Here is a 57,671-nt window from a genome sequence, read left to right on the forward strand (position 1 = left end):
CGTCAATTCAAACTAGATGTACCAATGCTTGACTTTAGAGTATACAAACATCCAATGTTTGCTCTATCCTCTATCATTTCGGTGACATTAAATATGGCTATGTTCTCAGCTATGCTACTTATGCCCATTTATCTTCAAAACATTCGGGGGATCTCTGCGATGGATTCTGGTTTACTCATGTTGCCAGGGGCATTAATTATGGGGATTATGATGCCAATTACGGGGAAAATCTTTGATAAATTTGGTCCGAAACTATTGGCCTTTGTCGGTTTAGCGATTATCATTGTGACAACCTACTTATTTAGTCAATTAACAGATTCAACTGGGTACACACATCTAGTGGTACTTTATTCCGTTCGCATGTTTGGTATTTCCATGGTGATGATGCCGATTATGACAAACGGTTTAAATCAACTTCCACCTGTTTTAATCCCGCATGGTACGGCGATGAACAGTACGATTCAACAAGTATCTGGAGCGATTGGCGCTAGTCTACTTGTAACCATTATGTCTAATCGTACATCGATACATGTAGAAGATATGATGGCAGCTGCGATGTCGAAATTAACAACGATGCCTACCGGTGAAGCGCTCGTGGAACTGCAACAACATATTGCAATGGAAGCGACGATTTCGGGGATTAATGATTCGTTCTTAGTATCTACAGGAATCGCTGTTGTTGCATTTATTCTATCCATCTTTCTTAAAAGAACAACGTCTCCAAAACCAGTTAAAGATAAAGAGACAGCTAAAGTATATGAAGGATAATAATGCACAGATTTTCTATAGAAGTACGAGGGCCAGAGATCAATCGGATCTCTGGCCTTAAAATTGGATATATTTACTCATACGAGAGGGATCTATTAAAAATTCTAAGATACGGAAACAATTCAAGGAATGAGAGATTAAATGAGTAAAATTCCCCAGTATTTAGAAACCTAGTTAAAAGGATTCAATGAACGGGTTCTTTGGTCAATGAAAAGAATATGCAAAATTATCCACCTATATGTGAGCCATCGATTAACCGTTGCAGACAGTAGAAAATGTTATCGATTATTGTATTTTTCAAGTTGAATCTGAATAAGAACACATGCAAATAGTATACAAATTTAAGCAGAAAAAACTATGGAATGTTCAAACCGTAGTTTTTTCTGCTTATAGAAAAGGTATGAAAATGTTGATGGTTATTGGATACTATTTAGTCTACAGCTTTGGAGTTTGAATTGGATCCCAAGTTCCATAAGCTAAATAGAATCGTGAATAAACCAAGAATCACGCTTGACCAAACCGCTTCATTTGCTATTGAGTAGATATATGGGAAAATGACAAACCAGACGCCCGTAATTACTGAAACCCAGTTTTGCCACGAATTCCAACCAGGTTTGTCATACCCCCACCATGCTGCGATAATCTGAATGATTCCGAAAACTACACTTAACCACAAAGCTCCTGTTTGATCTGAAAAATCAAAAACCCAAGGTGCGATAATAAACCAGACACCGATTAATGCATTTAAGGTACTTCTTGTTTTCATAATTACCCCTCCTTAAAGTTTAGGAAATCTCTAAAGATTTCCTTGTTGAATTATATGTTTAGAAATAATAAAAATTAACTAAAAATAAAAATTAACTAAAAATGAGATTATATATTCAATTATTAATAAAAGGAAAAAGAGGGGAGTTTATCTCGATGTTTTGTTTGTAGGGGGAGGCCTAGGAATGATGATCGTCCTTCTTTTGCTTATGCTAATTAATTGGAAATGAATAAAGCCTACTAACTAGCCTAGAACAAAATTAAGAACTTACTTGGTGTATGCATTCAACTAATCGGAATGGGATTTTGGTATATCCTTGTTGAAATTGTGGTGGTGGAATTGAAAGACTAAACACGCTTAGATTTATAAATCCAAGCGTGTTTAGTCTTTCAATTTTATCCCGCATTAACGGGCAGTAAGACCCCCACCTCAAGGCTTAGAGGGAATCGAAGAAGCGTATAGGTGGGGGACAACTGCCCGTAAAAGCCCGATTGGTGAGATACAGTGAAATTTACCGCTGTGTTCTTTCAGCGGTTTAGTTGAGCCCACAGGATTGTGGGTCACACAGACGTTGATTAGTCTGTGATTCATTGAATCGGGTTCGTAGTGTCGCTTTATCGAAGATTTAGCAACACTAGAACGGGACTAACAATCAGTGGGGATGAAGAAAACCCCCACTGATTGAAGTTTCACTTTATATCAAAGTCAAATAGTCGGCCCGCCAAGATTCTTGATCGTATCAGAAACGTTGGAGAATTTTTTGAAATTGACTTTGAATTTCTCGGCAAGTTCGGTTGCTTTTTCTGTGTAGGCTGCTTGGTTTGACCAAGTTTTAATTGGTTGAAGGACTTCGTCTGGAACCCCTGATATATGAAGGGGGATTTCAAGACCGAAGATATCGTCGTGAACGGTTTCGATGTGATTCAATTCGCCTTCAAGGGCAGCTTGAATCATCGCGCGCGTGTAAGCGAGCTTCATTCGGCTTCCTGTCCCATATTCTCCGCCTGTCCATCCTGTGTTTACTAGGAAGACTCTAGAGTTGTTCTCATCGATTTTTTTGCCGAGCATTTCGGCATAGTGTGTCGCTGGTAATGGTAGGAATGGCGATCCGAAGCATGTTGAGAATGTTGCTTCTGGTGTTGTAACACCCCGTTCTGTTCCAGCCAATTTACTTGTGTAGCCACTTAAGAAATGGTACATGGCTTGTTCTTTCGAAAGCTTCGAGATTGGAGGCAACACGCCAGAGGCATCTGCCGTTAAGAAAATGATAGTATTCGGGTGACCAGCAACACTCGGATTAACGATATTACCGATTCCTTGTAGCTGGTAAGCGGCACGTGTATTTTCCGTTAATGTAGCATCGTCATAATCAGCTACACGTGTGTCTGGATTCACAACTACATTTTCCAACACAGCACCAAAGCGAATGGCGTCGAAAATTTGCGGTTCTTTTTCGCGTGAAAGATTGATGGTTTTGGCATAACAACCGCCTTCGACGTTGAAAACGCCGCTAGACGACCAGCCGTGCTCGTCGTCACCAATTAATTTCCGGCTTGGGTCAGCGGATAAAGTGGTTTTACCTGTCCCAGACAAACCAAAGAACAAAGCAACATCACCCTCTCTGCCGACGTTTGCTGAACAGTGCATCGGAAGAACTCCTGCTTCGGGGAGCACGTAATTCATGACGGAGAAAATCGATTTCTTCATTTCTCCAGCATATTCAGTTCCACCGATTAATACGGTACGTCGTTCAAATGAAATGATGATGAACGTTTCTGATTTCGTTCCATCTACTGCAGGGTCCGCTTTGAAGTTAGGAGCGGAAATGACCGTAAATTCTGCTTGGTGACCGAGTAAATCTTCATCAGTCGGACGCACAAACAATTGATGGGCGAACAAGTTGTGCCAAGCATACTCGTTGATAACCTGAATGGGAAGTCGGTGCTGTACATCTGCACCAGCAAATCCTTTGAATACAAAAATCTCTTCTTTTTGTTTTAGATAGTTTATTACTTTATTGTAAAGGTTTGCAAAAGTATCTTCAGAAATAGGTTGATTCACCGGACTCCAGTCGATTTTGTCTTTGAACACTAATTCTTCCACTATATATTTATCTTTAGGAGAGCGTCCTGTATATTTGCCTGTTTCTGCACGAACTGCGCCCGTTGATGTAAGAACTCCTTCATTTCGTTTAAGAACTTTCTCAACTAATTGAGGAACAGAAAGCTGTACGTTTACATTTGATCCAGCTAATAATTGATGTAACTCATTTGAAATGCCCACAGTATTCATATATGAGATACCTTCCTTCACCCTTATTTATAGAAATAGTATAACACATTGACTTTATTAGTCTATACTAATTATAGTATTTAACACATTTTTTTCTGAAATAGGTATTTTATTCAAGAGATAGACGATATTCATAGAATCAATCAACCTATAATGAAACTATTATTAAGGAAAAAAATCTTGACACTATTCCTTGTAGTACGTTATTATTTTAAATTGTACGGATTCTCTTATCCCGAGTTGGTGGAGGGACAGGCCCTAAGAAACCCAGCAACCTGCCGAAGTGTAGAAAGTTTGCGAAAGATTGATTGCAGATAAAAGTAATTGTCTTTTAATAATTTTGGCGTTGGTGCTAACCTGAGCAAGGTAAAAAACCCTTGAACGATAAGAGTGAAAGGATAGATTCAGTCAATAAACCTTTCCTCAATGACGGGGAAGGTTTTTATGTTTTTCGGGAACACTGATGAACAACGCTGAGAAGATCTGCATCTATTATAGAAACCGATAAGGGAACGAGCTCCGTCAAAACAAAAAAGGTGGATGAGATGGATGGGGTAAAAGCCTCCGTTTGCGTACCTAACACATAATTTCAATAATTAGGAGGAATTAAGATGTCAACAAAACGTCGTCTTTTTACTTCTGAGTCTGTTACAGAAGGCCATCCGGATAAGATTTGTGATCAGATTTCAGATTCAATTTTAGATGCTATCCTGGAAAAGGATGCAAACGCGCGTGTTGCGTGTGAAACTTCGGTAACTACTGGTCTTGTACTAGTAGCTGGTGAAATCACAACTTCCGCATATGTAGACATTCCGCGTATTGTTCGCGATACTATTGCTGGGATTGGCTACACTCGTGCGAAATTCGGCTTTGATGCTGAGACATGCGCTGTTTTAAGTTCAATTGATGAGCAATCAGCAGATATCGCTTTAGGTGTTGATCAAGCACTTGAATCGCGTGAAGGTACGATGAGCGATGCTGAAATCGAAGCAATCGGTGCAGGGGACCAAGGTTTAATGTTCGGATTTGCTTGTAATGAAACAGAAGAGCTTATGCCACTTCCGATTTCATTGGCGCATAAACTTTCCCACCGTTTGACTGCTGTTCGTAAAGACGGCACATTAGCTTACTTGCGCCCAGATGGAAAAACGCAAGTAACGATCGAATATGATGAGAACAATCAACCGGCTCGTGTTGATACAATTGTTATCTCTACACAGCATGACGAAGACACTACGCTAGAGCAAATTCAAGCTGACCTGAAAGAACACGTGATTAAAGCGGTTGTTCCAGCTGACTTGATCGATGCTGAAACAAAGTACTTCATTAATCCAACAGGCCGCTTCGTTATTGGTGGACCTCAAGGAGATGCGGGTCTTACAGGACGTAAGATTATCGTTGACACATACGGCGGTTACGCTCGTCACGGTGGTGGCGCATTCTCAGGTAAGGATGCAACGAAGGTGGACCGCTCTGCAGCCTATGCCGCTCGTTATGTTGCGAAAAACATCGTAGCAGCTGGTCTTGCTGATAAAGCAGAAGTTCAATTGGCTTATGCAATCGGTGTAGCGAAACCAGTGTCAATTGCGATCGATACATTCGGAACAGGAACAGTATCTGAAGATGTATTAGTAGACTTAGTTCGTGCTAACTTCGACCTTCGTCCTGCTGGTATTATCAAAATGCTTGACCTGCGCCGCCCAATTTACAAGCAAACGGCAGCATACGGACATTTCGGCCGTACAGACGTTGATCTTCCTTGGGAACGTACAGATAAAGCAGCAACATTGAAAGAACAAGCTCAATAATAGTAAAAAGAGGAATCCACATTGTGGATTTCTTTTTTTGTGTGGGAAATCTGAAACACAATTCCTGAGATTGGTGGGTAAATCAGGAGAAGCGGTGAGTAAATGGGAAGGAGAACCTCGAGAGCTGTTGGACCATAGACTAATTCTAGAGAAGTAACTTTGCTTGGATATGAATATAAAATAAAAACGACTCCAGTGCTTAGAGTCGTTGAAATAAGATTTTTTATCCCGCATTAACGGGCAGTAAAACCCTGACCTCAAGGCTTAGAGGAGTCGAGGAAGCGTAGGTGGGGGATAACTGCCCGTAAAAGCCCGATTGGTGAGATACAGTGAAACTTACCGCTATGCTCTTCAGCGGTTTAGTTGAACCAATCGGGTTCGTACTGTCGTTTGATCGAAGCGAAAGCGAAGATCTAGCGACAGTAGAACGGGACTAACAATCAGTGGGGGATGAAGACCCCCTCACTGATTGAAGTTTCACTTTATTCTTCAATCCGCTTCTCATTCTTGTAGTACCGTCCTTTTTCAGCATATTCACGGACGATGCGTTTCATGTCTTCCCGATCTGCATCGTTCAGCTCACGGACGACTTTGGCGGGACGTCCGAAAGCGAGTGTATTTGGTGGAATCACTTTCCCTTGGGGCACGAGACTACCAGCACCGATGAAAGCTCCTTCGCCGATTTCCGCTTCATCTAGAATAATTGATCCCATCCCAATGAGTGCTCCTTTGTGGATTTTGCAGCTATGTAGCGTGACTTGATGACCGACTGTGACTTCATCTTCAATGATAAGCGGGTTGTTCGGGCTTTGGTGAAGAACGCTGTTGTCTTGAATATTTACTTTGTTTCCAATGATCGTTGGCGCTACGTCGCCGCGAATCACAGAATTGAACCAGATGGTTGACTCTTCACCGATTTTTACATCGCCCGTTACAACAGCGTTATCGGCGAGGTAGGCACTGGCTGATATTTCCGGCTTTTTTCCTTTATAAGCGTAAAGAATCATCTTTGAACCATATCCTTTCCGTTTAGATGTTTTTTAGGTATTATTTTTACTATACAATAATATGCGATATTTCGTTATAATAAGGTTCAATGATCATGCCAGAAGACTTGATAATTGTTCGTACATTTAATTTAAGATGAAGGTATGATAGTCTGTTGATCCGGGATAAAATAAAGAATAGCAAAGTGTGAATGAAGATTTAGCAACTAGAGATATAGTAGGAGGAGATTTTCATATGTGGAAATGGGAGGCAGACGTTACCCCAAAAGGAGTCATCGTCATCGTTCATGGTGCCATGGAGCATCACGGGCGTTATAAATGGCTATCGCAAATGTGGCGGTCCGCCGGTTACCATGTGATTATGGGAGATCTTCCAGGACAGGGTATGACAACCCGTGCATTTAGAGGACATATTGAATCCTTTGATCAATATTTAATAGAAGTAAAAAGCTGGATTGAGGAAGCGTATCAATATTCACTGCCTGTTTTTTTACTCGGACATAGTATGGGCGGATTAATCGCGATTAGATTACTTCAGCAGGATGAAGTGGATTTGGCGGGGGTCATTCTTTCTTCCCCTTGTTTAGGTTTAGTTAAACACCCATCCAAGCTAATGACTGCAATTTCGTTAGGGTTGAATGTTACGTATCCGACCTTCCGAGTGGAATCTGGCTTATCACCTGAGCTTGCCACTAGAAATGAGGAAGTAAGGGAGTCAGACTTAAACGATTCGTTATACGTGACGAAAGTTTCGGTCAGATGGTACCGCGAACTTACGAAAAACATGAAAGAAGCCTTTGAAGATATCCCTGACTTTCAGGATATTCCGCTTTTGCTCATGCAGGGCGGCGATGACCGAGTCGTCGATAAACGCCCAGTTCGTGAATGGTTTAATTATAATCTTTGCAATGAAAAACAATACAAAGAATGGCCGCATTTATATCATGAAATATTTAATGAACCGGAGCGCGATGATGTATTTCAATATGCGCTAGGTTTTGTGGAAACCAGATTAAAGACGCTTGGATATGTCCTTTAATCTATGGAAAAAGAATAGGTGCCTAAACATCGTTTATCTGATGCATACATGACCTATTAAACGATATTTCGAATGTGAGGTCAGACCATTTGGGATAACCTCCTTGTCTTGTTTGTTTTGGAAAAATACAAAGAATTAGGAGTTTGAGTAACTATGAAAAACGCAGAATATTGGATCGAAAACTTAGCAATGACCCCTCATAAAGAAGGAGGGTATTTTAAAGAAATGCTCATGGCAGAGGGAGAACTGGTTACTGAACATACTACAAAAAGACCGTATTATACAAGCATTTATTTCTTACTCCGTAGTGGAAACCCTTCTCATTTTCATCGCTTGAAGTCTGATGAAATATGGTATTTTCATACTGGAGATCCCTTGAATATACATATCATCCATCCAAATGGAGAGTACGAAATAGTGAGGCTTGGTCTTAATGTGGAACAGGGGGAAGTTTTGCAAGCCGTTGTTCCAAAGGGAGCTATATTTGGGTCAGACGTAGCTGAGACTGCAGATTATTCACTAGTAAGTTGCATGGTTTCCCCTGGGTTTGATTATCGAGATTTCGAGTTATTTACGCAGCGTGAGTTACTCGAAGAATACCCTAGCCATGAGCAAATCATAAAGAAACTTGCTTATGAAGAGTTACCAGAATAAGATGTAAACGAGGTTGGTTTTAATCGAGCCAACCTCGTTTTTTATCCCGTTTGTACTGATCCCATCCATCTAGTTTTACCTGATTCGTGTAAACCCAAGATACCTTGTGCCCTGAAATTGTAAATCACCAATGTCGCCCTCTATCAGCTGACCATATTCAAGGTCCTTCACATGGAATTCCATTCGATCTCCACTATCAACTTCAAATGTGATGTAGTAATGATTATATGCGCGCGTTTCTCCTCCACCATGTATGCTTGTTCTTTTTGTAACAACCTTAGCTCGGACCGTTAATTTAGGGGCATCGTTATTGCTGCTCCAAGTCGAAATCCCCTTAATCACTGCAAAAATTATAATTCCAAAAATAATAGCAAAAGCAACTATAAATAAAATTGGTCCGATTCGAAATATAATGTCACCAGGTGCTTCATACATGTTGATCTCTCCTTTTGGTATTATTTTTTATATACGATGGCGGGTGATGGAAGTTTCAGAAATATGGAAATCACCCATAAATAAAGTGCCAGACCTTACACAATATTAGAGTGTAGGGTCTGGCACTTTAGGGGGACTCTCATCCTTTAAGATATTACTTTATTTTTTCAATCGCAACAATAAACGGCGGCTGATTCACCTGATTGATGAATCCGTATTGTAGAACATGAGCTTTGTCCTGGGGAAGCGACGTGGCATAATCTAGTACGGCGTCTCGTTCAATCGCTCCGCCTATGTGTCCGTGATAGATAACTAGGACGATGACTCCTTTAGGTGCCATGATTTCAAGTAGTTGTTCAATCGCAGCAATGGTCGACTCGGCAGCGGTGACAATTGATTTGTCGCCACCTGGAAGATACCCCAAATTAAAGATAGCAGCTTTAATTTGGCCATACTGTTGCTCTGACACATATGCTTTTACATGCTCATGCCCTGTTTGAATAAGCGTACACTGTTGCAGTAGATCTTCTTCTCGTAATTTCTCAGTCGTATTCACAATCGCTTCCTTTTGAATATCGAATCCGTACACATGTCCGGTTTTACCAACGATATTAGCCAGAAAAGCTGTATCATGTCCGTTGCCACAAGTCCCATCGATTACAATATCTCCTGGTTCAAGTGCCGTCTGAAGCAGAAACCGAGCGAAGGGAAGAATCTTCATAAGTTTCACCGTTTTTCACTTCCATATCATAGTAAAATTTATCCCACTCTTAACAGGTGATAAACCCCCATTATGCGTCGAATTTAGGATTTACGGGTCAAATCCAAAATACTTCATTCCTTTTCAATTATTTGATAAAGTTTCCCTTGCCAGCTATCCCGGCGTTTTAGCTCTGCATCAATCGAGTTTAATACATCCCATTTATTCACGCTCCACATTGGCCCAATCATCAAATCGATCGGACCGTCACCAGTAATTCTGTGAACGATCATTTCCGGAGGGAGTATCTCCAACTGATCGACAACAAGGTTCACATAATCTTCTTGTGTTAAAAATTCGAGCATCCCTTTTTCATATTGTTTGACCATTGGCGTTCCTTTAAGTAGATGAAGTAAGTGTATCTTGATGCCTTGAACGTCCAATTTCGCTACTTCGCGAGCTGTTTCCATCATCATGTCATAGCTTTCAAGTGGTAGTCCGTTAATGATGTGCGAACAAACGCGAATCCCATGTTTTCTAAGCTTAGCGACGCCCTCTTGATACATTTTGTAATCATGAGCTCGGTTAATAAGTAACGCTGTTCGTTCATGGACAGTTTGTAGCCCAAGCTCGACCCATAAATAGGTTCGTTCGTTCAGCTCGGCTAAATAGTCGACAACATCATCAGGAAGGCAATCAGGTCTCGTCGCGATGGATAATCCGACGACACCCTCCTGATTCAGCACGCTTTCGTATTTTTCTCGTAATTCACTAACTGGGGCGTGGGTGTTCGTATAAGCCTGGAAATAGGCCATGTATTTGCCATCTTTCCATTTTTGATGCATTTTTCCACTGATTTTCTTAAATTGAACATCGAGCGGCTCAACCCGATCTCCGGCGAAATCACCTGAACCCGCTGCACTACAAAATGTGCAACCGCCATATGCAACTGTACCATCACGGTTTGGGCAGTCAAAACCGCCATCAAGTGCTACTTTAAAAACTTTATGACCAAAATGCTTTCGCAAATGATAATTCCAAGTATGATATCGTTTATTGTCCATAGCATACATAAACGGCTTTGTTTGATTCAAATCAAAAACCTCCTAAAGCTAAGCTTTGCTTATTATACTACAGACGAGCGCTTCGAAAAGGGGAAACGAAGTAGTGATGTAGTTTTGTAGCCAAATTGCTTAGAAAATAGTGAGGTTCTTGGCTCCTCTCAATAGTGCGCCATTTCCTGCCATTCATCTCTCCATTTGTTTTTAGCGGGATATCTTTTTCCTACAGCGCATATATTCAATAGAGAAAATAATGTGAGGTGTAGAAATGGATCAACAACGAGAGAGGTTTACGCCGATAAAATCGTATGTTCCTTTTCGCGGTTTATTCGATCCTTGTCCGCCAATCGGAGAAAAGTATTACAGTACGCCACCTAATTTGTATTTAGGTTTTCAACCACCAAATCTTGAACAGTTCACACCGCAAGAGGCATTGAGAAAGGGGACGCTATGGAAGGTCTTCTACGATTATTATGACAATCCTTATAAGCGGGGAGGAGATAGCGGTCATGGCTAATACGATGCCGATTGAGTATTATCAGCAATTAGAGGAGATTCAAGCCATCGATTTTGTCATTGATGAATTGGTGCTATACCTAGATACACATCCCACTGATCAGAATGCGATTCAACAATATAATCACTTTGCCTTGTACAGCAAACAAATTAAACAGAAATTCGAAGAGTCCTTTGGTCCTTTACAGAAAGGAAGTGTGAATCATCAGCAGGATTACTGGGCATGGAGCGGACTTTGGCCATGGCAAGTTTAAGCAGAAAACATATATAAGCATTTGTTTCAAAGTTCTACGATGGAAAAAGTTCAAGTACTAAAATTGCATTACCTAATGAAGGTGGCGGTGCGGAGCTGATCGTGGAAGGCCCCGCCCCTTTTCCACAGAGAGGTGAGGAAATCGTGTGGATTTATGAAAAAAAACTGCAATATCCAGTGAAAGTAAGTACGTGTAATCCAACGCTGGCTAAGTATTTAGTGGAGCAATATGGCGGGGCAGATGGTGAGCTTGCTGCTGCCCTCCGCTACTTAAATCAGCGGTATACGATTCCTGATAAAGTCATTGGACTGTTAACAGATATTGGTACAGAGGAATTTGCCCATCTGGAAATGATTGCAACGATGATTTATAAACTAACGAAGGACGCGAAACCTCAAGCATTAAAGGAAGCAGGTCTTGGTGAGCATTATGTCCAACATGATAGCGCGCTATTCTACAATAACGCAGCAGGAGCTCCTTTCTCCGCTACATATTTTCAAGCAAAAGGAGACCCGATTGCGGATCTCTATGAGGATATAGCAGCTGAAGAGAAGGCAAGAGCCACCTATCAATGGATCATTGATATGTCTGATGATACAGATTTAAATGACTCCTTACGTTATTTGCGAGAAAGAGAAATCGTTCATTCCCAGCGGTTTAGAGAAGCGGTAGAAATACTAAAAGATGAAAGAGATCGCCAGAAGATTTTTTAGGGGAAAAAAGACGATTCTTCCATATTTAAGGGGGACGTCTTTTTTGTTGAAATGAAGTTTCAGTTTCTAAATGAATCTGTTTAGATGCCAAATTTTTAAAGTGGAATGATATTTACAATATTAGGAATAGAAAGTATAGTTAAATCACTTTTAATGCCAACTAATCCAATCTAAATTACTTGAAAAGTGCTTACTATATGAAACGCATTAAACAATTTATAGTTTCACGCACAGTCGATCAATGACCTTTTTAGGGGTCTCGTTCATCTCTGCAATAAAGGCTTGAACATTTTTACGAATGTCCTGTACAGACTCATAAAATACATTGTAAACCACAGACGTTTTTAACCACTTCCATAGGCCTTCAATCAGGCTTAGATTCAGACTGTAAGGCGGTAAAAAGAGAAGCGCCAGGCTCGTCTAAAAAAGGTTGAATCAGTTTGGCGTGATGAATGCGGGCGTTATCCAACACCTTCACGATTTTTCCTGTAGGGTACTCCCTTAAAATGTTTTCTAGAAAGCAAAGGAAGGTTTGGGCGTCAAACAATCGATCCTGCATACAAAAAGAGAACCTGTTTCATAATCTAGTACTCCTAACAATTTCACGCTTTGATGTTGGCCGAATGTGGGAATTTTACGCTGTTGCCCTTTCGGAAACCAGGTATACCCGATGGCCAGATAATCCCGGATCGTTGATTCATCTTGAAAGAGAATGGTATCAATTTCGCCATTTTCTAGTTTTTTTTTAGGTCACGAAATGTATCTCGAAAAGCCTCCTGCTTGATTGGATCTGCTTTCGCTAGCGTGTAGGTTGGACGCGTGTGGCTAAATCCCAAGCGATGGAGAAGGGGAAGTACACCACGATCCCAATAACGAACATCAAATTCGCGTAATAATGGACTGGTCCAATTCATATCGGTTTTTAGCCCGACTTCTACAGGCGTTTGATTTAAGACAATTTCCTTCACCTGCGCCTCTTGCTCGTATGTCAAACGACGAGGTGCACCAGGAGAATAACCTAGGTTTAAACCATCGATGTCAAGTTTCTGGTACTTTTTAATATAGGTACTGATTGTATTCTCGTTAAGGTTTACACTCTTGGCAATTTCACGATTCATATGACCCTGTAAATGAAGAAGAATCACTTGATACCTTTGATATAAACGGACGTTCTTTTCTATTTTCAAATGCCTGTTGGATTTCTTCAAGTCGTTTATACTAAATTTGTGTATGCCAAATAACATTCCAAGGTGCTGTGTTTGAAAAAGTTTGGACTGTTTAGTTATAGTTTATGACTAGGCTAGATCCTGGAAATATGATTTGCTTTTGAAAAGTGCATAAATCCAATGTAATCGTTTATTGGCACATGCTATCACAGCTACTTTAAAGGGCTTTCCTTCTTCACGCTTCTTATCATAAAACTCTCGTAATCCCTTGTTACAATGAGAGGTTATGATAATCCTTCAAATAAAATATCAACCAAGCTTACAGTTACAAATAGGCAAATGTCTACTCCTCATGGACCATGGACACATACCCTAATTTTGAAGCAATTTAGGGGGGAGATAAAATGGATAGACAAATCGTTGGAAATTATGGCTACGGTGTGGATATGATGGATACCTGTACCATCATGAGCATGGTGGACATTGCTGAGATTAACCTCAATAAGTAATATTACGGATACATAACTTAAATCCCAGGAGCCAATCAGCAGCTCCTTTTTTTATTATCTGGACGAACCAAGAGAATGAAACCAATTCACCTTAAACATGGGCTTATAGTCAGTAATCTTCATTTAATAATCAGCTTTAATTTAAAGAAGGACGGCCTATGACGGTCGTCCTTCTGTTACTTATTTATTATATAGAAAGTGAACGTGCCTTTAACAATGTTGTAATTAAGGTACCAAGATTTTGCATCTCTTCTTTTATCAATGATATTCACTCCTTTATGGGTTTTACCAACTGTTGATTTTTTATCAACAGTTTTAAATCGTACAGGCAATTTTTGTCAATATAAACAATATAATGTAAAAAAAATAAGGGGTGTTTTTACTATGCCTTGGCTAATCATTATGGCATTTGCCGTTTCATCAAGTATAGATAATTTAGGAGTAGGAATTTCTTATGGTATTCGAAAGATTCGAGTAGGGTTAGGTGCAAACTTTTTGATAGCTGTGATTTGTTTTCTCATGAGTATAGCGGGAATTACATTTGGAATGTGGCTTTCAAATATCCTGCCAGGTATGTTCCCTGTCATTATAGGAGCGCTTTTATTAGTTATTATTGGTGTTCGAATCATACTATTGGCGACACCACGTAATAAAGGAGCATCGGCGGTAGTTTCTGAGCCGAATAAACAGTCCAAAAGTATAAAAAACATTCTTAAAAACCCTGAAGTAGCCGATTGCGATCAGTCTGGTGAAATTGGTTGGGGGGAGGCTGTGATTCTAGGTATTGCATTATCAGCCAATGCATTGACGAATGGCTTAGGTGCAGGATTACTTGGATTTTCACCGCTTGCCATTTCCTTAACAGCTGCAATTGGCAGCTTCATAAGCGTTTGGGTAGGCGTTAGGCTAGGATACAAATTAGCAGATGTCCGAATTGGTTCATTTACATTAGGTCAATTTGGAACGATCTTGAGTGGAGTCATTATTTTGGTGCTTGCTTTTTCAGCATTTTTTTAGTGAAGGCAAATGATTAACAGGGGCTGTGAAGTGTAGAAAAATGTCTTAGTGCCAGAAAGGTAGAGTGATCAATAAACTCACATGCTCTTTTACAAATAGATGTACAGTATGTTAAGAGGATTGATAAGCATTTTTCTATACGCCTGCCTTATAAAAACAGGTTGAAAAACTTTGTGTAATTCAATGAGAGTTACTTACAGCCAACACACTTAAAGTCACTATAGACGTATATAAATGATTCAAATGAGCTATATGTCAATACAGCATTCAAGTTAAAATGGGCATTTATAATATTGAATAAACACTTTTGACAACATAATTCTACTGTTGACAAAAAGTCAACACTAATGTATATTCCCTGATAACACGTATTTTTCTAAGGGGACACTGTACAATTTTTTTCAATGGCTTTGGTAAACAATTCTGTTACTGCTTGTAATTATTATTTATCCCCCCCTTCGTTGGGTTACATAAACCATTTAAATTCAATCGCTCCGTACAATTGTGAATTATTATAGTTTGTATTCAGTATTACGCATCGATTAATAAATAATAGTAGGGACGATGGAGTATGTCTGAAGAAAAGCTGGCTTTTACTACCCAAAAGGAATTTGATGAAAAAAATTAACCAATAATTTATGTGAGACCACATCCCAAAACGATACTCTAGTATCAACGCTCACTTTAACAATTTGGTCAACCAGTGCATATGAAAAATAGAAACACTTCCTTGGAAACAAATGGTGAAGAGTCGAGTTAATATATCGTAGGAGTGGTGAAAATTCGTTGATAAAAAATGAACAACAGCTTGATTATATATTGTTATTTACTTTATTCTGTATATTTATTTATAGCTTACTAGCTGTGTATAGTGGATCAGGCCAATATGAAACACAGGACCCTTTGTATTTTGTAAAAAGACAAGTGATTTGGTATTTCGTTGGCGCAGTGGTAATGGTGGTGGTAGCGAAATTCGATTTTGAATTACTAGAAAAATTGGCTGCCCCTTTGTATTTTGTAGGGATTAGTTTATTGATTCTCGTTCACTTTTTCGGAACGTTTAAAAACGGAGCTACTAGATGGATTAGCTTTGGCTTTTTTGAGCTACAGCCGTCAGAGTTTATGAAAGTGTTTTTACTTATCTATTTAGCAACCATTTTACATCGGTTTGCAAATCGAGGGCTATCCTTCACAGAGAGTATTCTAACGACAATAAAAATTGCTATGCTTACGATAGTTCCGTTCTATTTAATATTGGTACAGCCTGATCTAGGTTCAGCACTCGTTATTGCTGCCATCGCTTTCAGTTTAATTCTTGCTTCAGGAATATCATTCAAAATGATTGCTCTCTTAGCTTCTTGTTTTACGGTTTTAATTGCGTTTCTTGTCTATTTACACAACCACTTTTTTGACGTTTTTTCAAAAGTTATTAAACCCCATCAATTGGAGAGAATCTATGGTTGGCTGAGCCCACAAGAATTTGCTTCAAGCTATGGATATCAACTAACTCAAGCCATTTTAGGAATTGGATCAGGACGTATGGCAGGGAGTGGATTTAATCAGGGAACACAAGTCCAGAGTGGAAGGGTACCCGAAGCACATACGGATTTTATCTTCTCTGTCATTGGCGAGGAATTTGGTTTTATTGGCTCCGCTATCTTAATAAGTTTGTACTTTATTCTGATTTATCGAATCACCGTTATTGCTTTACAATCGAATCATGTGTTTGGTTCATACATATGTGCTGGGGTTATTGGGTTAATCACTTTTCAAATCTTTCAAAACATTTCAATGACCATCGGTTTAATGCCGATTACTGGAATCGCCCTACCGTTTTTGAGTTATGGAGGAAGTGCGCTATTAACGAATATGATTGCTTTAGGATTAGTATTAAGTGTAAATATACGAACAAAAAAATATATGTTCAGCAGGAATGAAAATATGTAAGTCATCTGAGTAAAGACCCGTCCATACTATTTGTAAAATTTTTAAAAAAATGTACATTTTTCATTGGCGATTTGTCAAAGTCACCATATATTGATTAGAGTTTAATAGTTCTTTAAGGATTCTATTATAGGAAGCTTTGCAACTTCCAAGAGCTGTTGCTGTTTGTAGTACCTACTTCTCCACAACTTACGTTATTTATATAGAATATTTAAGTTCAATACCGAAATACTGTGAATGTTAATAAGGAGTATGTTTAGTTCATTTTAACTATAAGAATTTAATAAATTCGAGAGAGGACGTGAGAGTATGACTGAAGGAAAAAAAAGTAATCTAGGGTTTGTGCTAAAAGAATTATTAAAGGAACGTTCATTATCAATGCGGAAACTTAGTGAGCTCACTGAAATCGATACAGCTACAATCTCAAGGATCATAAACGGTAAGCGAAAAGCAACTCCCGAACATCTACGAAAATTTGCAGACATCCTTAATGTGCCAATCACTGAGCTATTTGTAGCTGCAGGTTATGATATTGAGCAGAGGCAGGAAAAGCTAGATTCAGATATCCATATTTCTGTTGACAGCATTCAAAAATTTCTCGAATCCTCTGATATAAATATTAATAATTTTACAATCACAAGTGTGGAACAGAAATTAGCTAATTATGAACAATATACACAAACGGAAGAAGGGAAAGAAACGATTCTTAATAGCTTTGAAGAGAAGCTTCAGAAAGTTGGGAGCATAGGTCCGTTTATTAATCATTTGAAGAATATGTATGAGAAATTCAGCAGGATGAAGGGGACTCCGGGTGAACTCGTCATAATTGGAAGTGCACTTCTATATTTCATTTTGTCCGTAGATGTTATTCCGGATTATATATTTCCGATTGGCTATTTAGACGACGCAATCGCTGTACAACTTGTAACAAATGCACTATCGATAAAAAAATGAGGCGTAACATATCTAATTTGTTTAACATGCAGTTCTAACAATTTAGTTTGAAAAATAACCTGAATCTACTAAAAAGGTTAATTTTAAACAACATTTTTAGGTAAAAGATTTAATTTAAGTGAATGGTGATTTTATATATGAAGAAAAGAAATAGGACTAAAAATAAATGGAAAAGAAACCTTTTCCTGTTGATTTCGCTATTAATCATCGTGATCTTTTATTGTGTTTATCAGTATAATAAAGGATTATCTGAGGCGAGCGATGGGATGTATAAGAATGATGGAACAATGTTTGATCCGTTTCAAGGGAAGGAGCCTCAATTTGGTGAAATTAATATTCTGTTAATAGGATCTGACGCTAGAGGTGATGAACAAGCACGTTCTGATGCGTTAATGATTGCTCATTATAATCAAAAATCTCATAGTTTGAAAATCGCATCTATAATGAGAGACACGTATGTTGATATTCCAAATCACGGCAAGCAAAAAATGAATGCCGCTTTTGCGTTTGGCGGACCAGAACTTGTAAGACAAACGATTAAGCAAAATTTTGATGTTGATATTAATTACTATGCTGTTGTTGATTTTAACGGCTTTTCGAAAATTGTAGATATTATCGCACCTGACGGGATAGAGGTTGAGATTCCATATGAAATGTCTTATGGAATTGGAATGACATTACATCCAGGTAAACAAATTTTGCATGGTAAGGAATTGCTAGGATATGTTCGTTTTCGTCAAGATCGCTTAAGTGATTTTGGGCGAGTGGAAAGGCAACAAGAAGCGTTGTCTAAGATTAAGGAACAGGCTGCCTCTATGCAAAGTGTTGTGAACCTGCCAAAGATACTTGGAGTTGCGGATCCGTACATTGATACAAATGTAGATATAGGAACCATTTTTGCAATCGGGAAAGGTTTGATTGCAGGGAAATCTAAACAAATGGAAAGCTTAAGAATACCTATTAAAGATTCTTATGTTAATGAACGGGTGAACGTAGGATCCGTCCTAAAAATTGATTATGAGAAAAACAAACAAGCTTTAAAAGCGTTTTTGTCACAGGACAATGAAAGGCCCACTAGTCAAGAAAAAAAGAATAGAGTGGTAAGTTTGTCTGATTTCATTGCGTTAGTTCGCTAAGGAATCATGGGTCAGACTTTTGTATTTCAAGGAATAATATGGGTTACTCAATGAAAATTGTTGAAGTGGCAAAAAGAGAATTCCATTTAAGATTCTTTTTTTAACGAATATAGGTGTCTAGACTTGACTTAGATGGCGTCCTTGTGTTGGCGAAGACAATAAAGATCTTAATAGTTCAACGCCTAGTTGCCTGTGAAAAAGATGATTAACCCAGTAAGGTCAGAAAAAGGTTAAGAATATACATATTTTTACGGTGTTGTGAAGAGCAAGAAAATTGATGGTAAATGGGATTGTCAGTAGTGAACATGAATAGGTAAAAAAAACAAATTCAATGATTGCGTATACAATGCACGAAAAATCCACTAATATTCAAATTTCTTCTACCAAGGAAAACTCAAGATTAGTAAATCTAACATTTTCAATCGATTACAAGCACGTGAAACAGTTAGAGTTGAGTGAAAAACAAGAGAATACTGTTTTAGCGAAAAAACAAAGTAAACCCGAAATGGAAAGGTAGAAAATTGCACATAATAAGCACCTGGCACCTTTAAGGATGCTGAATTAGAAGTTGACGATGGAACAGGTGTATACGAAGAACATGAAAAAATCAATTCAATAAGTCATTCTGTTACTAGTTACTAACCAAGGAGTTCATAAAGACTAAATTCCGACTTGAACACTTGATTCCATAAGTAAGTTAGGACTTTTATGATGGGAAACTCTTGATTTTGAAAGTTGAGAGAAATTCGCACATGTTATTTTTCACGCATCTCATAAAGGATAATTAATCATTAACAAAATTCCTATTTATGTAGGAGATAAAGCAGTTCAATAAACTATTTGACCGCTTATAAGATACTTTATATGGTGGCTTCAGAAAGGCGTGGCACTTTATTTTGGATGATAAAACCCTTAATGTAATTGAACATTTGGAGGAGTTGCGAAGAAGGATCATTATTTCTGCTTTATCATTCTTAGTGTTTTTGATAATAGGGCTTTTTTTTGTGAAAAAAATATATTTATTTTTTATGGGGAGTTTCGATGATCCGTTACTTATTTTAGGACCAGGCGATATTATGTGGATTTTCTTCCATATTGCTTGTGTTTTCGCTTTTGCTGGGACCACTCCAATTGTCGCTTACCAATTATGGATGTTTGTAAAGCCTGGTTTACAGCCGCAAGAAAGACGAGTAACTCTTGCGTATATACCGGGATTATTCATCCTTTTTATTGCTGGATTAGGGTTCGGCTATTATTTCGTGTTTCCTAACCTTTTGAATTTTCTTATAAACTTAGGTAAGGATATGATGGTTCCTTCTTTTACAGCTGAAAAATACTTTGACTTTTTAATAAAAACCACTTTGCCATTTGGGATTGCTTTCGAATTACCTCTCGTCATGATGTTTTTAACATCAATTGGTGTTCTTAACCCACATAGCTTAACAAAGTTAAGAAAATATGCTTATTTCATTTTGGTGATTATTGCTTCTATGATCTCACCGCCTGAGTTTATTTCTCATATTTCTGTAGCTGTACCTTTAATTCTCATATATGAAATTAGTATTATCCTATCAAAAGTTGTTTTCAATAGAAGAAGAAAGAGGCAAAGAGATATCGATATGAAAGGAAAATCCATATAATCTAGAAGGTAAATGACTATCGGTATGTGTAATTCATATAGATTTCTCATCAAATTAGGAAAGCTATTGTTTATATTATGGACTGCGAAAGAGCTAGTGCTCCTTTCCCAATTATATTTCCTACAATATTTTTATAACTTACCTAACGTAGCACTATAATGTCTCGACCTTCTTCACCGGCCGTTCAAACAATATGGACTTATACTCTGTGGTGTAACGGGGGCGTGGGACCGTGATCCCATAAATAAACTGTCCGCCCCTATTTATATAAAACAGTTTCCACCTATTTAAGGAAATCAAAGAAAGAGATGATTGTATGAATTACGAATTATTTAAAAGCATCCATAATTTATCGGGTCATAGTTATGCATTGGATACTCTTATGGTCTTTATAACAAATAAAGCGATTTACATTTTGGCTTTGGTACTTTTGGTTCTATGGATCTTTGGTGGAAAACCTATGAAACGGGCAGTATTATATGCCGGTGGAACAGGAGTTATTGCGTTAGTTGTAAATGTTCTTATTGCTCAGATATACTATGAGCCGCGTCCATTTGTCACACATCACGTCCAGACTTTGATTCCTCATGCTGCGGACTCTTCTTTTCCTAGTGATCATTCAACAGGCGCTTTTACGATTGCAATTGCTATGTGGTATCGGTATAAAAAAATTGGTATCCCTCTATTTATTTTAGCCCTATTAACTGGCTTTTCCCGCATTTGGGCGGGGCTTCATTATCCGTTTGACGTAGTAGGCAGTTTAATAGTGGCAATTGTTGTCTCGTATGTGATTGTAAAATTACCAAGATTGTTCGATCCAATTGTAAACTGGATTATTTCTATCTATGACTCGATTTTTAACAAAAGAAGTAGGTCTGATAAATCTAAATCTTCTCGAACATAAAACTTCTAATGATGTGTTAGGTATAGCAGTCTCTAGAGGGTGTCCGGAATGATCTGGAATCTTTGTAATAAATTTTGATCAAAATGAAAAAACTCGTTTTGCTTAACTCATTTTATATACGATCGACAAAAAGGTGAAGTAAGTTCCTTAGTGTTTGAAAAATCTAATTGTCTTGCTTGGTTGCGAATCAAGTATCCCTGATGCTTGGAGGCAGGGGGCTTGTTTTCATAAGCAATATTTTGTATTGGATTAGATAGGAGATTGCCGAACTAACGATTCTTTTTTTTAAAACTACATTAAGACAAGATTATCTAAAAAGGGTCTGCCCTCAAATTCTATACCTCGTTTAATATGTCAGAGATAAACGGTTATAGTAAATGTGGTCAGACCCTTTCACTATGGGGTAACTTCATAGTCATAACACACAGATTTTTTAGAATTTAATTGACATTTTAAATATTAAGTTATATAGTATAGAAAATAAAATTATATATGGATAAATTCTTATCAAGAGATGTGGAGGGACTTGGCCCTATGATACCTCGGCAACAGGTTTTTACTTTTGTAAAAATACTGTGCTAATTCCAACGGACGAAAGTTTGATAGATAAGAAGAAGCCTTTGCTAGATAATTCATAGAAGTGTAATCTTTTATTTGTCTAAGTAAGCCTCTTCTGTCTAATGATGGAAGAGGCTTTTTCGTGTTACAACTTATAATAGGAACAACATGGGGGAGAGCAGATGATTGAATTTCAAAATGTGAAAAAGATGTATGAATCGAAGAAACAAACCGTTGAAGCTTTGAAAGGGATCGATTTAGTCGTTGAGAAAGGCGATATTTTCGGTGTTGTCGGCTACAGTGGTGCTGGTAAAAGTACGCTGATCCGATTAGTCAATTTACTAGAGCGTCCGTCAGAAGGGCGAATTTTGGTAAATGGCAAAGCATTGACTTCGTTAAAGCCGAAAGATTTACGAGCGGAGAAGAAGAAAATCGGGATGATTTTCCAACATTTTAATTTGCTTAATTCGAAGACGGTTTTTGATAATGTTGCGATGCCGCTGATCTTATCGGGTACCCCTGCAAAAGAAATTCATACCCGGGTAAATGAATTATTGGAATTCGTCGGCCTTTTGGGAAAAGCCAAAAATTATCCAGAGCAATTGTCTGGCGGGCAAAAGCAGCGAATCGGTATTGCACGTGCCCTAGCAACCAATCCTTCGATTCTCCTATGCGATGAAGCGACATCAGCGCTCGATCCACAAACGACAAGTGCTGTTTTGCAACTGTTAAAGAAAGTAAATCGGGAATACAACATCACGATCTTGCTGATTACCCATGAAATGTCGGTCATTCGCGAAATTTGTAATAAAGTGGCAGTCATGGAAGGTGGCAGAATTGTTGAGCAAGGTTCTGTGTTTGACGTATTTGCTAAGCCGCAAACAGAGATTGCCCAAAACTTTGTCCGAACAGTGATTCATGACGAAATTCCGCAGAGTTTTAAAAAACAGTCGGAAGGAAATCCGGTTATCTGGAAAATTAATTTTATTGGGGTGAATTCAAGCAAACCATTATTATCAACAATTGCAAAAAAATTTGATATCGATTTAAATGTTTTATCGGCAAATATTTCGGAAATCCAGGAAACGCCGTTTGGTAATTTGATTATGGAAGTGACAGGAGAAGAAAGCGAGATTAAGAAGGCATACGATTATATTCAAGCCGAAAATATTCTCGTGCAGGAGGTAAGTGTACATGAATAACACATTATGGGGCATGGAAATTACGGCAGATCAACTGTTAACTGGATTTGGTGATACGCTTTATATGGTTGCCTTCTCTCTCTTATTTTCAGTTGTGATAGGACTTCCACTGGGAATCTTACTCGTCATAACTAGGAATGGTCATATATTGGAGAATAAGTGGGTATTCAATGTATTGAACCCAGTTATTAATATATTAAGGTCTATACCGTTCATTATTTTACTAGTTGCTCTGATTCCGTTTACTAGATTCGTAGTCGGTACGGCAATTGGGACAAATGCAGCGATTGTCCCCTTGATATTTTATGCGGCGCCTTATATTGCGCGACTAGTGGAAAATTCCCTTTTGGAAGTAGACAAAGGAATTATCGAAGCGGCAGAAGCAATGGGAGCGACGACATGGCAAATTATTTTTCGCTTTTTAATTCCAGAAGGACTTAGCTCATTGGTCCTTACGTTTACAACAGCAACAATCGGTCTTGTCGGTGCTTCAGCGATGGCTGGTGCGGTTGGAGCGGGTGGAGTTGGTGACCTTGCTTTAAGTTATGGGTATCAAAGGTTCGATACGATGACGATGATTGTTACGGTTTTTGCGCTTGTGGTTATCGTTCAATTACTGCAATCAACTGGAAATATCGTGTCCAAAAAAATCAGAAGAAGATAATTGGGGGAATAAAAAATGAAAAAATTATTAATAGCGATCTTAATTCTAACGCTTGCTGTTTTGTCAGCATGTGGAAAAAACGATGTAAAAGGCAGTGCAGACGGCGAAAAAACAGTGAAAGTTGGTGTTAGTAGCGGGGATACACGAACATGGGATTATATCGTTGATATCGCTAAAGAAGAAGGGTTGAAGATCGAGCTCGTTAAATTTAATGATTATATCCAGCCGAATCTAGCATTAGCAGAAGGGGAGATTGATGCCAATTCCTTTCAAACGGTTTCTTATTTTGACGAAACTATTAAAAAGCAAAAGTTGGATTTAGAAGCAATCGGTGCGACAGTTATTGCTCCAATGGGGTTGTATTCAAAAGAATATAAGAAGCTTGAGGAACTGCCAGAAGGTGCAACAATTGCTGTACCAAATGAAGGAACGAACTTTGGACGTGCCTTATTACTTTTACAAGAAGCGGGTTTGATTACGTTAGTTGAGGATTTTGATGGAAACGGTGCATTAAATAAAATTGCAACCAATCCGAAGAACTTAAAGTTTGAAGCAGTGGCTGCTGGCAATACACCGCGATTCTTAGATGATGTGGATGCGTCTGTTATTAATAATAACTTTGCCGTGGAGGCAGGCTTGAAATTAGAGGATTCTTTATTCCATGAAAATGCTACAGCTAAACCATATATTAATATTATTGCTGTGAAAAAAGGGGATGCAGATCGTCCGGAATTACAGAAATTAGTTGAGCTTTATCAATCTAAAAAGGTAGAACAATTCATAGATGATACGTTTAAAGGAAGCCAGATTCCGGCATACGTTTCAGTAGACGAGCTAGTCAATTATAAAGATGCATGGACGAAACCTGCTGCTAAATAAATTGATACAAAATAAAGTCGAAGCCAGATAGGGATAACGAAACTTTGTCTGGCTTCTTTCTAATTAGAAGGAGGCAAGAAACGATGACTATTGTTAAGGAAGTTCACTTGCAAATCATTGAAGAAGATCTTGTACTACATGCAAATACGTATGTTGAAGCAAGTCAAAAAATTCATGCAAATCCGGAAATCGGCAACCAAGAATATTTTGCTTCTAATACGCTTACAGCTTTACTTATTAAAGCGGGCTTCGATGTGGAGCGCGATATTGCTGGTCATGAGACAGGTTTTATTGCGAGAAAAAAATCTGCCAAAGAAGGTCCGGTAATTGCTTTTCTAGCTGAGTATGATGCATTGCCAGGGCTAGGTCATGCTTGCGGTCACAATATCATTGGCACAACAAGTGTAGCAGCTGGAATTTCACTTGCAAAGGTTCTCGAAGAAACAGGTGGGGAAGTGATTGTATTTGGCACCCCTGCCGAGGAAGGTGGGCCAAATGGAAGTGCAAAAGGAAGCTATGTCAAACAAGGATTGTTTGATGGTGTCGATGCAGCTATCATGATCCATCCGTCAGGACAAACTGGCGTGACAAACCCTTTTCTTGCTGTCGATCCGCTTGAATTTCATTTTTACGGAAAAGCAGCCCATGCAGCGGCTTCACCGGATCAAGGAATCAATGCGCTCGATAGCGTCATTCAATTATTTAATGGCATTGGTGCCCTCAGGCAACAATTGCCCTCCGATGTAAAAATTCATGGCATTATTACAAACGGTGGCGATGCCCCTAATATTATCCCTGAATATGCATCAGCCCGCTTCTTTATTCGCGCTGAAACGTGGAAAAAGTGTCAGAACGTATCTGAAAAAATTCAAAATATCGCTAAAGGTGCAGCCCTTTCGACTGGCAGTACTGTTAAAATTGAACGCTTTCAAAATGAAATTTTTAATTTTATCATCAACCCGGTTTTAGATGATTTATTGGCAGAAGAGTTGACCCAATTGGGAGAGTCGATAATCCCTCGGAAAACAACTGGGTATGGCTCATCGGACGCTGGAAATGTCAGTCATGTTGTGCCGACTGCTCATCCGTTTATTAAAATCGGCCCGGATGATTTAATTGCTCACACCAATGAATTCCGTGAATGTGCGAAGTCAGATCAGGGGAATCGTGCCATCCTTACCGGTGCTAAAGCTTTGGCACATGCCGGATACAAGTTACTTACTGATCAAGAATTACTGAACAAAGTAAAAATCGCTTTTCTTGAAGCGAAGCAACAAGAGCAAGTATAAATCTGAAACGGAAAGAAAGTTCCACTTTATAAGATAATAATTGGTTTTAAATTCAAACTTGATTAATTGGTTTAATCGGAATAATATAAATGCAAGTAGACTTTTTATTTGTGTTTACTACTAGACCACTAGAGACTTTGCCCCTTAGCTGTATATATGCAAGGAGTCAAAGTCTTTTATCATTTCAGGCGAGAAGACTCTCACTTCAAGTTTCGTATGAAATTAAGTGGTGGATAGTTCAAGTGTAGAGGATAGTTAGATATTCAATCGCTGTTTGCATAGATAAACGGGTATATTTACTAAAAAGCTAGGATACGAGGATTTTAGTAAATTATATGTCTAGACAAGAACAGACGATTTGGATAGGAATGCAAAAAAGGAAGGGGTAATCCGTAATATGGCCATTTTACCCAACCTCACTTCACCAAAATGATGAATCCGCATTGGCTTTTCTGAACGCTATAAGAGTATGGCATCTTTTTTGTCTGTACTTCGGGGAAAGGAGCTTAGAAAATGAACATTGACCACATTGAATCTTTCATGTATGTTGTCCATTTCAGTAGTATTCATAAAGCAGCAGAGGCGTTGTTTTTATCACAGCCAACGGTTACGGCACGGATTAAAACACTGGAGCGGGAATTAGACATCGAATTATTTGAACGACAAGGGCGAGGGATTGTCTTGACGGAAAAAGGGAAAGAATTCGTTCCGTTCGCTGAGCAGATTATCCATACACTTCAACAAGGGAAGAAGAAATTGAAAAAAGAAACGGATCAGGATGAGGTCGTTATTGGCGCTAATCTTATTACGTCCCAATATTTTATTCCATTTGCACTGCCACTCTGGAAAAAGGCTAATCCCGGTATTCGCTTTAAATTCATTTCAGCGTCTAATGATGCTTTGATGGATCAGCTGCTCCGGAAACAAATTGATGTGGCGTTTATGAAAGAAATCGCACACAATGCGCTGCAGCAAGAACCCCTTCTTGATAATTCCGTAAGACTCGTTGTAAAACCAGGCCATCCGCTTCAATCCTCTTCGAAATTGACCGTACAGCAATTAGCAGGTGAACCAATGGTATTTTTTGAATGTGGTGCGTTTAACTGGAACCTTGTTCACAAAATGTTTGAAGTGGCGAATATTGAACCGCGCATCGAATTTCAGGTCGATCATCTTGAGGTAGCGAAATCACTGATTCAATCTGGCAATGGGATTGGTTTTTTACCTTATTTATGTATGAAAAAGGAGTTGGAGTCCGGCCAACTTGTAGAAATTAATGTGGATCACTTGCTGATGCTAAAACAACATATTCACGGAACATACTATGGGGCAGAAATTCCTTTTTTATGGGAAGACATTCTTTTATCTATCAAAAAGTTCAAAGAGAACGAATCTGCACGAGTACTTCAACCAGATTGATAGATTTTTTGAATGAATCGAATAAATCTTTCTATCACTGGAAGTATTGCCTTTTGGCTGTTGGGGGTGGTAGGATATAGTTTAGAATCTGAATTAATTATTCCTACCTGAAAAATAGGTATTAGAAATAGGAGGAAAGCGCGTATGGGTTATAAACTTGGTTTGCTAGATCAAAGTCCAATCCAAAAAGGAGCATCACCGTTTGAAGCTCTCCAGCAAACTGTACAACTCGCTCAAAAAGCGGAAGAATGGGGCTACTCACGTTTTTGGGTATCGGAGCATCATCACACGGAACAGTTGGCAGGTTCATCACCGGAAGTATTAATCTCCTATCTTCTTGCTCGAACAAATGCGATTCGTATTGGGTCAGGAGGAGTTATGCTTCAGCATTACAGCTCGTATAAAGTAGCTGAAAACTTTCATGTCCTTTCTACACTAGCTCCAGGACGGGTAGATCTCGGAATCGGAAAAGGACCAGGCGGCCTGCCGTTATCGTCAAAAGCACTTCAGTTTGGAACCGTGAATGATGGCGAAGATTTTGAAGAACGGCTCTCTTTTTTGAACCAATTGATTGAAAATTCGGTCGACGAAAACCATTCACTTGCTGGCATTCAGGCTTTACCGGTTCCGCCGGAGAAAACGGAAAATTATTTGCTTGGTGCAAGTGTAGAGAGCGCTAAATTAGCCGCTAAATATGGCTGGAATTTTGTGTTTGCTCGCTTCATTAACAGCGACATTTCCGTTCTTGAAGAAGCAGCCAATGCGTTTCATGCCAGAAACAAACGAGGGCGTCTTCTCGTGTCGGTTGCCGTTATAGCTGCCCCTTCCAAGCCGGAAGCCGAACAGCTTGCTTTGGATCACAAATTGTTTAAAGTTCATCTCAAAAGCGGCCGCACGGTAACCGTTCAGTCGGCAAAACAAGCGGAGACGTTTGGTAGTCAAGCAGGTGAGCCATATGAAGTGTCTGAACAAGAGGCTAATATCATTGCCGGAACACCGGTATTTATTAAAGAAGAGTTAGCACATCTTCATAACACATATCAAGTGGATGAGTTTATTTTGCATTCACCGGTTCAAACAAAAGAAGAACGATTCCGGACGTTTCAATTATTAAGTCCGACATATTCTGAAGAGAAAAAGAATGAAGAAGAGTATATTTTGTAACAAAGCTGTTTGATAGCCCAAACGCTCATTTAAGAAATCAAGAATTTAAAGTTAGAGGAGGAATTTATTATGTCAAAATCATTAACTGTAGTTGTATGGTCAAAAGAAGGATGTCACTATTGTGCAGAGGTAAAACAATTTTTAGAAGAAAAACAGGTGGATTATCAAACCATTGATGTGACAAATCACGATGAACGACGCGATATTTTAGAAGCTAAATATGGTATTCGTCATGTGCCTGTAGTTGAAATTGGTCAGAATGGTATGTATGAAGGGGTTACAGAAATTGGAATCAATCATCTTGAAAAGGTGCTCGCTCCATATTTACAGACTAACTGATTTTTTTACGATTAAAGCTGACTAATTTTATAAGAATAATTATAATTAGCGAGAGGGGAAATGAAAATGTCCGAACAAAGAAAATTGAGATTTGGAACGATTATCCATGGCGTTGGTGGCAATATTTCAGGATGGAGACATCCAGAAGTTCAAGGAGATGCGAGTGTAAATTTTGAATTTTATAAGTATCAAGCCCAGAAGTCAGAAGAAGCGAAATTTGATTTTGTTTTTATTGCAGATGGTTTGCATATTAATGAACAATCGATTCCCCATTTCTTAAATCGTTTTGAACCGATTTCGATTCTATCGGCTCTTGCTTCTGTTACTTCACGAATTGGTCTTGCCGGAACCCTGTCTACATCATATAGCGAACCGTTCAACGTTGCGCGGCAATTTTCTTCACTTGATCATATTAGTAAGGGACGTGCGGGATGGAATGTCGTGACATCGCCTCTGGAGAAAACGGCATTAAACTTCAGTAAAACGATTGAAGAACATCCAGATCACGCAAAACGGTACAAAATCGCTGCTGAATATATCCAAGTCACGAAAGGCTTATGGGATTCATGGGAAGATGATGCATTTGTCAGAAATAAAGAAACCGGTGTATTTTTTGATCCTGAAAAGCTCCATCAATTGAATCATAAAGGAGAATTCTTCTCTGTGGAGGGGCCGCTTAATAGTGCCCGTTCACAACAAGGGCGCCCAATCATTTTTCAAGCAGGTTCTTCGGAAGATGGTAAAAATCTTGCAGCAAAAGAAGCGGATGCTATATTTACACACCATCCTTCATTAGAAGAGGCTAAAGAATTTTATCAAGATGTCAAAAGTAGGGCGGCTGCTTTCGGACGGAATCCAGATGAGATTCTCATTTTGCCAGGGATCGGACCGATCGTCGGTAAAACGGAGGAAGAAGCGGAACAAAAATACCAAGAAATTGCGAACTTGATGACAATCGATAAGGCACTCGCCTATTTGGGAAGATATTTTGAACATCATGATTTCTCTCAATATCCATTAGATGAACCGTTCCCGGAATTGGGTGCATTAGGACAAAATAGCTTTAAAAGTGGTACAGATCGAATTAAACAAGAGGCGAAAGAGCAGAATCTGACACTTCGTCAAGTTGCACTAAGGGAAGCGACACCGCGTACTCCGTTTATTGGAACACCGTCCAAGGTAGCGGATCTTATTCAAGAGTGGTTTGAAGCCGGAGGAGCGGATGGATTTATAATTTCTTCTAGCATTCCAAGCAATCTGACAGATTTTACTGATCATGTTGTGCCTATTCTGCAAAAACGAGGACTGTTCCGGACGGAATATGAGGCCGATACATTACGAGGTAATCTCGGTTTGCCATTCCCGATCAATAGGTATGTACAAGAATCAGTAAAAAAATAATGGGAGGGATTTAAGTGAAGAAATGGCCTACTTGGACAAAAACATTAACGGTTGCCACAGCTTTTTTGCTTCTCTTAGCGGGATGTTCCAATGGAGCAAGCACGAGTAACAGTGAAAATACAAGCGGGAAGGCTGGAACTAAAGAATCAACAGGTGGTGAGCTAACCTATGCATTGGCTACATCACCGGATACATTGGATCCACATCGAAGCGGACTCGCGGTGTCTGTCCGCGCATTTAGAACGATTTTCGATAGTCTCGTTGTGCAGAAAGCCGATAATACGATTCAACCTTGGCTTGCGACAGAATGGACAGTTTCAGAAGATGGAAAAAGTTATACCTTCAAATTACGTGAAGATGTAACCTTCCACGATGGGACACCATTTAATGCGGAAGCAGTGAAATATAACTATGACCGAATTATAGATCCGGAAACGAAAGCAGCAAACGCCTTGGCACTTATTCGTCCGTATAAATCGTCAGAAGTCATTGATGAATACACGATCAAAATTAATCTTGAAACACCTTCTGCTGCTTTTCTGAGCAATTTGAGTCAGGCGTTGCTTGGAATTGTGTCACCGACAGCAGCAAAGAAGGATGGAGATCAGTTCGGCAAACATCCAGTAGGTACGGGACCGTATAAGTTTGTCAGCTGGATAGAAAATGCAGATATTCAAGTCGAAAAAAATAATGATTACAAATGGGCACCTTCCATTGTAGAAAATGATGGAGCTCCATATCTAGATAAAATTACATTTAAAATCATTCCAGAAGAAGCAACGCGAATCGGCAGTGTACAAAGCGGCCAGGTCCTTGCAGTGGAAACAGTCCCACCACAAAATATTGTGTCTTTAAAAGATGATCCCAAAACTCAATTGCTTCAAGTAAATACACTCGGCTTACCGTATACACTCTTTTTTAATCAAAGAAATAAACCATGGAATGATGTAAACGTTCGAAAAGCAGTCCAGCTTGCGATCGATGTTGATTCGATTGTTAAAACATTGTATATGGGCACTTACGAACGAGCGTGGTCGCCTCTTTCACCGGGCATGTTAGGATACGATGAATCACTTGAAAATAGTGTGAAGCCGGACCTAGATAAAGCAAATAAACTGCTGGATGAACTTGGTTATGGAAAAGGGTCGGATGGCATTCGCGAAAAAGATGGCAAAAAGCTTACTTTAAATTATGTTGATGGTTCTCCTAACCGTGAAAAAAGGAATGATATAGCCGTTATCATTCAGCAACAGTTAAAAGCGATCGGAATCGCAGTGGACATTAATATTACAAAAGATACAGCTACGGTTATCTATCAGAATGCGGATTACGATTTGTATGGAAACAGTCAAGTAAATAGTGATCCAAATTCACTGCTTGATATATACCATACATCAGATCCGGAAAAGGAAGCCGCGCGAAGAATGTTAGGTGGAGGCTCTGATCCAGAATTAGATAAATTGCTAGAACAAGGCACAATCGAACATGAGCCGGCAAAACGTGAAGAAATTTATAAAAAAGCGCAACAAATCATCATTGAAAAAGCAGTGATCATCCCCATTTACGTATTTCCATATACGGTAGCTGCATCTAAAAAAGTAAATGGCATAACATTCGATTCGTTAGGCTATCCGCTATTCAATGATGTACGTATTGGGCAATAAGAGAATGAAAAGGAGCTGGTATGTATGACATTAATCAGCAAAACGCTGGTGAGAATTGCAAATTCATTCGTATCGGTTTTAGGCTCCTTAATCCTTGTATTTTGTATCATCTATTTGCTTCCGGGGGATCCAGTACTTTCAATGATAGATCCCTCTGTCGCAACACCTGAAATGATCGAAAATTTGCGTAGGGAATTAGGGCTAGATCAACCGTTTTATGTGCAATTTGCTGAATACTTCACTGCCATTTTACATGGAGACTTTGGTCAATCCTTAATCAATAGTGATCCAGTCTTACCTAAAATTTTAATGCATTTTCCCGCTACACTTATTTTGACACTGACAAGTACCATTTTTTCGATAGTGATTGGGGTAACATTAGGTGTTCTATCCGCCATTTATCGCAATAAATGGATTGATATCTTGGCTCGTTTAGTTGGGTTGTTTGGTATTTCAATGCCAACATTTTGGTCTGGAATTTTACTTATACTGATTTTTTCTGTGAATTTGAACTGGCTTCCCGCGATGGGATCTGACGGCTGGAAAACCCTTGTATTGCCTTCTCTTGCTCTTGGTTTTGTTGGTGCGGGTTTAATAATCCGGATGGTACGAACGAGTATGCTAGAAGTGGTGAATGAGCAGTTTATCGTTACTCTTCGTGCCAAAGGGCTGTCGGAACGGGTGGTCATGTATCGTCATGCACTCCGAAATGCGCTCATTCCAGCCATTACGATTATTGGCATGAATATTGGCGAGATGATGGCTGGCACAGTCGTAATCGAAACGGTCTTTTCGAGACAGGGAATTGGGCGAATTATCGCGGATGCGATTATGGCAAAAGATTTACCTGTTATTCAAGGAGTGATATTTTTCAGTGCGATTGTCTACGTCATTATTAATCTTTTAGTTGATTTATCGTACTCAGTCATCGATCCAAGGGTACGAAGATCTCATTAAATCCTTGAAAGTGCGTGTTTATCCCGCATTAACGGGCAGTAAACCCCCACTGATGGGAGTTTTACTTGATAAAGGAGTGGCATTGGATGAAAGAGGCAGTTAATTCCAAAACGATATGGAACGCCCCGAAATGGAATTTAATCAAGCTTAAAATAAACTTGTCGGCTTCGAATTTATTCGTTTATGTAGCAGGAATGATTGTGCTGTTTATCGTGGCGTGCGCGCTATTTCCGCAGTGGATCGCACCATATTCGCCTACGTATATGCATACAGAATTTATTTTAAGTCCTCCTAGTACATTACACTTACTAGGGACGGATTATTTTGGCAGAGATGTGCTTAGTCTTGTTGTGTATGGAAGCCGAGATTCTTTAATTATTGGCGTTGTGTCCGTTTTGATTGGCGGAGGGATTGGCGGAGGATTGGGCGCGTTAGCCGGTTATGTTGGAGGCGTGGTGGATATGATCTTCATGCGCTTTACTGACATATTGATGACGATTCCGGGTATCCTGCTCGCCTTAGCCATTGCGGCTGCTCTTGGACCGAGTTTAATGAACGTTGTCTTAGCGGTTGCTGTCTCTTCAATTCCGGGATATACGCGGGTAATGCGGGGACAAATGATGAGTATAAAAAAACGGCAATTTGTGGCGGCATCCCGTTCCATTGGTACTCCCAATTGGCGCATTCTAATCTGGCATATCCTGCCGAATTCCTGGTCCCCGCTGCTTGTCATGGCAACGATTGGCCTAGGCACTTCCATATTGGTTGGTTCAGGTTTAAGCTTTCTTGGATTGGGTGTGATTAAGGAAATTCCAGACTGGGGAGCATTGCTCGCTCAAGGAAGAGGCTATTTAACAACAGGATGGTGGATTTCGACATTTCCTGGTCTGGCTATTACACTTTTTGTTCTTTCCGTAAATATAATTGGTGATAAACTCCGGGATATATATGACCCGAAAACGAAGTAGAATGATGAAGTGAAACGAACCATCAGTAAGAGGTCTATTCATCCCTCACTGATGGTTCGTTACACTGGGATAAAGGAGAGGTGCAGATGTCACAATTGCTAGATATACAGCAGCTGAAAGTCGACTTTACAACAAAAGACGGCTATCTAACAGCTATCCGGGATGTTTCTTTTCAAATTCAAGCTGGGGAAACGGTCTGCATTGTCGGAGAATCTGGAAGTGGAAAAACGGTCGCATCTAAATCAATTATGCGATTGATTGATTACGAAAATGGGAAAATAGCAGATGGGAATATTAGACTGAATGATGTTGACTTGACGCAACTTTCTCAAAGAGAGCTACGTGCCATACGTGGTAAAAAGATGGCGATGATTTTTCAAGAACCGATGGCGGCTTTCGATCCCGTGTTTACGATTGGCAACCAAATTATTGAAACGATCCTAGCACACAAACAATCGAGCAAGGAAAAAGCCAGAGAACGTGCCATTTATTTACTACAGCGTGTCGGCATATCGGACGCAGAATTACGGTTAAAGCAATATCCGAATGAGTTATCTGGAGGCATGCTGCAACGTGCAATGATTGCGATGGCACTTGCTTTGGGACCTGATTTACTGATTGCGGATGAGCCAACAACCGCATTAGATGTTACGATTCAGTCCCAAATATTGCAATTACTTCAAGAATTAAAAGCAGAGTTTGGTATGTCGATCTTATTGATTACCCATGATATGGGAATTGCGGCTGAGGTGGCAGACCGAATTATTGTAATGTACGCAGGTGGTATTGTTGAACAGGCAACAACATTACAACTATTTGAGTTGCCACATCATCCCTATACACATGGATTGCTTCAGTCTGTTACAACCATCGACAGTGATCGGAGTAAAAAGCTTTTTTCAATTGACGGCTCGATTCCAGGGTTATCGGATTTTCCATCCGGATGCCGGTTCCATCCTCGCTGCCCGTATGCGACAGAGCGCTGTTTAAATGAAGCACCTCCCTTATTGGATGTAAATAATCGGAAGTCGGCTTGCTGGTATTCAGAGGAATTAGTAAAGACTGATAGCTGGAAGAAGCCTACTTTGCAGACTACATCTGACCTACAGCGTCCTCGGAAAAAAGAGCAGCCTCGTGAAAATTTGTTTACGATTCAAGAACTTAGTAAATTTTATCCGCTAGGTAATCGTACATTCTCAGGAACTTCATCCTTTGTTAGAGCGGTGGACAATGTGTCTTTTACAATTGAAAAAGGGGAAACATTTGGCCTTGTGGGGGAATCTGGAAGTGGGAAATCGACATTAGGACGTGTTCTTTTACAGTTAGAGAAAGCGTCTGGTGGGAAAGTCTTATTTCAGGATCAAGATCTTTCGAAGTTAAGTAATAAAGACTTGCGAGAGACACGAAAGCATATGCAAATGATTTATCAGGATCCATATGGTTCTGTCAATCCTCGCTGGAAAGTTGGCGACATTATTGGCGAACCACTGCAAGTTCATCAATCGTTAAATAAAAAGGAAAAACGAATTAGAGTGCAAGAGCTCCTAGAGGCTGTTGGATTAAATAAAAACAGCTCGGAGCGCTATCCACATGAGTTTTCAGGCGGTCAGCGACAGCGGGTTGCGATTGCCAGGGCAATTGCGCTCAATCCTCAATTTATTTTAGCGGATGAAGCTGTTTCTGCACTAGACGTATCTGTTCAGGCACAAATTGTAAACTTGATGCAGGAGTTACAAGATGACCTTGATTTGACCTATTTATTTATTGCGCATGGCTTAAATATTGTCCGTCATATTTCAGATCGTATTGGGGTGATGTATTTAGGTCAGTTGGTTGAAATTGCTCCGAGCGAAGAGTTATTTAAACATCCTGCTCATCATTATACGAAGGGGCTTATCGGTTCAATCCCGATTGCTGATCCAAGGCATCAAAGAGAGCTAATTTCGATACATGGGGAAATTCCATCCCCTGCAAGCCCTCCGTCAGGCTGCCGTTTTCATACGCGTTGTCCAGCAGCAACGGCTCGTTGTCGGGAAGAACAGCCCTTATTCCATGAAATAGATAGTGGGCATTGGGCTGCCTGTCATTATCCTGCGTAATTAATATACAGGGACGATTGGAAAATAGGGAGCTTTTCCAGATAAAGTGCGTGTTCAAAAAGGAGGATAAAAAGAGCCGAGAAGTTCGAGGAGCGCATCTCGAGAACCTTTCGCGTATGTAGTAATACGTGAGGACCGGGGAGACAGAGCTTTGATGCAATTCGCAAGCTTTTTTACGGGACTTTTTGAACATCCACTTAAAGTTGGAAAGTTCTTTTTTACAATTAAGTCTTTATGATATGTGGAGGTCTTTGTAGATGAAATTTGTTTTGTTTAACCTTGTGAGCAATCACCCAAACGGTGTAACTGGAGAAATATTGACTACACAGCAAAAATTTCAACAAATATTAAATCAAGCTATTTTAGCTGAAGAGCTGGGCTTTGATGGGTATGGTGTGGGAGAGCGGCATGGTGCGCCATTCCTTTCCTCATCACCAGTAGTAATTCTTACTGCGATCGCAGCCAAGACTTCAAGAATTCGCTTGTTGACTACGGTAACAGTTCTAAGCGTGCTTGATCCAGTGCGCGTTGCTGAGGACTATGCCACACTTGATCATCTCTCAGGTGGGCGACTAGATATGATCATCGGTAAAGGCAATGACCCGCGGCATTACCCGCTCTTTGGCATTACCGAAGAGGAGCAATGGGAATCCCTTGCTGAACGATATGAACTTCTTAAGCGCTTGTGGAATGAGGAGAATGTCACTTGGAAAGGGAAATATCGCCCACCATTAAACAACGTAACTACACAGCCGAGACCGTTTCAACAGCATATCCCGGTATGGCATGGTAGCGCGTCAAGCAAGGTCTCTACAGAGCTTGCAGCGAAATATGGTGAACCCATATTCTCATCGAACACCTTTCATCCAAGGGCCAAGTACAAAGAGCTGATTGATCATTATCGCGATCGCTTTGCTTATTATGGTCATGATCCTAAAGACGCAGTTGTCGGATCTGGTGCTGGAGGTTTGTATTTGGCAAATACAACGGAAGAAGCAATGAAACGTTATCGTCCATATTATGACGTTTTTAATGGCACAGATGCAGCGAAGTTCAATCAATCACCCTTTAAAGATCTTGAAGACAATGTTAAGAACGGACCTGCTCTAGTAGGGAGCGCTGATCAAGTAATTGAGAAGATCTTAAAGTACCATGAGGCTTATGGACATCAAGTGCAAAGTATCAGTATAGATGGGTTAAGTGAAGAAGAGCAAAGAGAGCAGCTCGAGCGATTCACCACTGACGTTATGCCAGTGCTAAAACGCGAGATACCTAGCATTATATGGGCAGAAAAATAGAGAGGGGTGAGAATTTTCCTCTAATGAACTTTTTATACAACAAATTTAGGGGGAATTCATCGTGAAAAATAAAAATGTAAACGCAATGGGACTTTTATCTGATGATAGAAAAGAGCGAGTATCTTAATTTACCTGAATTGCTTTTTTTCAATGGTGCTATCACCAGTACGGAGTAAATAAAGGCATTTATAATACGATTGATAACTGTTTATATGAATTTGAAATTATCCATATTCTTTCAAGAAGAGTATATCTCTTGGCATTCCTAAGATTCGTCAAAGAAGCAGGAGCAAGCATTGATCAACATAAAGCTATTCGATTTGGAAATGGGGGACTTATAGGTAAGCTTTAAGAATTTGTAAGTATAGAAGTAAAAAGCGGTATCTCCTGATAATCATCGAATATGGAACCAATTGATCGGGGTATGAGCAGAGTAACGAAACAACGCATTTACATTCCATTTCTGTTTGGTGAATCTTTCGAATGCGCTTTCTCCCCAGAAAAGGGGAGATAAAAATGTTTACTCTTATATATTTTCTGCCTTAATATTTTAAAGAGTTACTAGAAATAGATTATGATGGAATAGTTAGTAAATTATTTAGGGAAATGAGGTTATGTAATGAGTTTAACTGTTAATCCTGTTGAGAGTCTCACAACTGAAGTTGAAGAACACCGTAAAGCAGAACATTCTGTTAGTCCCTTATTCTTAAATCGTTGGTCACCAAGATCATATTCTGAACGTAAAGTTTCAGATGAGGATTTGACAAGTATTCTTGAGGCAGCACGTTGGGCACCATCCGCCTTTAACGATCAGCCTTGGCGTTTTTTTGTAGCGAAAACGGAATCACAATTGAAAGTCTTTCATGAATTTTTATCACCATTCAATCGCATCTGGGCAGAAAAGGCTCCGGTACTTATATTGATTGCATCAATGAAAAATAGAGACAACGGCGATCCAAATGGATCTCATGCATTCGATACAGGTGCAGCTTGGGGGAATTTAGCAATCCAAGCAACAATGCTTGGATTGAGCACACATGCAATGACAGGGTTTGATAAAGAAAAAGCTCGGCAATTATTAAATGTTCCAGAAGAATTAGATATTCAAGCCGTCATTTCAGTAGGCTATCGTGGAGAAAAAGAAGCGCTTGATGAGAAATTACAAGAACGTGAAAACCCTAGTAGTAGAAAACCATTACAAGAGGTTATTTTTGAAGGAACTAAAAATGCATAACCGGAAGATGATTTCAAAATAAAGGCTATCATTGTCGGATAAAATAAGCTACTTAGTGTATAGATTTATTAAAGTATGTACACGTAAGAGGTGGAGGAGAGTGTCTCAAAAGGGTCAGAACCCAATGAGTCACCCTTCTCATTTTTATTCATATCGAATGTCATTGGATATTTTTTTAAAATGGTTTGGTTTAATATGTGGATGAAATTATTGTTCCAGATCTGGAAGAATTACCACTTGGAAAAGAGTTATCTCGCATGAACGGGTAAAGGAAGTGAAATGAAATGACTATTTCATTTATAAATGTGTTATTTCACGGTGACGAATCAAAGTTGAGTTCACTAGCTGCAGAAGCAGTATATAAACAAAGCCCAGAAAGTTATTGGACATAGCAAATACTATTCCTGACATTAATTACAAGGAGATATAGAGAACCAAACGGAGCTGGAAGAAGTAGAGAAAGACTCAAATTTAGTAAAAGAGTTTAAAGTACAATTTATACCTAGTATCATGGTGAATGGTACGATGTTAGAAGATCCTTTTGACTATGAAAAAATTAAAATCCTTATAGACCAAGAGTTAGAGGAAAGTAAATGATGAAAGAAGTAGCAAAAGGTTTAATTAATAAACAGTTATTTCTTATTACGGGAAGAAAAAGGCTAGTGTTATTTCGAATTATCACCTAAACAGAAATTTTTATTATGATAAATATTTAGAATCTATGGTTAGTGTGTTCATTTTAAAGGATAGTCTGTCGGTAGCCGTGCTAGACATTCCAATCGTGTTCTGGCTCCTTCCCTTGTGCTGGGAAGAACAAGTACAAGTGAAAGGATAGTCGTAATGTCCCCGTGTTTGTCCTCTGCAAATTATTAGTGCTGCAAAACCCACCTCGGCAATGGTCTGAAGTGGATTTTTAGCAGTTCAATATTTTTCAATTATCTGGTTTTGGATCCACACGATCAACATCACGTTTCGAAAGAAAATAGGTCAGGACGCCTGATAAGAGTGCCCCTCCTGCGATAATCAGTATACGCGTTTGAAGCTGTATCGCTGAATAATCTTTTCCAAGTTTCCAAGTCGCTAAGATCGTAACACCAATCATAACCAGTATAACAAGGTTGAATCGTTTCATAATGCCACCACCTTTATTAAATCACTTCCAGTATTGTATCACATCCCTCCTTGTCCGCATCCACCTTCGATGTCGGTTGTTTTGCCAGTGGCACTGACGGGGTAACTGAATAACGGTTCCCCTCAATGCTACTGGCATTTGATTGAGTTCGCTTAATGTCAGATATGCCATTGATTTCATAACTATCCCATTTTTAGCTTGAACGTAATTAGTGTGTGTATGGTTCTTGTGAAAAAATTTAATAATGAAAAAGGGCAATTTCGATTTGAATTGTTTTTTTCTTATAGAAGATAGGGTTATGTATGTGTTTAATAATATAAAAAAGTTTCAATAATCGGGCGCATATCCTGTCTAAGGATTAGCGTCCTTTTTTTGCATGAAAGGACCATTTAATAGAATAAGACTCTCGAACAAAATTAGAAATTTATATTAATGTTAGAATGGCTTTTGGGGATTTGTCCTTCAATTATAGTGGCTAGATAGTGTGGTATTAGATAAATTGACAGTACAGACTAATAAGGTAAATTAGTAGAAAGTTTTTTCCTTATGCAACTTACTTGTAGAGTGCTTACTTGTATAAAACTATACAAAAAGATTGCTCTAGACCCACCCATATTTTAGTTGTTATCATAGTCAGGTGCTTAATGGGGGGCAATGAGAATGGAAGAACAAAAGTATAATGATCTTAAATTAGGCGAACGTGGAGCAATCATTAGTATTATTGCGTACATATGTCTTTCTATCATAAAATTAGTTATTGGATATATGAGTGACTCGGCTGCTTTGAAAGCAGATGGTCTAAACAATACAACCGATATCATTGCATCTATTGCTGTACTCATCGGACTCAGACTTTCACAAAGACCACCTGATAAAGATCACGGGTATGGACATTGGAAAAGTGAAACCATTGCATCAATGGTCGCTTCTTTTATTATGGTAGCAGTGGGTCTACAAGTGTTGATTGATGCTATCACCTCTATGTTTCAAGGAGTAAAGGAGTCACCTGATATTATGGCAGCTTATGTAGGTGTTTTTTCTGCACTAGCCATGTATTTTGTATATCGTTACAACAAAAAATTAGCTATTAAAATTAATAGTAAAGCCGTTATGGCAGCGGCAAAAGATAACATTTCAGATGCTTGGGTGAGTATAGGAACAGCAGTAGGTATATTCGGTTCTCAATTAAATATGCCTTGGCTTGATACGATAACTGCCATTATTGTAGGACTAATAATATGTAAAACAGCTTGGGATATCTTTAAACAAGCTTCTCATGAACTTTCAGATGGATTTGATGAAAATAAGATTCAACTTTATCAGGATGTAATCACAAAAGTGGATGGAGTGAAAGGCATAAAAGAAATTAAAGGGAGAAATTACGGGAATAATGAAGTAATAGATGTTGTGATCCTTGTTAATTCTACGTTAGATATTAAAGAGGCTCATGATATAGCTACCCACGTTGAAAAAGTCATGATAAAAGATTATGGAGTATACGATGTGCATGTCCATGTAGAGCCAAATTAGCTAACAATTTAATGTTAGCTTGTTTTACTTCTACTTATAGCTTTTTCCTTGTTCAACTATCGAGCGCGATTCTTCAATAAAGAAGGTCGCTTTTTTCTTATTCAGTAACCTGCCCTTCGTTGAACCTTAGTCCGTGCTGTCGATTGATCGAAGCGTTTGCTGCGATCTTAGCGACAGTAGAACGGGACTAACAATCAGTGGGGATGAAGAACCCCCACTGATTGAGGTTTCACTTTATTCTTATATCTCACATTTCGCCTCAAAGGGTGCGAAATGTGAGTTCTTAGGAGTCTGAAATGCAGGCTCTTTTGTTTTTGCCTTAAAGAAGTAGAGTGACAATTCTTTAATTTAATTGGAATGAACCGATAAATAGACTAGTGATAAATTAGGTGAACATTCGTTCATTCCAATATTTTGTAAAAGTATCGACTTCAGATTCTTGTAAATAGATACTATTTCCAGACATCGTTACAAAAAATGAGTAGAAAGAGGCCATGCAATGCGTAATTTTTTTAAGAATTTTAAGACTAGGTTATTCTTTTTCTTTGCTGTTATTTTAGTCATACCGGCTTTAATTGTGGGATCATTAGCTTATTTATCGGCCAGTAAGGCACTTCAAGAAAATATTATAAACAGTGCTGCTGAGAATATTAATCTATTGGATTCAATCATTGATAGTACCATTAATCCAAAAATACATGATGTGACTTCTTTTTCAGAATCCGTTACGTCCAGCTTATTTGAGGGGAAAAGCAGTCCGAAATTAAGAGAACAATTTACTCAATATACTAACTTGCATCCGGAAGTTTTAAGTATTTATATTGGGAAAAAAGATGGATTGTTTATTCAGGAACCACAAGTAACGACGGCCTCGGATTATGATCCTCGAGAAAGAGATTGGTATAAAGATGCCATAGAACGTAAAGGGGAAGTTCTTATTACCGAGCCATATATGGATGCTGGAACAAATGATCCGATAGTAACCGTTGCTAAGGAGCTAAAAGATGGTTCTGGAGTTGCGGCAATCGACATTAAAATCACCTATTTACAAAAGTTAACGAATGAAGTCAAAAACGGGAAAGAAGGGTATGCTTTTCTTCTAGATGGGAATAAGCAGTATATCTCACACCCAACAGAAGAAAGTGGATTTGCAGTCAAAGAAAGCTTCTATGATATGTTGTACAAAAATGAATCGGGTACATTTTCATATCAATTAGATGGCCAAGATAAGACAATGGTTTATTCGACCAATCAAGTGACAGGGTGGAAACTCGCCGGAACGATGTATGTATCAGAAATCGGGGAGTCCACTGCTCCAATTTTTAATTATACTTTAACCGTTTTAATGATCGCCATCATTATAGGGGCGGTGATTGTTTATTTTGTCGTGCAATCGATCATCAAACCAATTAAAAAATTAAAAGAAAGCGCGATAAATGTAAGTAAAGGGGATTTAACGGAGCAGATTGAAATAAAGTCTAGTGATGAAATAGGGCAATTAGGGGATGCGTTTAATGAAATGCAGAAAAGCCTTCGAACCCTCATTCAAAAAGTCGAGTTTAGTTCAGAACAGCTTGCTGCATCGGCAGAAGAATTAACAGCAAATGCGGAACAAACCGGGGCTGCTACCGAACAAGTCGCCATTTCGATTCAAGAAGTCTCGAGCAGTGCAGAGAAACAAACAAGTGGCGTGGATCGAAATGCCGAATCCTTGAATGAGCTTACGCAAGGAATAGCAAATATTGCCGAAAGCTCATCCAATGTTGCCGAACTGTCCTTACAAACAACCATGCAAGCGGAGGAAGGCGGAAAGGCTGTTCAAAATACGAAGGAACAAATGAATTCGATTCATAAATCGGTTACGGAATCAAACGCAATAATAGAATCACTGTATGAACGCTCTCAAGAAATTTCGTCCATTTTGGATGTAATTACAGAAATTGCCAATCAGACAAATCTTCTTTCTTTAAATGCAGCTATTGAATCAGCGAGAGCCGGGGAACATGGCAAAGGATTTGCAGTAGTAGCTGATGAAGTGAAGAAGCTTGCTAATCAATCTCAAAGCTCTGCGAAACAAATATCTGATTTAATCCAAGATATTCAAATGGATACATTGGATTCGGTTCACAAGATGGCTAAGGTTACAAATGATGTAGGAAATGGATTAACGATATCAGACGAAGCTTTTGAGAAATTCGAAGTCATTTTAAATAGTATGAAAGAAATAACTCCCCATATGGAGGAAGTTTCCGCTACGGCAGAGCAGATGTCTGCTGGAGTTCAAGAGGTTAGCTCGATAGCGAATGAACTTGCTTTCTTAGCAAAAGGAAATGCGGCAACATCAGAAGAAGTAGCAGCCTCAACAGAGGAACAGCTAGCTTCCATGGAAGAGATTTCTGCATCGGCGAAATCACTTTCTCTGATGGCTGAGGAGTTAAAAGAATTAATAGCGGTGTTTAAGTATTAAATGGAATGAATAGGACCAATGACGGTTTTTCGAATGTGCTAATGATGGGTCCATTGAAAAAAACGATTTCTACATTGTGTAGGAATCGTTTTTTTTGGGGTGTGAAAAAATTTAGTTATTGTTTCTTTTACAGATTTTTCCAAACGAGAAAGCCCACTTCTTCAGAGGTGGGATGGTAGTGAAGTCGAAACAGGCATGTCTTTAGACTTGTTCATGTTTCGATTTTTTGTGCTTTAAGCGAACGTATCATCCGGAAATAGAGTGTATGTTCTATATAATTGAATTATGGAGTTATTTAAATAATAAGTAAGGGGGAAAACACGGTGTTTCTGACTCATTCATTAGAAAAACAAACGTGCCGCCATTCCTAATCTTTCAAAAGAAGGTTAAAAAAACTGTAACTACGCTGAGATCGTTTGGAGAAACGGAGCCTACTGGCTTTGTTATTCTGTATCTGTACCAGAAAAAGATACATCATCGTATGCTTTTAAAGCGGCGGGTGGCGATTTAGGTGAAACTCACTTCGTAACTGTAGCGACCGAGGATCAAGCATTAGTAGTTTAGGATCGAGTGATTTGAGGAATAACTTTAATCTGTTAAAGTGTCGGGGCGAAATAGGGTTGATCCTTAGATCCGAAAGGGATTGGGGGAGGAAATGAGAATGTTAAAGGGTTACAGTAAATAGAATCAAAAACGTGTTGACAAATGATAATGATATCCATTATCATTGAACTGGTAATGAATATCATTATCAATAGTGGAGGGTATACATAGTCTTAACGCAGTTCACATAAAAGTTCAGGAGGATACATGTTGAAGAAATCTTATTTAATTCTATTTGTTGCATGTTTTATGTTAATGGCAGCATGCTCGTCCAATTCAGCAGAGGATGCTAATAAAAAGGATGAAGTAGCAAAAGCTGAGAATCAAGAATCTAGTAAAAAAGCAAAAGCTGACGATACTTATAGTTTGGAGAACGATGGTGTCAATAACGCAGAATTAAAGAACGCGCTTAACGATTTTCCAAAGGAAGTGCCTGAGCGTGTAATAACGACTTCGGTTCCGTTAACAGAGATGTTGTATTTGCTTGGAGTAACACCAGTTGGCGTACCAACTTCTACTAACCCTATTCCAGAAGCCTTTGACTCTATTGAGAAAATTGGTTCTCCGATGTCTCCAGATCTTGAAGCAGTTGTAAATCTTAAGCCTGATTTACTACTTGGATCGGAAGCGCTTCGCAGTACATTGGATAAAAGTGTAGAGGGCATGGATTTAAAAACAGCTTACTTACCAACGGATTCTTTTGATGATTTAAAACTGAGCTTTAAAACATTGGGAACTTATTTCAACAGAACAAAAGAAATGAATGAAGTATTAAGTTCATTATTGAACAAGGAAAACGAGTTGATTGCTCAATCAAAAGGAAAAGATTTACCAAGTGTTATGCTGATGATGGGAACTTCTGATTCATTTATGGTTATGAGTGAAGGTTCTTATGTAGGGAGCTTAGTGAAGAAGCTAGGTGCTGATAATATTGCAACTTCTGCTCTAAAGGTTAAAGAAACATATTCACCTCTTAATATGGAGGATGTTGTAGTTGCTGATCCAGACATTATTTTTGTATTGGCTTCAGGTGATCATGGGGCATCCGAAGATATGTTTCAAAAGGAAGTGAAGAGCAATGATACATGGACTAAACTTTCTGCATATAAAAATGATAATGTCCATATTCTAGATTACGAAACTTTCGGCGTTACTTCGATTAAAAATGCGGAGAAAGCGTTAACTGAAATAGCAAACTATTTTTATAAGTAAATGAGGTTTTTCGAGTGATTAGTAAATCTAGAAGCCGAACAATCGTAATCATTACGTTCCTGTGTATGATTGCTTCGGGTATCATCGCCATTGGATTGGGCAGTGTAACTATTCCTGTCCCGGAAATATTAAAAACGATCTTTAGTTCTTCGACTACTGATGTGCATGATACGATCATTTGGGATATTCGTTTGCCACGTGTTCTTTTAGCCATGATTATAGGTGCAAACATCGCAATTTCAGGAGCCCTACTGCAAGCTGTTATGGGCAATCCACTAGCAGATCCGGGTTTAACGGGTGTGACTAGTGGGGCAGCAGTTTGTGTACTTCTTATTATGCTTGCTGCTCCAGAATATACGCAATTCATTCCGATTGCGGCTTTTGTAGGAGGGGTATTTGCTGCGACGATTGTCTATGCTCTTGCATGGAGAAAAAATGGTATTTCACCAATTACTATTATTTTGTCTGGAGTTGCAGTGAATGCGTTATGCGGAGGGGTTATAGGCTACCTGTCTATTATTTATAGTGATCGACTTCCTTCTGCAGTTCAGTGGCTTAATGGTAGTTTAGCAGCGAAGGGCAATAATGCTTTATTCATGGTCTTCCCGTATGCAATTGCTGGATGGATTCTATCTTTCTTTGCTATACGTAAGGTAAACATTATTAAACTTGGTGATCAAGTTGCATCGAATCTTGGTGAGAATGTTCATAGAATCCGTATTGTACTGTCTTTATTAGCAGTATTTTTAGCAGCTATTTCAGTGGCAGCAATAGGGATGATTGGCTTTGTCGGTCTCATAGTGCCACATATGGCCAGGTTGCTAGTCGGGTCTGATTATAAATATTTATTACCCATGAGTATGGCGCTTGGAGCACTTGTGTTGTTACTTGCGGATACGGGCGGAAGAACTTTATTCGCACCATTGGAAGTACCGGCTGGCATCTTAATGGCGGTAATAGGGGGACCATACTTTTTATATTTAATGAGGAGGAGGACATTCTAATATGTTTCGTGTGAATTCTGTGTCAATTCGGTATGAACAAAAGAATGTAGTCAGTGGCTTCTCTTTTCATGTAAATAAAGGTGAGGTAGTGTCGATTATTGGCCCAAATGGTTCAGGAAAGTCAACCCTGCTAAAAGCGATAGCACGTAATATTCCTTATCATGAGGGATCAGTAGAATTCGATGGTGTCGATTTAAAATCAATGAATTCAAAACAAGTTGCTCGTAAAATGTGCATGTTAAGTCAGAAAAACGAAGCTCCAAGCGACATGACTGTGATCGATCTTGTTTCCTATGGGCGCTATCCACATAAGAAATGGTTTGAGAAATTAAACAACGAGGACATGGAAATTGTTCATTGGGCGCTTGAGAAAACACATCTATCTATGTATAAAGACCGAACAGTAGCATCTCTATCAGGTGGAGAATCTCAGAGGGCATGGATTGCTATGGCACTTGCACAGAGACCAAAAGTATTATTGCTCGATGAACCTACAACCTACTTGGATATTTCTCATCAGCATGAAGTACTCGAGCTTGTCCGAGAGCTGAACCGTGATATGGGAATGACGATTGTAATGGTATTACACGATCTCAATCAAGCCTCTTTTTATAGCGATAGGATTGTTGTCGTTAAAGCCGGCGAGAAGGTAATGTCTGGCACGTCAAATGAAGTGATGACCCAGGACATGATTCGGCAAGTGTATCGAATGGATGCTGAAATTCAACTTATTCCTGCAGAGAAAAAACCTCGTATACATTTGCTAAGCACTGTTCGATAGTCAAAATATAACAAAATTTTTGGAGGGATCAGTAATGGGAAAAACGGTTGACTTAGAAAAAAATAAGGAAAAGTATTTGCAATTTGTTGAGAGTCGCAAAAATTTGATTTTGAGTTTGATAGATGATGAAGGAAAGCCATTTAGCAGTTATGCACCATTCGTTAAGAAAGACGGAAAATTATACATATATATTAGCAGGATTGCAGAGCACTACGATCTAATGGAAAAGAATGAATTTGTCGATGCGTTATTAATTGCAGATGAGTCTTCAACACCTAATAAATTTGCGACAGAGCGTGTGCGTTGGACTTGTACATCGAACAATCTTGGCAATGAAGGAAATGAGGACATTTTTGAGCTGTTTAATACGAATCATGGTGAGAAAATGCTGAATTTATTACGTGGTTTAGATTTCTCGATTTTCGAATTGACTCCATTGCAAGGACGTTACGTAGTTGGCTTTGGAATGGCATTCAACTTAGATATTGATGCAAACGTTTTTACGCATGTAGTTGTCGACAAGAAGAAGGATGCTGAAGAGTAAAATTAAAGCAAAGCAAAGGAGGAAAGCTAACATGACCTATACTACAGTACTACCAATTTGGAATGCAACTCGAGGACGTTTTCAGAAAACTGTTGAGGGATTGCCTGAACAAGATCTTAAACTACAACTAGGTAAATCAACTATTGCTTCACTCATTCATCATACGGCAGAAGTAGAGTACATGTTTGCAGAATGGTTTTTTTGTAAAAGTAAGTCAGAAGAGATAGCTAAGCCTTGCTTCACAAATCTTGCAGAGCTAGTTGACCTGCTATCAGCTTCAAATGAATATCTCTTAGAAGCAATGATAGAGTTACCAGATGAAGACTGGCATAAAAGTATGGAATCTCCAATTGGAGCATCAACACCTCTAGAGGCCGTTGGAAGACTAATGTACCATACAGGTATTCATGCAGGACAAATCTCACTTATTCAGAAAAATGGGCAAGCAAAATAGAATAATAAATATTGAACCAGGTGCCGAAGCAATACAAGTTCGTATTGTTTGGGCACCTGGTTCAATTTCATATTGTGTTTAATATTAAAAGTTCAATCCAGACGGCTTTTTTGTTGATTGACAATAAAGATGTTTTGATATAAATAAACTTGTTACATTTACAACAAAGTCGTTTAAAAATGACAATAAAGTTGTTTGAAACTGTATTGAAAATACCAGTTAATAAGGAATATTAGATAAAAACTGTGCAATAAAAAGAGTGAACTATAATCAAATTCATTCTTGGAAAATCATTTATCTTTTTATTGGACGTTCTAAAGTTAATATTTCATCTTCCAGTGAAGAAAATTATTGGTGTTCAACTACATGTTTAACGTCTAAACACAGCGGTATTATAAAAAATAAGGAACAAGTGATTCCTTAACAAAATCTAATATTCTTTCTGCAGCAAATTCAGTTATTTCCTCATCTCTTTCCTGTGAAAAGAAATATTAAATGTCAGCAACCATACACGTGAAACGCATAAAATTATAGGCTATATTTTTATGAAAGTATTATGGTGGAAGAAAAGTATAGGCCTTTTAATTAAGGTTAGTAGAAATTAATTTTATTGCATAGTACGAACATGAACGAAATTAAACCACTTTTACTAGAGTAAGACAGCAATAAATGAGTGTTTGATAAAGTTTCGCTTTATGTAATGGGATCGAGTCAAGATTAAAAAAGGTTTCTGAGTAAGCTGTCGGCATATCATATAGAAGCAAGGCGTTCATAAAGTATCCATCTACTTTGTGAACGCCTCTTTGCGTTAATCACCTACTGAAACGTTTAGAAGAAGTCAGAGAAAAATGGAGGTCGATTCGGAATAAGCGCTTCAAGCTGTTCAATACACGTTTCACTGCCTGCAATTAACCCCGCTAAAACGAGTTCACGAGGGCGTTGATAGCCGAATAAGACAGCTGTTAACGCATTAATGGATAAACGAATCCCAGCATCCGTATCATGTGCGTTCAGGATTTGCCCTGCATGTAGCTGAACCGACTTTTGATTATCTAACAATAAATCGTCCTCGATATGCAAAACAACGCCTTGCTCAATACGATTCCACTGGAAATCATATTGGGCTAAAAAGGAATCTACATCAACAATTCGAGCCATGAAATAAGGGGTCAGCCCGGCTTTGATTCGCGGTTCCTTTAGCATGAAATGCAGCGGATCTCGTTCGAAAATTGTCATTTCAACTTGATCGACCATAGAATCATGCTGGCAAATAAAGTTCCAAAGACTTATTCTGGCATTGCTAGTAAGTGCGATAAATTCCGTTACAGTCATTTTCTTATTATGGACACTATACATGAAATACCCGCTAGCATTATTGTTATCATCATAATAAACCGCAATGAACTGATCTCCATATACATTCTTTTGCCACCATGATGTTTCCCTAACAAGCATGCCGTTAAATTGTTTGGCGTATTGTTCGTAAACACTTTCTAGTACAGCAGAATGATCCTCTTTCTTTAGTCGCTTTATCGTACCGCTAGGGTGATGTTTCATAATAAGGTCAGATTTATTCAATATGTATTTCATCCGGTTAGTGAATAGCTCCCAGCCGAATTTTCGATAAAAGGGAACGGAAAAAGGGTGAAGGAAGGAAACACTCATGCCTTGGTCCTTGATTTGAAATAAAGCCTCTTTTAACAGTTCCTTTACGAAACCTTTGCGACGATATTCTGGATAAGTAGCCACGCCGGCGATCCCACCCATTTTCAGTTGATTCTTCCCTAGATAAATAGAAAAGGGCAGAAGATGCAATTTTGCAGCAAGCTGATCATTTTCGTTAATCCCATAAATTTGATGATGCTGTTTCATCGTTTCGATTCGGTCTTCTATTTGATCCTCCGCTAATTGAAATTGAAAAGCATACTCTGAAAGCTTCATTGCTTCTTTCAATTGGTTTTCGTGGACTTTGAAAACTGTCACATTTAAAACCCCCTTCATATTATTTTCTATACCTTCAGAATAACATGAACAGTTTAAGTCTAAAAATAAAATCCTTTAACTTATTAAAATAATGAATTAAATAAACGATATAAGTAAAGGAGTTGATTTTTTTAGTCCTTTTTGTATGAAGGACATGGGGACTTAGGCTTCACGACTTACTAAAATAGTCAATCTACTTATCAGGCATACGTAGTTTATCCCGGTTTAACAGGCTGTAATACCCCCATCTCAATTTTTGCGAGAGAATCAAGAAGTAAATAGGTGGGGGATAAACAGTCTGTAAATCCCCGATTGGTTCAACTAACCCTCAGTGGGGGATGAAAAACCCCCCCACTGAGGGAAGTTTCACTTTATCGGAAAACATCCAAAATTCTGGTTCCGCACCGCCACTATTGTGATTAGGCGAGTGTAGCATGCTAAATGATATATTCTTCATAGTAACTGGTGGCGTTTTAACGTCATTCAGTTTTTTTTACAGCTGATGAGATACTCAAAAAGGAGAACAAATATGAAAATCAAAAGTAAATTAATTCTTATTCTATTAATACTTGTATCATCTATTCTAACAGTCGGGGGAATCTCTAGTTCGATTACGAATCGAACAATAGAGAAAAATGAAGAAATTAGAAATAAAATGGAGATGCAAAAGACGATCATACATATCCAATATCGGATAACAGGTATGTCAAATGATGAACGGGCATTTCTGTTATCGGGAGAGAATGATTATTACGAAGGTATGAAGGTGAAAGCAGAAGATATCGAGAAGAAAATAAAAAAGTTAACGGGTTTGGATACTGATCAAAAGTATCAGCAATCAATCGAGAATTTAGCAAAAAATTTCACTCAATACTGGACACTGAATCAGAAAGTCATCCAGTCTTATGCGCATCATGCACAAGCAGCAAAAGAAACCCATTTTGGTGAAGAAAGAACGCTAAGGAAAGACATATTAGACCCATCGATTAATCAATATGTCGATCAATTAGAAACAGAAGTTGCTTATTTAACCGAAGAATATGATAGCACTTCACAAATTGGCAAGAGGGTTATTTTAGTGATTACAATTCTTTCATCCGTTGCTGGATCTACACTTGGAATTATCCTATTAGTTTCGATTATAAAACCATTAACGATCTTAAATGAACAGATGCGAGACATTGCTCAAGGTGAAGCGGATTTAACAAAGGCAATCATAATTAAAAATAAAGATGAGTTTGGTGAGTTTGCCGCAACATTTAATCAATTTATTGCATCACTTCGTGAAATCATACAACAAATTGGCAGGTCTTCTGAGCAAGTGGCCGCTTCATCTCATGAGTTCACTGCCAATGCAGAAGAATCCAAAGCTACATCAGAAATCGTTTCGACTGCGATGCAGGAAATCTCAGATAGTAGCAATCATCAATCGAGTATGACTGAAAAAGGTTTGGGCTCCGTTAAATCAGCCCTTTTAGGAATTGAAACGATTAGTTCGAATACGAATGCGGTAGCAGAAGCATCATTAGTCATGAAAAAACAAGCAGAAAATGGTTCCCAGTCGATACAACAGGTAGGAGAACAAATGGAAAATATTCATGTATCTGTTGATTTAGCAGACGAGGGCGTTCACTCACTTGCAAATCGTGCCCTGGAAATTAATAATTTCACCTCGATCATTAATGACATAGCCAATCAAACGAACTTGCTTGCGTTAAATGCTGCTATTGAAGCTGCAAGGGCAGGTGAGTCTGGTAAAGGATTTGCAGTGGTCGCACAGGAGGTACGAAAACTAGCTGAACAATCCAATGACTCAGCGAATCAAATTAACGAGGTTGTTCAAAGTATTCAGCAGGAAACTAGCGAAACGGTTACTAATATCAAGATCGTCAAAGAAAATGTTTTATCGGGCCTGGAATTATCCACTGAAGCTGAAAATCAATTTAAAGAGATCATTGACTTCATTGATCAAGTGTCTTCGCAAATTCAAGAAATTGCATCGGCTTCACAACAGTTAAGTTCTGGCTTTGGGATTGTTTCACGTTCAATCGAAGAAATTTCTAATACAACAAAGGAATCCGCAGGACATACAGATGAAATTGCACAAGCGACAGAAGAACAGTTAGCGGCGATGGAGGAAATCTTAGTTGCTGCATTATCTTTATCCTCTTTATCCGAAGAACTCCAGGAGCTGACCTCGAGATTTAAAGTATAATCTCACGGTTCATCTAGTTTGTTAACCATTCTGTTTAAAATCTGTTGACTCTAACGTTACGTAATACCTTATAGTCAAGATCAGAGGGAGGGAAAACAAATGATGAAAGTAAAAGAGGTAGCTGATTTAGTTGGAATTAGTGTGCGCACACTACATCATTATGATGAAATTGGGTTATTATCCCCGGATGCGATAACAGAATCGGGGTATCGATTGTATTCCAATGATAATCTAGAAACACTGCAGCAAATTTTGTTTTTCAAAGAGCTCGACTTCCCTTTAAAGAAAATTAAAGAAATTATCAAAAGTCCCACGTTTAATCGAGAAGAGGCACTTTTCATGCATCGGAAACTGTTGCTCGAGAAGAGAAGTCGGCTGGATGTGATGATCAGGACGATTGATAAAACTATTTCTTATACAAAAGGAGAAATTCAAATGTCTAATCAAGAAAAATTCGAAGGCTTTGATTTTAGTCAAAATCCGTATGAACAAGAAGCGCGTGAACGTTGGGGCGATGAAGCCATTGATCAATCCAAGGCGAAAGTAGGGAAAATGTCAAAAGATGAACAAGCAGCGATGGGGGAAAAAATGAACGAAATCTATCGCAATCTGGCTGCACTTAGACATGAATCACCAGCATCACCAGAGTCACAAGCAGCCATTAAAAAGTGGTATGATATTCTAAACAAGATGGGTAACTACTCACTTGAAGCTTTCAAAGGACTTGGTCAGATGTATGTTGATGATGAGCGGTTCACAAAAAATATTGACCAATTTGGCGAAGGCTTAGCCGCATTCATGCGTGATGCCATGGCTGTTTATACAGATACGAATCAATAATAAAATGAAGGGCTCTTCGATATGGAGAGTCCTTTTAATCTGCTCCTTAAAGAAATTATTTGATATTCCTTATCCATTTATTCATTGTGTAAATTCCTTTTCTTACCGATGATAATCATTGGTGAGAAGGTCCAAAATATAAAGGATGGTGAAAGTCATCAAATTGGTTGTGTAGGGGGAAAAAAATGGCGACGAGACAATCGGTAGAAAATTGCCTACAGCAATGTGAGGAGGTTCTTCGCATTGCTTCTGACGAGTACACACAAGGTGCAAAGCAAGAGCATTATAATAATGAGTCGTATCTAGAAGCTCAAGGTTTACTACAGACTGCTGCTAATGAGATTGAAACCCTTGTTGCTAGTGGCAATCTTCAGCAAAGAGAGCAATTGAAACTCATGAGAAACCAAATTCAACAAATGCAGCACAATATGATTGTGTTGAATCGCTAAAATATGAGACAATGTTGACCCTAAACTAAAGAGGGAGCGGCTCAAAAGCAAAGGGCAAACCCTATGAGACACTCCCTCTTTAGTCAGCTTTTAGTGTGGTTCATGAAGATCCCAAGCTAACTTTAATGATTCGACAATATAATCGGCAACTTCGCATGCCTCGAGATTATCCGTTTCTACCTTCGAATTATGAAGCGAATAAATCGGTTTTCTAGAATTGAAAAGCTCTTCAATTTCTTCAATGGAACGCCCTTGCAATACCGGCCGGCTATCAATAATCAGGCTGATTCTTTCCTTCCACGATTCCCAAGAGAGGTCTAGATAAATAACAATGCAATGTTCTAAACAAACTTTTCGTATCTCTTCTTGTAAAAAAGCCCCTCCACCTACAGAGATGATTTTCAGCCTTTGTTTACTGAATGCGCTGATTACACTTTTCTCCTTTTCACGAAATGCCTTTTCGCCAATATTTTTGAAAATTTCAGAAGTGGCCATATTGTATTCTTTTTCAATTTCTTGATCGATATCAACAAAATCTCGATACAATTTCTTGGCAACCATTTCACCAATCGTTGTTTTACCCACACCCATAAATCCAATCAACACAATGCTTTTTTCCCTAAGTCTACTATTGTTATCATTCATTCCGCTGGCCTCATTTCAACTATTCCTTTTTTCAGTTCATTGTTCGACAAAAACTACATGTCACTATTGTAAAGGATTTGTTTAATGGATAACACTGTATTTTTGGAATGTTGAATAATTTTAATGTGTTGTTAGGAGATAGGTGAGTGCCCGTACATGGAAGAACGAAGGAGCAAACTTAGCCGAATTAACAGCCAATTTTGTAAATATTCTCCCACCTAAAAAAGTATTGCGCCTCCCGAAGAAAACCTCTAAACTAGGATAGTTGTTGAAATATATATAGAAATCAGGTGCATAATGATGCCGCGTGCTTTATGGGTTTTAATTATTGGAATGACCCTGAATGTGACTGCTTCTTCGTTTTTATGGCCTTTAAATACAATCTATCTTCATGACCATTTAGGAAAAACGCTATCGATGGCAGGGCTTGTGTTGCTTGCCAATGCCCTTGCAAGTGTTGTCGGCAATCTTTGTGGTGGTGGCTTGTTTGATAAACTTGGCGGATACCGGACTGCGATGGCTGGCGTGATTATAACGTTATTATCTTCAGTTGGGATGGCTTGGAATCATGAATTTCTGCCATATGTGATCTTTTTAACGATTTCAGGATTTGGGACAGGTATCGTGTTCCCAGCTATTTTTGCAATGGCTGGTACTGTTTGGAAGGAAGGCGGCAGAAAATCGTATAATGCGGTCTACGTTGCCCAAAACTTTGGTGTTGCAGTAGGCTCAGCTCTTGGCGGTGTGATTGCGTCTTATTCGTTTGAATATGTGTTTCTTGCCAATACAGTGATGTACGTCTTATTTTTCTTTGTTGCTTTGGTTGGATTTAGAGGGATTCAAGGGGATGCAGCGGCACAAGCGTCCATCCTTCAGGAAAAACAATCGACTGCACCTTCTAATAAAATGCTATATCCGCTGCTTGTTTTATGTATTGGCTATTTCTTGTGTTGGATTGGCTATGTTCAATGGCAGTCAACAATCGCTGCATATACACAGGAAATAGGGATTTCACTTAAGCAGTACAGCTTGCTATGGACAGTCAATGGTGCGTTTATCGTTCTGGCTCAACCACTATTGGCACTTGTTATTAAATGGTTTGCGAAAACTTTGAAAATCCAGCTAATTGTCGGCATGATCATTTTCATTCTCTCGTTTGCAGTGGCTGCGACGTCAAGTAGCTTTGCTGGATTCATGACGGCTATGGTGATCTTAACGATTGGTGAAATGTTCGTTTGGCCCGCGGTTCCAGCTGTGGCAGGAGAGATTGCGACAAAAGGGAAAGTGGGTCTTTATCAAGGGATCGTCAATAGTACGGCTACAGGTGGCCGAATGATTGGACCGCTGCTAGGAGGATTCCTAGTTGATACAAGAGGAATGGATATGATGTTCGCTGTATTAACAATCTTTGTTGTATTAGGCATCGGAACTGTCTTCATTTTCGATAAAATGCAAAAGCGTGTAAACGAAGGTAAAAGCATAGTCTATCCGGTAAAATAAGGAACTCTTTCCCAACATCATGCATATATAAAGAAAAACATGATCAGAATAGGAAAGAGCCCTTGCTTTTCCTGTGAAAATTCACTAGAATGACTATATAATTAAATATTCTAATATAGACAGTGATAAGGAGTAGTACCGATTAGAACCTGTGTAGAGAGTTGACGGATGGTGCAAGTCAATCAGGAATGATCGCGAACTCGCCTTTTGAGTTTCAGGCATGAAGGATTAGTAATGCCTGACGTTCATCCACGTTACGGATTTGGAGCGGGGCGATGGTTAAAGTCGCCAATTTGGGTGGTACCGCGGGTTGATTATATACATAATCCTCTCGTCCCTTTTTATAGGGATGAGGGGTTTTTTTATGGACTTTTATTATGGAAATAAAGACCGATGACGGTTTTTATTAAAAATGAGGAGGAAACTAAGATGAGTTTTAAACATAGGTCGATTGAGAAGAAATGGCAACAGTTTTGGGAAGGAAATAAAACGTTTAAAACGGGTGAAGAATCCGGCAAACGGAAATTTTACTCGCTTGATATGTTCCCGTACCCATCTGGGGCAGGACTTCACGTTGGTCACCCAGAAGGCTATACAGCGAGCGATATTTTGGCACGGATGAAACGAATGCAAGGTTATAATGTGCTTCATCCAATCGGTTGGGATGCTTTTGGACTTCCGGCAGAGCAGTATGCACTTGACACAGGAAATGACCCAGCGGAATTCACGCAGCATAACATCAACACATTCCGTCGCCAAATTAAAGCATTAGGTTTTTCTTATGATTGGGATCGTGAAATTGATACAACAGATCCAGACTATTATAAATGGACACAATGGATTTTCACGAAGCTTTTTGAAAAAGGATTAGCGTACATTGATGAAGTAGCGGTAAACTGGTGTCCGGCACTTGGCACGGTATTGGCGAACGAAGAAGTCATTGACGGTTTAAGTGAACGTGGAGGACATCCGGTTGAACGCCGTCCGATGAGACAATGGGTGTTAAAAATCACTGCCTATGCTGACCGTTTACTTGATGATCTTGAAACAGTCGATTGGCCAGAAAATATTAAAGATATGCAACGTAACTGGATCGGCCGTTCTGAAGGTGCTGAAGTGACATTCAATATTGAAGGTCATGATGATACGTTTACAGTCTTCACGACTCGTCCGGATACACTTTTCGGTGCAACCTATGCGGTGTTATCACCGGAGCATCCGTTTATTGACAAAATTACAACGCCTGAGCAAAAAGCTGCAGTTGAACAATATATCTCAGAAGTGAAAAATAAAACCGACCTTGAACGTACTGAGTTAGCAAAAGACAAAACAGGTGCCTTTACAGGTGCTTATGCAATTAACCCAGTTAATGGTGAAAAAATGCCAATCTGGATTGCTGATTATGTACTGATGAGCTATGGAACAGGTGCTATTATGGCAGTACCGGCTCATGATGAGCGTGACTACGAATTCGCAGTTAAATTTGACTTGCCAATTAAAGAAGTCGTAGCGGGTGGGAACGTGACGAAAGAACCATACACAGGCGATGGTCCGCATGTGAATTCTGAATTCCTAAACGGCTTGAATAAAGAAGACGGTATTTCCACGATGATTAAGTGGTTGGAGGATAAAGAAATCGGTACGAAGAAAGTAACATTCCGTCTTCGTGACTGGTTATTTAGCCGTCAACGTTACTGGGGAGAACCGATTCCGATCATTCATTGGGAAGATGGTACAACAGAAGCAGTTAAAGAATCTGAGCTTCCGGTTCTGTTACCGAAAACGACAGACATTAAGCCATCCGGTACAGGTGAATCACCACTTGCAAACATCCATGATTGGGTGAATGTAACCGACGGAAATGGCAGAAAAGGGCGTCGTGAGACAAACACAA

The 57,671-nt window shown here is 39.0% G+C and carries 50 protein-coding genes, 2 pseudogenes, 2 riboswitches and 1 other annotated feature (2 of these 55 cut by a window edge); of the genes and pseudogenes, 40 read left to right on the forward strand and 12 right to left on the reverse strand.

Features of this window, described 5'->3' with window-relative positions; translation table 11 throughout:
• Positions 1–768, forward strand: the 3' portion of a protein-coding gene (locus tag ACIQZI_RS00360; protein WP_403067955.1) for a DHA2 family efflux MFS transporter permease subunit. The gene continues 735 nt to the left of window position 1, outside the view; 768 of the gene's 1,503 nt are visible here — the last part of the coding sequence; its start codon lies off the left edge, out of view; the stop codon is at positions 766–768.
• Between the two features lie 430 nt (positions 769–1,198).
• On the opposite strand, the gene ACIQZI_RS00365 is transcribed toward ACIQZI_RS00360, so the two are convergent.
• A complete protein-coding gene (locus tag ACIQZI_RS00365) occupies positions 1,199–1,534 on the reverse strand; it encodes an SPW repeat protein (protein ID WP_403067958.1) in 336 nt (111 codons plus the stop codon).
• Positions 1,535–2,239: 705 nt separating this feature from the next.
• Positions 2,240–3,826: a phosphoenolpyruvate carboxykinase (ATP) gene (gene pckA, locus ACIQZI_RS00370; protein WP_403067961.1), complete on the reverse strand. Its 1,587-nt coding sequence runs from the start codon at positions 3,824–3,826 to the stop codon at positions 2,240–2,242.
• Positions 3,827–4,053: 227 nt separating this feature from the next.
• A riboswitch (SAM riboswitch) is annotated at positions 4,054–4,217 on the forward strand.
• Positions 4,218–4,437: 220 nt separating this feature from the next.
• On the opposite strand from pckA, the gene metK reads away from it, so the two are divergent.
• Complete coding sequence (gene metK, locus ACIQZI_RS00375) at positions 4,438–5,634, forward strand: methionine adenosyltransferase (protein WP_403067964.1); 1,197 nt, start codon at positions 4,438–4,440, stop codon at positions 5,632–5,634.
• Between the two features lie 482 nt (positions 5,635–6,116).
• Here the strand turns inward: metK and ACIQZI_RS00380 are convergent, their stop codons facing one another.
• Complete coding sequence (locus ACIQZI_RS00380; RefSeq protein WP_403071907.1) at positions 6,117–6,638, reverse strand: gamma carbonic anhydrase; 522 nt, start codon at positions 6,636–6,638, stop codon at positions 6,117–6,119.
• Positions 6,639–6,876: 238 nt separating this feature from the next.
• Between ACIQZI_RS00380 and ACIQZI_RS00385 the strand changes: the two genes are divergently transcribed.
• Complete coding sequence (locus ACIQZI_RS00385; RefSeq protein ID WP_403067968.1) at positions 6,877–7,680, forward strand: alpha/beta hydrolase; 804 nt, start codon at positions 6,877–6,879, stop codon at positions 7,678–7,680.
• Between the two features lie 153 nt (positions 7,681–7,833).
• Positions 7,834–8,334, forward strand: a complete 501-nt coding sequence (locus tag ACIQZI_RS00390; RefSeq protein WP_403067971.1) for a cupin domain-containing protein — start codon at positions 7,834–7,836, stop codon at positions 8,332–8,334.
• 75 nt (positions 8,335–8,409) lie between these two features.
• On the opposite strand, the gene ACIQZI_RS00395 is transcribed toward ACIQZI_RS00390, so the two are convergent.
• From ACIQZI_RS00395 to mnmL, 3 genes are all read right to left on the reverse strand, one after another.
• Positions 8,410–8,769, reverse strand: coding sequence for a DUF2500 domain-containing protein (locus tag ACIQZI_RS00395; RefSeq protein WP_403067974.1), 360 nt, complete (start codon positions 8,767–8,769; stop codon positions 8,410–8,412).
• A 154-nt stretch (positions 8,770–8,923) separates the two neighbouring features.
• Positions 8,924–9,499 carry a tRNA 5-(aminomethyl)-2-thiouridylate-methyltransferase MnmM gene (mnmM, locus tag ACIQZI_RS00400; RefSeq protein ID WP_403067977.1) on the reverse strand — a complete coding sequence of 192 codons (576 nt, stop codon included), beginning with the start codon at positions 9,497–9,499 and terminating at the stop codon, positions 8,924–8,926.
• Between the two features lie 104 nt (positions 9,500–9,603).
• A complete protein-coding gene (mnmL, locus tag ACIQZI_RS00405; RefSeq protein WP_062175786.1) occupies positions 9,604–10,563 on the reverse strand; it encodes a tRNA modification radical SAM protein MnmL/YtqA in 960 nt (319 codons plus the stop codon).
• 235 nt (positions 10,564–10,798) lie between these two features.
• On the opposite strand from mnmL, the gene ACIQZI_RS00410 reads away from it, so the two are divergent.
• From ACIQZI_RS00410 to ACIQZI_RS00420, 3 genes are all read left to right on the forward strand, one after another.
• Positions 10,799–11,047, forward strand: coding sequence for a spore coat associated protein CotJA (locus ACIQZI_RS00410; RefSeq protein WP_403067982.1), 249 nt, complete (start codon positions 10,799–10,801; stop codon positions 11,045–11,047).
• Positions 11,040–11,300 carry a spore coat protein CotJB gene (locus ACIQZI_RS00415; protein ID WP_403067985.1) on the forward strand — a complete coding sequence of 87 codons (261 nt, stop codon included), beginning with the start codon at positions 11,040–11,042 and terminating at the stop codon, positions 11,298–11,300. Before ACIQZI_RS00410 ends, ACIQZI_RS00415 begins: the two co-directional genes overlap by 8 nt.
• A 143-nt stretch (positions 11,301–11,443) precedes the next feature.
• A complete protein-coding gene (locus ACIQZI_RS00420) occupies positions 11,444–12,013 on the forward strand; it encodes a manganese catalase family protein (RefSeq protein WP_403067988.1) in 570 nt (189 codons plus the stop codon).
• A 216-nt stretch (positions 12,014–12,229) separates the two neighbouring features.
• On the opposite strand, the pseudogene ACIQZI_RS00425 reads toward ACIQZI_RS00420, so the two are convergent.
• Positions 12,230–13,257 (reverse strand): annotated as a pseudogene (locus ACIQZI_RS00425) (IS630 family transposase).
• A 51-nt stretch (positions 13,258–13,308) separates the two neighbouring features.
• Positions 13,309–13,452 (reverse strand): annotated as a pseudogene (locus ACIQZI_RS24260) (IS110 family transposase); the annotation flags it as partial.
• Positions 13,453–14,072: 620 nt separating this feature from the next.
• Between ACIQZI_RS24260 and ytaF the strand changes: the two are divergent.
• The 21 genes from ytaF (at position 14,073) to ACIQZI_RS00530 (ending at position 39,015) form a co-directional block, all read left to right on the forward strand.
• On the forward strand, positions 14,073–14,705 hold the full coding sequence (gene ytaF, locus ACIQZI_RS00430) for a sporulation membrane protein YtaF (RefSeq protein WP_403067991.1): 633 nt from the start codon (positions 14,073–14,075) through the stop codon (positions 14,703–14,705).
• Positions 14,706–15,494: 789 nt separating this feature from the next.
• Entirely contained in the window at positions 15,495–16,652 is a 1,158-nt protein-coding gene (gene rodA, locus ACIQZI_RS00435; protein ID WP_403071910.1) for a rod shape-determining protein RodA, read from the forward strand.
• A 306-nt stretch (positions 16,653–16,958) separates the two neighbouring features.
• Positions 16,959–17,603 (forward strand): helix-turn-helix domain-containing protein, encoded by a 645-nt coding sequence (locus ACIQZI_RS00440; protein ID WP_403067995.1) that lies wholly within the window; start codon positions 16,959–16,961, stop codon positions 17,601–17,603.
• 137 nt (positions 17,604–17,740) lie between these two features.
• Positions 17,741–18,739: an LCP family protein gene (locus ACIQZI_RS00445; RefSeq protein ID WP_403067998.1), complete on the forward strand. Its 999-nt coding sequence runs from the start codon at positions 17,741–17,743 to the stop codon at positions 18,737–18,739.
• A 929-nt stretch (positions 18,740–19,668) separates the two neighbouring features.
• Positions 19,669–20,379, forward strand: coding sequence for a twin-arginine translocase subunit TatC (tatC, locus tag ACIQZI_RS00450; RefSeq protein WP_403071913.1), 711 nt, complete (start codon positions 19,669–19,671; stop codon positions 20,377–20,379).
• Between the two features lie 316 nt (positions 20,380–20,695).
• Positions 20,696–21,283: an undecaprenyl-diphosphatase gene (locus tag ACIQZI_RS00455; RefSeq protein ID WP_403068001.1), complete on the forward strand. Its 588-nt coding sequence runs from the start codon at positions 20,696–20,698 to the stop codon at positions 21,281–21,283.
• A 501-nt stretch (positions 21,284–21,784) separates the two neighbouring features.
• Positions 21,785–21,896, forward strand: a riboswitch (SAM riboswitch).
• A gap of 127 nt (positions 21,897–22,023) precedes the next feature.
• The gene (locus ACIQZI_RS00460; RefSeq protein WP_403068004.1) at positions 22,024–23,043 is read left to right on the forward strand and encodes a methionine ABC transporter ATP-binding protein; all 1,020 of its coding nucleotides are present in this window, start codon (positions 22,024–22,026) and stop codon (positions 23,041–23,043) included.
• 13 nt (positions 23,044–23,056) lie between these two features.
• A complete protein-coding gene (locus ACIQZI_RS00465; RefSeq protein ID WP_062182899.1) occupies positions 23,057–23,707 on the forward strand; it encodes a methionine ABC transporter permease in 651 nt (216 codons plus the stop codon).
• A gap of 15 nt (positions 23,708–23,722) precedes the next feature.
• Positions 23,723–24,586, forward strand: a complete 864-nt coding sequence (locus tag ACIQZI_RS00470) for a MetQ/NlpA family ABC transporter substrate-binding protein (protein WP_403068007.1) — start codon at positions 23,723–23,725, stop codon at positions 24,584–24,586.
• A gap of 83 nt (positions 24,587–24,669) precedes the next feature.
• Positions 24,670–25,875 carry a M20 family metallopeptidase gene (locus ACIQZI_RS00475; protein WP_062175797.1) on the forward strand — a complete coding sequence of 402 codons (1,206 nt, stop codon included), beginning with the start codon at positions 24,670–24,672 and terminating at the stop codon, positions 25,873–25,875.
• A gap of 513 nt (positions 25,876–26,388) precedes the next feature.
• Complete coding sequence (locus ACIQZI_RS00480) at positions 26,389–27,294, forward strand: LysR family transcriptional regulator (protein WP_403068011.1); 906 nt, start codon at positions 26,389–26,391, stop codon at positions 27,292–27,294.
• A 144-nt stretch (positions 27,295–27,438) separates the two neighbouring features.
• Positions 27,439–28,458: an LLM class flavin-dependent oxidoreductase gene (locus ACIQZI_RS00485; RefSeq protein WP_403068014.1), complete on the forward strand. Its 1,020-nt coding sequence runs from the start codon at positions 27,439–27,441 to the stop codon at positions 28,456–28,458.
• Positions 28,459–28,527: 69 nt separating this feature from the next.
• On the forward strand, positions 28,528–28,797 hold the full coding sequence (locus ACIQZI_RS00490; protein ID WP_062175804.1) for a glutaredoxin family protein: 270 nt from the start codon (positions 28,528–28,530) through the stop codon (positions 28,795–28,797).
• 66 nt (positions 28,798–28,863) lie between these two features.
• Positions 28,864–30,198 (forward strand): LLM class flavin-dependent oxidoreductase, encoded by a 1,335-nt coding sequence (locus tag ACIQZI_RS00495; RefSeq protein WP_403068018.1) that lies wholly within the window; start codon positions 28,864–28,866, stop codon positions 30,196–30,198.
• Positions 30,199–30,212: 14 nt separating this feature from the next.
• Complete coding sequence (locus ACIQZI_RS00500; protein WP_403068020.1) at positions 30,213–31,862, forward strand: ABC transporter substrate-binding protein; 1,650 nt, start codon at positions 30,213–30,215, stop codon at positions 31,860–31,862.
• A gap of 24 nt (positions 31,863–31,886) precedes the next feature.
• The gene (locus ACIQZI_RS00505) at positions 31,887–32,819 is read left to right on the forward strand and encodes an ABC transporter permease (protein WP_403068023.1); all 933 of its coding nucleotides are present in this window, start codon (positions 31,887–31,889) and stop codon (positions 32,817–32,819) included.
• An 86-nt stretch (positions 32,820–32,905) separates the two neighbouring features.
• Positions 32,906–33,787, forward strand: coding sequence for an ABC transporter permease (locus tag ACIQZI_RS00510; protein ID WP_403068026.1), 882 nt, complete (start codon positions 32,906–32,908; stop codon positions 33,785–33,787).
• Between the two features lie 86 nt (positions 33,788–33,873).
• Positions 33,874–35,886 carry an ABC transporter ATP-binding protein gene (locus tag ACIQZI_RS00515; protein WP_403068029.1) on the forward strand — a complete coding sequence of 671 codons (2,013 nt, stop codon included), beginning with the start codon at positions 33,874–33,876 and terminating at the stop codon, positions 35,884–35,886.
• A gap of 257 nt (positions 35,887–36,143) precedes the next feature.
• Positions 36,144–37,184 carry an LLM class flavin-dependent oxidoreductase gene (locus tag ACIQZI_RS00520; protein WP_403068032.1) on the forward strand — a complete coding sequence of 347 codons (1,041 nt, stop codon included), beginning with the start codon at positions 36,144–36,146 and terminating at the stop codon, positions 37,182–37,184.
• A gap of 619 nt (positions 37,185–37,803) precedes the next feature.
• The gene (locus ACIQZI_RS00525; RefSeq protein ID WP_403068035.1) at positions 37,804–38,418 is read left to right on the forward strand and encodes a nitroreductase family protein; all 615 of its coding nucleotides are present in this window, start codon (positions 37,804–37,806) and stop codon (positions 38,416–38,418) included.
• A 444-nt stretch (positions 38,419–38,862) separates the two neighbouring features.
• On the forward strand, positions 38,863–39,015 hold the full coding sequence (locus ACIQZI_RS00530) for a thioredoxin domain-containing protein (protein WP_403071918.1): 153 nt from the start codon (positions 38,863–38,865) through the stop codon (positions 39,013–39,015).
• A 334-nt stretch (positions 39,016–39,349) separates the two neighbouring features.
• Here ACIQZI_RS00530 and ACIQZI_RS00535 read toward each other — a convergent pair whose 3' ends face one another.
• Positions 39,350–39,550, reverse strand: coding sequence for a hypothetical protein (locus tag ACIQZI_RS00535; RefSeq protein WP_403068038.1), 201 nt, complete (start codon positions 39,548–39,550; stop codon positions 39,350–39,352).
• 660 nt (positions 39,551–40,210) lie between these two features.
• On the opposite strand from ACIQZI_RS00535, the gene ACIQZI_RS00540 reads away from it, so the two are divergent.
• The 7 genes from ACIQZI_RS00540 to ACIQZI_RS00570 all read left to right on the forward strand — a co-directional run bounded on the left by ACIQZI_RS00540 (position 40,211) and on the right by ACIQZI_RS00570 (position 48,145).
• Complete coding sequence (locus ACIQZI_RS00540) at positions 40,211–41,080, forward strand: cation diffusion facilitator family transporter (RefSeq protein ID WP_062175825.1); 870 nt, start codon at positions 40,211–40,213, stop codon at positions 41,078–41,080.
• A 499-nt stretch (positions 41,081–41,579) separates the two neighbouring features.
• Positions 41,580–43,547 (forward strand): methyl-accepting chemotaxis protein, encoded by a 1,968-nt coding sequence (locus tag ACIQZI_RS00545; protein WP_403068042.1) that lies wholly within the window; start codon positions 41,580–41,582, stop codon positions 43,545–43,547.
• An 810-nt stretch (positions 43,548–44,357) separates the two neighbouring features.
• Complete coding sequence (locus tag ACIQZI_RS00550) at positions 44,358–45,362, forward strand: ABC transporter substrate-binding protein (RefSeq protein WP_403068045.1); 1,005 nt, start codon at positions 44,358–44,360, stop codon at positions 45,360–45,362.
• Between the two features lie 14 nt (positions 45,363–45,376).
• Positions 45,377–46,366 (forward strand): FecCD family ABC transporter permease, encoded by a 990-nt coding sequence (locus ACIQZI_RS00555; RefSeq protein ID WP_403068048.1) that lies wholly within the window; start codon positions 45,377–45,379, stop codon positions 46,364–46,366.
• Position 46,367: 1 nt separating this feature from the next.
• On the forward strand, positions 46,368–47,147 hold the full coding sequence (locus tag ACIQZI_RS00560) for an ABC transporter ATP-binding protein (protein ID WP_403068051.1): 780 nt from the start codon (positions 46,368–46,370) through the stop codon (positions 47,145–47,147).
• Positions 47,148–47,181: 34 nt separating this feature from the next.
• On the forward strand, positions 47,182–47,691 hold the full coding sequence (locus tag ACIQZI_RS00565; RefSeq protein WP_403068054.1) for a pyridoxamine 5'-phosphate oxidase family protein: 510 nt from the start codon (positions 47,182–47,184) through the stop codon (positions 47,689–47,691).
• Between the two features lie 31 nt (positions 47,692–47,722).
• Complete coding sequence (locus ACIQZI_RS00570; RefSeq protein ID WP_403068057.1) at positions 47,723–48,145, forward strand: DinB family protein; 423 nt, start codon at positions 47,723–47,725, stop codon at positions 48,143–48,145.
• Between the two features lie 392 nt (positions 48,146–48,537).
• Here the strand turns inward: ACIQZI_RS00570 and ACIQZI_RS00575 are convergent, their stop codons facing one another.
• Entirely contained in the window at positions 48,538–48,606 is a 69-nt protein-coding gene (locus tag ACIQZI_RS00575) for a hypothetical protein (RefSeq protein WP_403071921.1), read from the reverse strand.
• A 367-nt stretch (positions 48,607–48,973) separates the two neighbouring features.
• Positions 48,974–50,128, reverse strand: coding sequence for a GNAT family N-acetyltransferase (locus ACIQZI_RS00580; protein WP_403068060.1), 1,155 nt, complete (start codon positions 50,126–50,128; stop codon positions 48,974–48,976).
• 529 nt (positions 50,129–50,657) lie between these two features.
• Between ACIQZI_RS00580 and ACIQZI_RS00585 the strand changes: the two genes are divergently transcribed.
• The 3 genes from ACIQZI_RS00585 (at position 50,658) to ACIQZI_RS00595 (ending at position 53,632) form a co-directional block, all read left to right on the forward strand.
• A complete protein-coding gene (locus ACIQZI_RS00585) occupies positions 50,658–52,343 on the forward strand; it encodes a methyl-accepting chemotaxis protein (protein WP_403068063.1) in 1,686 nt (561 codons plus the stop codon).
• A gap of 102 nt (positions 52,344–52,445) precedes the next feature.
• The gene (locus tag ACIQZI_RS00590; protein WP_403071924.1) at positions 52,446–53,183 is read left to right on the forward strand and encodes a MerR family transcriptional regulator; all 738 of its coding nucleotides are present in this window, start codon (positions 52,446–52,448) and stop codon (positions 53,181–53,183) included.
• Positions 53,184–53,368: 185 nt separating this feature from the next.
• On the forward strand, positions 53,369–53,632 hold the full coding sequence (locus ACIQZI_RS00595; RefSeq protein ID WP_403068066.1) for a DUF2524 family protein: 264 nt from the start codon (positions 53,369–53,371) through the stop codon (positions 53,630–53,632).
• Positions 53,633–53,722: 90 nt separating this feature from the next.
• Here the strand turns inward: ACIQZI_RS00595 and ACIQZI_RS00600 are convergent, their stop codons facing one another.
• Positions 53,723–54,277 carry a shikimate kinase gene (locus tag ACIQZI_RS00600; RefSeq protein ID WP_403068069.1) on the reverse strand — a complete coding sequence of 185 codons (555 nt, stop codon included), beginning with the start codon at positions 54,275–54,277 and terminating at the stop codon, positions 53,723–53,725.
• 297 nt (positions 54,278–54,574) lie between these two features.
• On the opposite strand from ACIQZI_RS00600, the gene ACIQZI_RS00605 reads away from it, so the two are divergent.
• Together ACIQZI_RS00605 and leuS are read left to right on the forward strand one after the other, a co-directional pair.
• Entirely contained in the window at positions 54,575–55,777 is a 1,203-nt protein-coding gene (locus ACIQZI_RS00605) for an MDR family MFS transporter (protein WP_403068072.1), read from the forward strand.
• A gap of 113 nt (positions 55,778–55,890) precedes the next feature.
• Positions 55,891–56,119, forward strand: a binding site (T-box leader).
• 87 nt (positions 56,120–56,206) lie between these two features.
• A protein-coding gene (gene leuS / locus ACIQZI_RS00610) for a leucine--tRNA ligase (protein WP_403068075.1) crosses the window boundary here: on the forward strand, positions 56,207–57,671 show its 5' portion. The gene runs 950 nt beyond the window's last position; the window shows 1,465 of its 2,415 coding nt (coding positions 1–1,465); the start codon lies at positions 56,207–56,209; the stop codon falls past the right edge of the window.

Origin of the sequence: Peribacillus sp. NPDC096379 (assembly GCF_044762875.1) — a bacterium.
Classification (GTDB): domain Bacteria; phylum Bacillota; class Bacilli; order Bacillales; family DSM-1321; genus Peribacillus.

Coding starts and splice junctions, on each gene's coding strand:
- pckA (WP_403067961.1), bottom strand. CDS start 3,826: ATGAATACTGTGGGCATTTCAAATGAGTTACATCAATTATTAGCTGGA.
- ACIQZI_RS00505 (WP_403068023.1), top strand. CDS start 31,887: ATGACATTAATCAGCAAAACGCTGGTGAGAATTGCAAATTCATTCGTA.
- ACIQZI_RS00595 (WP_403068066.1), top strand. CDS start 53,369: ATGGCGACGAGACAATCGGTAGAAAATTGCCTACAGCAATGTGAGGAG.
- ACIQZI_RS00510 (WP_403068026.1), top strand. CDS start 32,906: ATGAAAGAGGCAGTTAATTCCAAAACGATATGGAACGCCCCGAAATGG.
- ACIQZI_RS00455 (WP_403068001.1), top strand. CDS start 20,696: ATGAATTACGAATTATTTAAAAGCATCCATAATTTATCGGGTCATAGT.
- ACIQZI_RS00540 (WP_062175825.1), top strand. CDS start 40,211: ATGGAAGAACAAAAGTATAATGATCTTAAATTAGGCGAACGTGGAGCA.
- ACIQZI_RS00390 (WP_403067971.1), top strand. CDS start 7,834: ATGAAAAACGCAGAATATTGGATCGAAAACTTAGCAATGACCCCTCAT.
- ACIQZI_RS00485 (WP_403068014.1), top strand. CDS start 27,439: ATGGGTTATAAACTTGGTTTGCTAGATCAAAGTCCAATCCAAAAAGGA.
- ACIQZI_RS00460 (WP_403068004.1), top strand. CDS start 22,024: ATGATTGAATTTCAAAATGTGAAAAAGATGTATGAATCGAAGAAACAA.
- ACIQZI_RS00470 (WP_403068007.1), top strand. CDS start 23,723: ATGAAAAAATTATTAATAGCGATCTTAATTCTAACGCTTGCTGTTTTG.
- ACIQZI_RS00525 (WP_403068035.1), top strand. CDS start 37,804: ATGAGTTTAACTGTTAATCCTGTTGAGAGTCTCACAACTGAAGTTGAA.
- ACIQZI_RS00550 (WP_403068045.1), top strand. CDS start 44,358: ATGTTGAAGAAATCTTATTTAATTCTATTTGTTGCATGTTTTATGTTA.
- ACIQZI_RS00590 (WP_403071924.1), top strand. CDS start 52,446: ATGAAAGTAAAAGAGGTAGCTGATTTAGTTGGAATTAGTGTGCGCACA.
- ACIQZI_RS00410 (WP_403067982.1), top strand. CDS start 10,799: ATGGATCAACAACGAGAGAGGTTTACGCCGATAAAATCGTATGTTCCT.
- ACIQZI_RS00605 (WP_403068072.1), top strand. CDS start 54,575: ATGATGCCGCGTGCTTTATGGGTTTTAATTATTGGAATGACCCTGAAT.
- ACIQZI_RS00570 (WP_403068057.1), top strand. CDS start 47,723: ATGACCTATACTACAGTACTACCAATTTGGAATGCAACTCGAGGACGT.
- ACIQZI_RS00515 (WP_403068029.1), top strand. CDS start 33,874: ATGTCACAATTGCTAGATATACAGCAGCTGAAAGTCGACTTTACAACA.
- ACIQZI_RS00560 (WP_403068051.1), top strand. CDS start 46,368: ATGTTTCGTGTGAATTCTGTGTCAATTCGGTATGAACAAAAGAATGTA.
- ytaF (WP_403067991.1), top strand. CDS start 14,073: ATGCCTTGGCTAATCATTATGGCATTTGCCGTTTCATCAAGTATAGAT.
- ACIQZI_RS00600 (WP_403068069.1), bottom strand. CDS start 54,277: ATGAATGATAACAATAGTAGACTTAGGGAAAAAAGCATTGTGTTGATT.
- ACIQZI_RS00475 (WP_062175797.1), top strand. CDS start 24,670: ATGACTATTGTTAAGGAAGTTCACTTGCAAATCATTGAAGAAGATCTT.
- ACIQZI_RS00585 (WP_403068063.1), top strand. CDS start 50,658: ATGAAAATCAAAAGTAAATTAATTCTTATTCTATTAATACTTGTATCA.
- ACIQZI_RS00520 (WP_403068032.1), top strand. CDS start 36,144: ATGAAATTTGTTTTGTTTAACCTTGTGAGCAATCACCCAAACGGTGTA.
- ACIQZI_RS00415 (WP_403067985.1), top strand. CDS start 11,040: ATGGCTAATACGATGCCGATTGAGTATTATCAGCAATTAGAGGAGATT.
- ACIQZI_RS00440 (WP_403067995.1), top strand. CDS start 16,959: ATGACTGAAGGAAAAAAAAGTAATCTAGGGTTTGTGCTAAAAGAATTA.
- ACIQZI_RS00465 (WP_062182899.1), top strand. CDS start 23,057: ATGGAAATTACGGCAGATCAACTGTTAACTGGATTTGGTGATACGCTT.
- ACIQZI_RS00445 (WP_403067998.1), top strand. CDS start 17,741: ATGAAGAAAAGAAATAGGACTAAAAATAAATGGAAAAGAAACCTTTTC.
- ACIQZI_RS00385 (WP_403067968.1), top strand. CDS start 6,877: ATGTGGAAATGGGAGGCAGACGTTACCCCAAAAGGAGTCATCGTCATC.
- ACIQZI_RS00365 (WP_403067958.1), bottom strand. CDS start 1,534: ATGAAAACAAGAAGTACCTTAAATGCATTAATCGGTGTCTGGTTTATT.
- ACIQZI_RS00565 (WP_403068054.1), top strand. CDS start 47,182: ATGGGAAAAACGGTTGACTTAGAAAAAAATAAGGAAAAGTATTTGCAA.
- ACIQZI_RS00495 (WP_403068018.1), top strand. CDS start 28,864: ATGTCCGAACAAAGAAAATTGAGATTTGGAACGATTATCCATGGCGTT.
- ACIQZI_RS00545 (WP_403068042.1), top strand. CDS start 41,580: ATGCGTAATTTTTTTAAGAATTTTAAGACTAGGTTATTCTTTTTCTTT.
- ACIQZI_RS00480 (WP_403068011.1), top strand. CDS start 26,389: ATGAACATTGACCACATTGAATCTTTCATGTATGTTGTCCATTTCAGT.
- ACIQZI_RS00395 (WP_403067974.1), bottom strand. CDS start 8,769: ATGTATGAAGCACCTGGTGACATTATATTTCGAATCGGACCAATTTTA.
- ACIQZI_RS00535 (WP_403068038.1), bottom strand. CDS start 39,550: ATGAAACGATTCAACCTTGTTATACTGGTTATGATTGGTGTTACGATC.
- metK (WP_403067964.1), top strand. CDS start 4,438: ATGTCAACAAAACGTCGTCTTTTTACTTCTGAGTCTGTTACAGAAGGC.
- ACIQZI_RS00490 (WP_062175804.1), top strand. CDS start 28,528: ATGTCAAAATCATTAACTGTAGTTGTATGGTCAAAAGAAGGATGTCAC.